52 protein-coding genes (2 of these 52 cut by a window edge) are annotated in these 57,671 nt (G+C 48.7%); 32 read left to right on the top strand and 20 right to left on the bottom strand.

All coding sequences use genetic code 11. From position 1 onward, the window contains the following. From Q1B04_RS05195 to Q1B04_RS05150, 10 genes are all read left to right on the top strand, one after another. Nucleotides 1-19: the final stretch of an NADH-quinone oxidoreductase subunit A gene (locus Q1B04_RS05195; protein ID WP_299756425.1), read on the top strand. Its footprint begins 362 nt before the window's first position; the window shows 19 of its 381 coding nt (coding positions 363-381); the start codon falls outside the window, past its left edge; its stop codon occupies nt 17-19. 78 nt (nt 20-97) lie between these two features. Beyond that, nucleotides 98-652 carry an NADH-quinone oxidoreductase subunit B gene (locus tag Q1B04_RS05190; protein ID WP_299756423.1) on the top strand — a complete coding sequence of 185 codons (555 nt, stop codon included), beginning with the start codon at nt 98-100 and terminating at the stop codon, nt 650-652. Between the two features lie 5 nt (nt 653-657). Further along, entirely contained in the window at nt 658-1,164 is a 507-nt protein-coding gene (locus Q1B04_RS05185; RefSeq protein WP_299756421.1) for an NADH-quinone oxidoreductase subunit C, read from the top strand. A gap of 51 nt (nt 1,165-1,215) precedes the next feature. Next, entirely contained in the window at nt 1,216-2,460 is a 1,245-nt protein-coding gene (gene nuoD, locus Q1B04_RS05180; protein ID WP_299756419.1) for an NADH dehydrogenase (quinone) subunit D, read from the top strand. Between the two features lie 59 nt (nt 2,461-2,519). Then, on the top strand, nt 2,520-3,053 hold the full coding sequence (locus Q1B04_RS05175) for an NAD(P)H-dependent oxidoreductase subunit E (RefSeq protein WP_299756416.1): 534 nt from the start codon (nt 2,520-2,522) through the stop codon (nt 3,051-3,053). A gap of 135 nt (nt 3,054-3,188) precedes the next feature. Then, entirely contained in the window at nt 3,189-4,535 is a 1,347-nt protein-coding gene (gene nuoF / locus Q1B04_RS05170; protein WP_299756413.1) for an NADH-quinone oxidoreductase subunit NuoF, read from the top strand. Nucleotides 4,536-4,662: 127 nt separating this feature from the next. Continuing rightward, a complete protein-coding gene (locus tag Q1B04_RS05165; RefSeq protein WP_299756411.1) occupies nt 4,663-5,643 on the top strand; it encodes a 2Fe-2S iron-sulfur cluster-binding protein in 981 nt (326 codons plus the stop codon). Nucleotides 5,644-5,646: 3 nt separating this feature from the next. Continuing rightward, nucleotides 5,647-6,714 carry an NADH-quinone oxidoreductase subunit NuoH gene (nuoH, locus tag Q1B04_RS05160; protein ID WP_299756409.1) on the top strand — a complete coding sequence of 356 codons (1,068 nt, stop codon included), beginning with the start codon at nt 5,647-5,649 and terminating at the stop codon, nt 6,712-6,714. 86 nt (nt 6,715-6,800) lie between these two features. Beyond that, nucleotides 6,801-7,310 (top strand): NADH-quinone oxidoreductase subunit I, encoded by a 510-nt coding sequence (locus Q1B04_RS05155; RefSeq protein ID WP_299756406.1) that lies wholly within the window; start codon nt 6,801-6,803, stop codon nt 7,308-7,310. Nucleotides 7,311-7,314: 4 nt separating this feature from the next. Further along, nucleotides 7,315-7,833: an NADH-quinone oxidoreductase subunit J gene (locus Q1B04_RS05150; RefSeq protein WP_299756404.1), complete on the top strand. Its 519-nt coding sequence runs from the start codon at nt 7,315-7,317 to the stop codon at nt 7,831-7,833. Nucleotides 7,834-7,902: 69 nt separating this feature from the next. Here the strand turns inward: Q1B04_RS05150 and Q1B04_RS05145 are convergent, their stop codons facing one another. Continuing rightward, a complete protein-coding gene (locus Q1B04_RS05145; protein ID WP_299756401.1) occupies nt 7,903-8,943 on the bottom strand; it encodes a hypothetical protein in 1,041 nt (346 codons plus the stop codon). Between the two features lie 254 nt (nt 8,944-9,197). Between Q1B04_RS05145 and nuoK the strand changes: the two genes are divergently transcribed. From nuoK to Q1B04_RS05125, 4 genes are read left to right on the top strand one after another with little or no spacing between them, the layout of a single operon-like run. After that, nucleotides 9,198-9,527, top strand: a complete 330-nt coding sequence (nuoK, locus tag Q1B04_RS05140) for an NADH-quinone oxidoreductase subunit NuoK (RefSeq protein WP_299756399.1) — start codon at nt 9,198-9,200, stop codon at nt 9,525-9,527. A gap of 40 nt (nt 9,528-9,567) precedes the next feature. Next, nucleotides 9,568-11,532, top strand: coding sequence for an NADH-quinone oxidoreductase subunit L (nuoL, locus tag Q1B04_RS05135; RefSeq protein WP_299756397.1), 1,965 nt, complete (start codon nt 9,568-9,570; stop codon nt 11,530-11,532). Nucleotides 11,533-11,544: 12 nt separating this feature from the next. Then, nucleotides 11,545-12,996, top strand: a complete 1,452-nt coding sequence (locus Q1B04_RS05130; protein WP_299756395.1) for an NADH-quinone oxidoreductase subunit M — start codon at nt 11,545-11,547, stop codon at nt 12,994-12,996. A gap of 41 nt (nt 12,997-13,037) precedes the next feature. Continuing rightward, a complete protein-coding gene (locus Q1B04_RS05125; RefSeq protein WP_299756392.1) occupies nt 13,038-14,426 on the top strand; it encodes an NADH-quinone oxidoreductase subunit N in 1,389 nt (462 codons plus the stop codon). Nucleotides 14,427-14,837: 411 nt separating this feature from the next. Here the strand turns inward: Q1B04_RS05125 and aspS are convergent, their stop codons facing one another. Beyond that, nucleotides 14,838-16,598 (bottom strand): aspartate--tRNA ligase, encoded by a 1,761-nt coding sequence (aspS, locus tag Q1B04_RS05120; protein WP_299756390.1) that lies wholly within the window; start codon nt 16,596-16,598, stop codon nt 14,838-14,840. A 91-nt stretch (nt 16,599-16,689) separates the two neighbouring features. Continuing rightward, nucleotides 16,690-17,583 (bottom strand): glycerophosphodiester phosphodiesterase family protein, encoded by an 894-nt coding sequence (locus Q1B04_RS05115; RefSeq protein ID WP_299756388.1) that lies wholly within the window; start codon nt 17,581-17,583, stop codon nt 16,690-16,692. 85 nt (nt 17,584-17,668) lie between these two features. Here Q1B04_RS05115 and Q1B04_RS05110 point away from each other — a divergent pair, with 85 nt between their 5' ends. Then, complete coding sequence (locus tag Q1B04_RS05110) at nt 17,669-19,300, top strand: glycosyltransferase family 39 protein (RefSeq protein WP_299756386.1); 1,632 nt, start codon at nt 17,669-17,671, stop codon at nt 19,298-19,300. A 572-nt stretch (nt 19,301-19,872) separates the two neighbouring features. On the opposite strand, the gene Q1B04_RS05105 is transcribed toward Q1B04_RS05110, so the two are convergent. Next, nucleotides 19,873-20,268: a GtrA family protein gene (locus Q1B04_RS05105; RefSeq protein WP_299756383.1), complete on the bottom strand. Its 396-nt coding sequence runs from the start codon at nt 20,266-20,268 to the stop codon at nt 19,873-19,875. A gap of 146 nt (nt 20,269-20,414) precedes the next feature. After that, on the bottom strand, nt 20,415-20,831 hold the full coding sequence (locus Q1B04_RS05100) for a hypothetical protein (protein WP_299756381.1): 417 nt from the start codon (nt 20,829-20,831) through the stop codon (nt 20,415-20,417). A gap of 278 nt (nt 20,832-21,109) precedes the next feature. Between Q1B04_RS05100 and Q1B04_RS05095 the strand changes: the two genes are divergently transcribed. The 3 genes from Q1B04_RS05095 (at nt 21,110) to Q1B04_RS05085 (ending at nt 22,938) form a co-directional block, all read left to right on the top strand. Continuing rightward, complete coding sequence (locus Q1B04_RS05095) at nt 21,110-21,664, top strand: hypothetical protein (RefSeq protein ID WP_299756379.1); 555 nt, start codon at nt 21,110-21,112, stop codon at nt 21,662-21,664. A 133-nt stretch (nt 21,665-21,797) separates the two neighbouring features. Then, nucleotides 21,798-22,253 (top strand): nucleoside deaminase, encoded by a 456-nt coding sequence (locus Q1B04_RS05090; RefSeq protein WP_299756377.1) that lies wholly within the window; start codon nt 21,798-21,800, stop codon nt 22,251-22,253. A 76-nt stretch (nt 22,254-22,329) separates the two neighbouring features. Then, on the top strand, nt 22,330-22,938 hold the full coding sequence (locus tag Q1B04_RS05085) for a superoxide dismutase (RefSeq protein ID WP_299756375.1): 609 nt from the start codon (nt 22,330-22,332) through the stop codon (nt 22,936-22,938). A 292-nt stretch (nt 22,939-23,230) separates the two neighbouring features. Here Q1B04_RS05085 and Q1B04_RS05080 read toward each other — a convergent pair whose 3' ends face one another. Then, nucleotides 23,231-25,453 carry a thioredoxin family protein gene (locus Q1B04_RS05080; RefSeq protein ID WP_299756373.1) on the bottom strand — a complete coding sequence of 741 codons (2,223 nt, stop codon included), beginning with the start codon at nt 25,451-25,453 and terminating at the stop codon, nt 23,231-23,233. 479 nt (nt 25,454-25,932) lie between these two features. Here Q1B04_RS05080 and Q1B04_RS05075 point away from each other — a divergent pair, with 479 nt between their 5' ends. Both Q1B04_RS05075 and Q1B04_RS05070 read left to right on the top strand, forming a co-directional pair. Then, entirely contained in the window at nt 25,933-27,246 is a 1,314-nt protein-coding gene (locus Q1B04_RS05075) for a hemolysin family protein (protein WP_299756371.1), read from the top strand. A 2-nt stretch (nt 27,247-27,248) separates the two neighbouring features. Beyond that, nucleotides 27,249-27,704, top strand: a complete 456-nt coding sequence (locus Q1B04_RS05070) for a hemerythrin domain-containing protein (RefSeq protein WP_299756368.1) — start codon at nt 27,249-27,251, stop codon at nt 27,702-27,704. A 703-nt stretch (nt 27,705-28,407) separates the two neighbouring features. On the opposite strand, the gene Q1B04_RS05065 is transcribed toward Q1B04_RS05070, so the two are convergent. Together Q1B04_RS05065 and Q1B04_RS05060 are read right to left on the bottom strand one after the other, a co-directional pair. Continuing rightward, complete coding sequence (locus tag Q1B04_RS05065; protein ID WP_299756366.1) at nt 28,408-28,926, bottom strand: gamma carbonic anhydrase family protein; 519 nt, start codon at nt 28,924-28,926, stop codon at nt 28,408-28,410. A 76-nt stretch (nt 28,927-29,002) separates the two neighbouring features. Continuing rightward, on the bottom strand, nt 29,003-29,980 hold the full coding sequence (locus Q1B04_RS05060; protein WP_299756364.1) for a radical SAM protein: 978 nt from the start codon (nt 29,978-29,980) through the stop codon (nt 29,003-29,005). A 623-nt stretch (nt 29,981-30,603) separates the two neighbouring features. Between Q1B04_RS05060 and Q1B04_RS05055 the strand changes: the two genes are divergently transcribed. Then, a complete protein-coding gene (locus Q1B04_RS05055) occupies nt 30,604-31,212 on the top strand; it encodes a porin family protein (protein ID WP_299756362.1) in 609 nt (202 codons plus the stop codon). 74 nt (nt 31,213-31,286) lie between these two features. Here Q1B04_RS05055 and Q1B04_RS05050 read toward each other — a convergent pair whose 3' ends face one another. Further along, nucleotides 31,287-32,813 (bottom strand): AbgT family transporter, encoded by a 1,527-nt coding sequence (locus Q1B04_RS05050; protein WP_299756360.1) that lies wholly within the window; start codon nt 32,811-32,813, stop codon nt 31,287-31,289. Nucleotides 32,814-32,962: 149 nt separating this feature from the next. Here Q1B04_RS05050 and Q1B04_RS05045 point away from each other — a divergent pair, with 149 nt between their 5' ends. From Q1B04_RS05045 to Q1B04_RS05030, 4 genes are all read left to right on the top strand, one after another. Next, nucleotides 32,963-33,862 (top strand): LD-carboxypeptidase, encoded by a 900-nt coding sequence (locus Q1B04_RS05045; RefSeq protein WP_299756358.1) that lies wholly within the window; start codon nt 32,963-32,965, stop codon nt 33,860-33,862. Nucleotides 33,863-34,891: 1,029 nt separating this feature from the next. Further along, nucleotides 34,892-35,314, top strand: coding sequence for a hypothetical protein (locus tag Q1B04_RS05040; protein ID WP_299756356.1), 423 nt, complete (start codon nt 34,892-34,894; stop codon nt 35,312-35,314). A gap of 55 nt (nt 35,315-35,369) precedes the next feature. Further along, the gene (locus Q1B04_RS05035) at nt 35,370-36,344 is read left to right on the top strand and encodes a hypothetical protein (protein ID WP_299756354.1); all 975 of its coding nucleotides are present in this window, start codon (nt 35,370-35,372) and stop codon (nt 36,342-36,344) included. Between the two features lie 682 nt (nt 36,345-37,026). Next, nucleotides 37,027-37,581, top strand: a complete 555-nt coding sequence (locus Q1B04_RS05030; protein ID WP_299756351.1) for a hypothetical protein — start codon at nt 37,027-37,029, stop codon at nt 37,579-37,581. A 16-nt stretch (nt 37,582-37,597) separates the two neighbouring features. On the opposite strand, the gene Q1B04_RS05025 is transcribed toward Q1B04_RS05030, so the two are convergent. After that, nucleotides 37,598-38,764, bottom strand: coding sequence for an IS110 family transposase (locus Q1B04_RS05025; RefSeq protein WP_299756348.1), 1,167 nt, complete (start codon nt 38,762-38,764; stop codon nt 37,598-37,600). A gap of 910 nt (nt 38,765-39,674) precedes the next feature. Between Q1B04_RS05025 and Q1B04_RS05020 the strand changes: the two genes are divergently transcribed. From Q1B04_RS05020 to Q1B04_RS05005, 4 genes are all read left to right on the top strand, one after another. After that, on the top strand, nt 39,675-40,451 hold the full coding sequence (locus Q1B04_RS05020) for a hypothetical protein (RefSeq protein WP_299756345.1): 777 nt from the start codon (nt 39,675-39,677) through the stop codon (nt 40,449-40,451). Nucleotides 40,452-40,598: 147 nt separating this feature from the next. Beyond that, nucleotides 40,599-42,146, top strand: a complete 1,548-nt coding sequence (locus Q1B04_RS05015) for an IS1182 family transposase (protein WP_299756343.1) — start codon at nt 40,599-40,601, stop codon at nt 42,144-42,146. A 117-nt stretch (nt 42,147-42,263) separates the two neighbouring features. Beyond that, nucleotides 42,264-42,764 (top strand): isochorismatase family cysteine hydrolase, encoded by a 501-nt coding sequence (locus tag Q1B04_RS05010; RefSeq protein WP_299756341.1) that lies wholly within the window; start codon nt 42,264-42,266, stop codon nt 42,762-42,764. Nucleotides 42,765-43,063: 299 nt separating this feature from the next. Continuing rightward, nucleotides 43,064-43,522, top strand: a complete 459-nt coding sequence (locus Q1B04_RS05005) for a GNAT family N-acetyltransferase (RefSeq protein WP_299756339.1) — start codon at nt 43,064-43,066, stop codon at nt 43,520-43,522. Nucleotides 43,523-43,652: 130 nt separating this feature from the next. Here the strand turns inward: Q1B04_RS05005 and Q1B04_RS05000 are convergent, their stop codons facing one another. Both Q1B04_RS05000 and nth read right to left on the bottom strand, forming a co-directional pair. Then, nucleotides 43,653-44,591 carry a DUF302 domain-containing protein gene (locus Q1B04_RS05000; RefSeq protein WP_299756336.1) on the bottom strand — a complete coding sequence of 313 codons (939 nt, stop codon included), beginning with the start codon at nt 44,589-44,591 and terminating at the stop codon, nt 43,653-43,655. 155 nt (nt 44,592-44,746) lie between these two features. Then, entirely contained in the window at nt 44,747-45,454 is a 708-nt protein-coding gene (gene nth / locus Q1B04_RS04995) for an endonuclease III (protein WP_299756334.1), read from the bottom strand. 209 nt (nt 45,455-45,663) lie between these two features. On the opposite strand from nth, the gene Q1B04_RS04990 reads away from it, so the two are divergent. Beyond that, nucleotides 45,664-46,356, top strand: coding sequence for an MBL fold metallo-hydrolase (locus Q1B04_RS04990; protein ID WP_299756331.1), 693 nt, complete (start codon nt 45,664-45,666; stop codon nt 46,354-46,356). A 108-nt stretch (nt 46,357-46,464) separates the two neighbouring features. After that, on the top strand, nt 46,465-47,112 hold the full coding sequence (locus Q1B04_RS04985) for a DUF2238 domain-containing protein (RefSeq protein ID WP_299756329.1): 648 nt from the start codon (nt 46,465-46,467) through the stop codon (nt 47,110-47,112). Between the two features lie 321 nt (nt 47,113-47,433). On the opposite strand, the gene Q1B04_RS04980 is transcribed toward Q1B04_RS04985, so the two are convergent. The 6 genes from Q1B04_RS04980 to Q1B04_RS04955 all read right to left on the bottom strand — a co-directional run bounded on the left by Q1B04_RS04980 (nt 47,434) and on the right by Q1B04_RS04955 (nt 54,394). Continuing rightward, entirely contained in the window at nt 47,434-48,114 is a 681-nt protein-coding gene (locus Q1B04_RS04980; RefSeq protein ID WP_299756327.1) for an OmpA family protein, read from the bottom strand. A gap of 295 nt (nt 48,115-48,409) precedes the next feature. Further along, entirely contained in the window at nt 48,410-49,156 is a 747-nt protein-coding gene (locus Q1B04_RS04975) for an OmpA family protein (protein ID WP_299756325.1), read from the bottom strand. Nucleotides 49,157-49,387: 231 nt separating this feature from the next. Next, nucleotides 49,388-50,284, bottom strand: coding sequence for an acetyl-CoA carboxylase, carboxyltransferase subunit beta (gene accD, locus Q1B04_RS04970; protein WP_299756946.1), 897 nt, complete (start codon nt 50,282-50,284; stop codon nt 49,388-49,390). 150 nt (nt 50,285-50,434) lie between these two features. Next, on the bottom strand, nt 50,435-51,493 hold the full coding sequence (locus Q1B04_RS04965) for a class I fructose-bisphosphate aldolase (protein ID WP_299756323.1): 1,059 nt from the start codon (nt 51,491-51,493) through the stop codon (nt 50,435-50,437). 287 nt (nt 51,494-51,780) lie between these two features. Next, nucleotides 51,781-52,995, bottom strand: a complete 1,215-nt coding sequence (locus tag Q1B04_RS04960; RefSeq protein WP_299756320.1) for an amidohydrolase family protein — start codon at nt 52,993-52,995, stop codon at nt 51,781-51,783. A 100-nt stretch (nt 52,996-53,095) separates the two neighbouring features. Continuing rightward, nucleotides 53,096-54,394, bottom strand: coding sequence for an amidohydrolase family protein (locus Q1B04_RS04955; RefSeq protein WP_299756318.1), 1,299 nt, complete (start codon nt 54,392-54,394; stop codon nt 53,096-53,098). A gap of 160 nt (nt 54,395-54,554) precedes the next feature. On the opposite strand from Q1B04_RS04955, the gene Q1B04_RS04950 reads away from it, so the two are divergent. Then, nucleotides 54,555-55,226: a hypothetical protein gene (locus Q1B04_RS04950; RefSeq protein WP_299756315.1), complete on the top strand. Its 672-nt coding sequence runs from the start codon at nt 54,555-54,557 to the stop codon at nt 55,224-55,226. A 105-nt stretch (nt 55,227-55,331) separates the two neighbouring features. Here the strand turns inward: Q1B04_RS04950 and Q1B04_RS04945 are convergent, their stop codons facing one another. Both Q1B04_RS04945 and cysS read right to left on the bottom strand, forming a co-directional pair. Then, nucleotides 55,332-56,345: a M28 family peptidase gene (locus Q1B04_RS04945; protein WP_299756313.1), complete on the bottom strand. Its 1,014-nt coding sequence runs from the start codon at nt 56,343-56,345 to the stop codon at nt 55,332-55,334. Next, nucleotides 56,335-57,671, bottom strand: the 3' portion of a protein-coding gene (gene cysS / locus Q1B04_RS04940; protein WP_299756310.1) for a cysteine--tRNA ligase. Its footprint extends 160 nt past the window's final position; 1,337 of the gene's 1,497 nt are visible here — the last part of the coding sequence; its start codon lies off the right edge, out of view — the gene reads right to left on this strand; the stop codon is at nt 56,335-56,337. The genes Q1B04_RS04945 and cysS overlap by 11 nt, the downstream gene beginning before the upstream one ends.

The raw sequence follows: 57,671 nt of genomic DNA, 5'->3' as shown, positions 1-57,671 counted from the left end.
CATCCTGGACTGGAAATAGGATTAAACTTTAACCAGCGCTTTAGTGTTGCATCTACAGGCATGTTATGGCCTGCATGTAAAATAAATTATCCTTGAAATGAGCGATTCGAATAAAGATATAGCTATGGCGGAGGCTCCTGATGGCATTTCCGGTGCCGGGTTCTTTGCCACTTCATTAGAGAAAGTGATTGGCCTTGCCCGTAAGCACTCGCTTTGGCCACTGCCTTTTGCCACCTCCTGCTGCGGTATTGAGTACATGGCTACCATGGGCTCTAACTATGATATTTCCCGCTTCGGCTCGGAGCGTCCGAGCTTCTCCCCTCGTCAGGCTGATATCCTGATGGTAATGGGCACCATCGCCAAGAAGATGGGACCTGTGGTGAAGCAGGTTTACGAGCAGATGGCCGAGCCGCGCTGGGTGATTGCCGTGGGTGCCTGCGCCTCTTCGGGCGGTATTTTCGACACATACTCTGTGCTGCAAGGCATAGACCGCGTGGTGCCGGTAGATGTGTATGTACCGGGCTGCCCTCCGCGCCCTGAGCAGATACTGGACGGCCTGATGCGCGTGCAGGAACTGGCGGAAAGCGAATCACTTCGCCGCCGCGACTCTCCTGAATATCAGGCACTCTTAGCCTCTTACAACATTAAATAAGCAGCATGGAGCTTACGAACGAAAACGTACTCGGCAAGATCATCAGCGAGTTTGGGGAAGAAAACATCTGGGACGCGATGAACCCGGATGGCATCATGACCATCACCACCAACCGCGAATCGATACACAACCTGATCAAATACCTGCGCGATGACAAGGAGCTGCAAATTAGCTTCCTGACCACTATGTGCGGTATTCACTTCCCGGGCCAAGGCGATAAGGAAATGTGCATGATGTACCAACTGCACAGCCTGCGCCACAACTACCGCATCCGCATTAAGGTGTTTATGCCTGCTTCGGACCCGGTAATGCCAACCATGACGGATCTTTACGCCACCGCCAACTGGATGGAGCGTGAGGCCTTCGACTTTTACGGGTTTAAATTCATCGGGCACCCTAACCTGACCCGCATTCTCAACATTGAGGAGATGGAATACCACCCGATGCTGAAGCAGTACCCGCTGGAAGACCAGACGAGGGAAGATAAGATCAATACTTATTTCGGACGTTAAGCCAGTTTTTTATAGTTACCAGAACTATAGCTGACACAAAAGGAAAACATCATGGCTACTGAAAATAAAACCGCCGAGCTTACCGAACTGGAGCAATTCCGTAAAGACCACGGACTTGCCCTGCACGAGGAGCGGCAGCTTACTACATTAAACCTGGGCCCGACGCACCCGGCAACACACGGTATCTTCCAGAACATCCTGCAAATGGATGGGGAGGTTATTGTGGATGCCGTGCCAACCATCGGCTACATTCACCGTGCTTTCGAGAAGATTGCCGAGCGCAGGCCTTTTTACCAGATCACGCCGCTGACTGACCGCATGAACTACTGCTCATCCCCTATCAATAACATGGGGTATCATATGGCGGTAGAGAAGCTTTTAGGCATTACTGTGCCTAAGCGCGCGCAGTATATCCGCGTTATCATGATGGAGCTGGCCCGTATCTCCGACCACCTGATCTGTAACTCGATCTTGGGTGTGGACTCCGGCGCTTTTACCGGTTTCCTTTACGTGATGCAGGAGCGTGAGCACATCTATGATATCTATGAGGAAGTATGCGGTGCCCGTCTAACAACGAACATGGGCCGCATCGGGGGTATGGAGCGCGATCTTTCGCCGAAAGCCCTGCACATGATTGATGAGTTTCTGAAGCGCTTCCCGAAAGTATGGGCGGAGTTTGAGAAAATGCTGACCCGCAACCGTATCTTCATCGACAGAACGACGGATGTGGGAGCCATTTCTGCGGAGCGTGCGCTGAGCTACGGCTTTACCGGCCCTAACCTGCGTGCCGCCGGCGTAGATTACGACGTGCGCGTGATGAACCCATACTCTTCTTACGAGGACTTCGAGTTTGAAATTCCGGTTGGCGCGAAGGGTGATACCTATGACCGCTTCCTGGTGCGCAACGAAGAAGTATGGCAGAGCTTAAAAATTATTGAGCAGGCGTATAAAAACCTGCCGGAAGGCTCTTACCACGCTGATGCGCCACACTACTACCTGCCTCCAAAGCAGGAAGTGTACACGAGCATGGAAGCACTGATCTATCACTTTAAAATTGTGATGGGTGAGGCAGATATTCCGGTTGGCGAAGTATACCACAGCGTAGAGGGCGGCAACGGCGAATTAGGCTTCTACATCATCAGTGATGGTGGCCGCACGCCTTACCGTTTGCACTTCCGCCGCCCATGCTTTATCTATTACCAGGCTTACACCGAGATGATCAAAGGCGGTCAGCTAGCCGATGCCATCCTGACGCTAAGCAGCCTGAACGTAATTGCCGGCGAGCTGGACGCATAATCAAAGATTCAATTACCATTTACCATTGATCGCCAGAAACGATCAGTGACAACCGAAAAATGGCAGAGACAATAAACGAAGTAAAGTTTTCTGATGAGGCAATGGCTGAGATCCAGCGCTACATCAGCCACTACCCGGAAGGACGCCAGAAGTCTGCTATACTTCCTATCCTGCACATTGCGCAGGCGGAGTTTGGCGGCTGGGTAAGCCCGGAGGTAATGGACAAAGTAGCCGAAATCCTGAACATACAGTCGATTGAAGTATACGAGGTGGCCACTTTCTATACCATGTTCAACCTAAAGCCGGTTGGCAAGCATGTGCTGGAAGTATGCCGCACCGGCCCTTGCTGCCTGCGTGGCGCCGACCAGATGATCGACATGATCAAACAGAAACTGAACATTGAGGAAGGCGAAACCACTGCCGACGGCATGTTCACGCTGAAGCCGGTGGAGTGCCTTGCCTCTTGCGGCACAGGCCCGATGCTGCAGGTGCGTGAGCTTTTCTACGAGAACATCGACAGCGAAGAAAAGCTGGACCAGTTCCTGGAGATGATGCGCAACAAGGAGCACGAAACGCCGGTCTGGAAAAAATAATTTATACTTGTTGCCGTTGATGATCTCACCAACAGCAACAAACTATTTGCTTGTGAAAACACTTGCAAGGGCTTTAAATAGATAAAGTATAAGCAGACAAAGTATAAAAGCTGCTACAATAGATATCCTGCTACAATGGGACTTAAAATATTAACTGAGCATATCAACGTTCCCGGCATCGAGACGCTGGAAGTATATCGTAAGCACGGCGGCTACAAATCTGTGGAGAAAGCCATAAAAACGATGTCTCCGGAAGAGGTGGTGGAAGAGGTGAAGACTTCGGGCCTGCGTGGCCGTGGTGGTGCCGGCTTCCCGACGGGTATGAAGTGGAGCTTCCTGGCTAAGCCGGAGGGTGTTCCGCGCTACCTCGTTTGCAACGCCGACGAGTCGGAGCCGGGCACTTTCAAGGACCGCTGGTTCATGGAGAAAAACCCGCACGCGCTGATCGAAGGTATGATCACGTCAAGCTATGCGCTGGGTGCCAATACCTCTTATATCTATATCCGTGGTGAGCTGTTATTTGTGCTGCGCATCCTGGAGAAAGCGATCGCTGAGGCGTACGCTGCCGGTTTGCTGGGCAAAAACATACTTGGCTCAGGCTACGACCTAGACCTGCACGTGGCTCCGGGTGGAGGTGCCTACATTTGCGGTGAGGAAACAGCCTTGCTGGAGTCGCTGGAAGGCAAGCGTGGTAACCCGCGTAACAAGCCTCCGTTCCCGGCGGTGAAGGGTCTGTTCCAGTCTCCTACTGTGGTGAACAACGTGGAAACAATCGCTTCTGTGCCTTGGATTGTGAACAACACCGGCGCAGAGTATGCGAAGATCGGTATCGGAAGAAGTACAGGTACCAAACTCATCTCTGCCAGCGGTAACATCAATAACCCGGGCGTTTACGAGATCGAGCTGGGTGTGCCTGTGGAAGAGTTTATCTACTCTGACCAGTACTGCGGCGGCATCTGGAAAGGAAAGCAATTAAAGGCTGTGGTGCCTGGAGGATCTTCCGTACCAATTCTGCCTGCAAACCTGATACTGAAGACAGCTACCGGCGAAGACCGCCTGATGTCTTACGAATCGCTATCTGACGGTGGTTTTGTGAGCGGCTCTATGTTGGGCTCTGGTGCTTTTATTGTGTTCGATGAAGACCAGTGCATTGTGCGTAATACATGGAACTATGCCCGTTTCTACCATCACGAATCATGTGGCCAGTGTAGTCCATGCCGCGAAGGTACTGGCTGGATGGAGAAAGTACTGCACCGCATCGAATACGGCCACGGACATCAGCAGGACATTGATCTGTTGGTGAGTGTGTCTAAGCAGATTGAGGGTAATACCATTTGCCCGCTGGGTGATGCAGCAGCATGGCCGGTGGCAAGTGCTATCCGCCACTTCCGCCACGAGTTTGAATGGCACATCAACAACCCGAAAGAAGCTACGGCTCCGGGTGCTGTGTACAGAGGGCAACTTGACGCTGTAACGGCATAAAGTATAAAATCATGCTTCCTGCAACTTCCAAGGAGATGCAGCGAGATATTAAATAGTATAGCTAAAATCGTTCGTTGGCCTGCTTTTATTCAGAAGCGAACAACGACAAACGAGCAAATCATATAAAATGGCTAAAGTAACAATTGACGGCATTGAGATAGAGGTAGAAGACGGAACTACCATTCTCCAGGCTGCAAGAAAAATAGGAGGCAAAGTAGTGCCTCCTGCCATGTGCTATTACGGCCCATTAAAAGGCAGTGGCGGCAAGTGCCGTGTATGCTTGGTTAAGGTAACACAAGGCTCAGCTAAAGACACTCGCCCTATGCCAAAGCTTGTTGCCTCGTGCATTACGCAGGTGCAGGACGGCATGGTGGTAGAAAATACCACTAACGAGGAGGTACTGAACGCCCGCAAAGGCATTGTAGAGATGCTGCTGATCAACCACCCGCTTGATTGCCCTATCTGCGACCAGGCTGGTGAGTGTAACCTGCAGGACCTTTCTTACGAGCACGGTGTGAGCGCACAGCGTTATGAAGAAGACCGCCGCACATTTAACAAGGTAGACCTAGGCCCTTATATTCAGTTGCACATGACGCGCTGCATTCTTTGCTACCGCTGCGTGTATACTGCCGACCAGATTACTGCAAAACGTGTGCACGGTGTGCTAGGTCGTGGCGATGCTGCCGAAATCGGAACTTACATAGAGAACGTGATCGACAACGATTTCTCCGGAAACGTGATCGACGTGTGCCCGGTAGGAGCCCTGACAGACAAGACCTGGCGCTTTAAAAACCGTGTGTGGTTTACAAAACCAATGGATGCGCACCGCGACTGCCCTACCTGCTCTGGCAAGGTAACGCTTTGGACGCGCGGCGAGGAAGTACTGCGTGTAACAGCCCGCAAAGACCAGTACAACGAGGTAGAAGAGTTTATCTGCAACACCTGCCGCTTCGATAAAAAAGAGGTATCGGACTGGACCATTGAAGGACCGCGCCACATAGACAGCAGTTCCGTAATTTCGGCTAACCATTATGAGCTGCCGGTTATAAATGTGCCGATTGTACCAAACTTGCCAACATCCACCAAGAAAAACCTGCCACAGGAATAAGCAATGGAGTCTGTAGACCTATTATACAAAGCGATTTACATTCTGGTTATCTTCGGCATCACCCTGCTGATAGCCACTTACTCGACTTACTTTGAGCGTAAGATAGCAGCCTTTATACAGGACCGCGTGGGACCGAACCGCGCTGGTCCTGCTGGTTTGCTGCAGCCGCTGGCCGATGCCGGTAAACTGTTCTTTAAAGAGGATTTTATACCTGCCAGAGCCAACAAAGCGCTTTTTATACTTGGTCCAGGCATAGCCATGCTCGTGGCAACAATGTCTAGTGCGGTAATTCCATATGGCGACATGCTTTTAGTGGATGGCCGCGAAATATACTTACAGGCGATAGAGGTAAACATTGGCGTGCTCTACATTTTTGGTGTGGTATCGCTGGGCGTTTATGGTCTGATGATTGGTGGCTGGGCTTCTAACAACAAGTTCTCTTTGCTGGGTGCCATTCGGGCTGCATCGCAAAACATCAGTTACGAAATTGCCATGGGCCTTTCGCTGATTGCGGTGCTGATGATGACAGGCTCTTTGTCGCTGCGTGAGATTGCGGCACAGCAGGCAGGCTTTAACTGGAACATCTGGTATCAGCCGTTGGGCTTTCTTATCTTTTTGGTATGCGCCTTTGCCGAAACGAACCGTACCCCGTTTGACTTACCGGAGTCTGAGGCCGAACTGATTGGCGGTTATCACACAGAGTATGGCTCCATGAAACTGGGCATGTACCTGTTTGCAGAATACATCAACATCTTTGTAGCGTCTTCTGTAATGGCAACGCTATACTTTGGAGCTTACAACTTCCCGTTCATGTTTGAGTTGGAAGCTTGGTTGGTAGATGCGACTGATAGCGTTGTGACAGCCAACAACATCGTAACTTTACTGGGTGTGGGCTTCATGTTCGTCAAGATCTTCCTGTTTATCTTCTTCTTTATGTGGGTACGCTGGACACTTCCGCGTTTCCGATATGACCAGTTGATGAAGCTAGGATGGAAAATCCTAATTCCGTTGGCAATCCTGAACATCCTGCTGACAGGCGGCGGTATTCTGCTGAAAGACTATTTATTTTAAACTATAGTACCGAAATTTGAATGTTGCAGGCGGGCAGTTCGTTAAGATGTATCGCATGCCTGTAGAACAATCAAAACTGACAAGAGATGGAACCACTATCAAATAGAAGAAAGCAAGTGGAGAAAAAGGACATGACGCTGGCTGAGCGCGCATACCTTCCTGCAATTGCACAAGGACTAGGAATTACATTAAAGCACTTCTTCAAAAAGAAAGCAACCGTACAGTACCCGGAGCAGACGCGTGAGCGCAGCTCTATCTGGCGAGGCCTGCACGTGCTGAAGCGCGATGAGAATGGAGCTGAGCGTTGCACAGCCTGTGGCCTGTGTGCCGTGGCCTGCCCTGCAGAAGCCATTACCATGACAGCCGGTGAGCGCAAAGCCGGCGAGGAGCAGCTGTACCGTGAGGAGAAGTATGCTGTTACGTATGAAGTAAACATGCTGCGCTGCATTTTTTGCGGCCTTTGCGAAGAGGCTTGCCCGAAAGCAGCCATTTTCCTGCAGGATGATAAGCTTGCCCCAGCCCGCTTTGAGCGCGACGAGTTTATCTACGGCAAAGACCGTTTAGTTGAGCCACTGAAAACCACTGAAACGAGATAACCCGATGACAGAGAGCCTGTTTTATTTCCTTGCTTCGCTAACGCTACTGTGCGCCCTGATGGTAGTTTTATCAAAAAACCCGGTGCACAGCGTACTGTTCCTGATCATCACTTTCTTTACTATTTCTGGCCATTATGTACTCCTGAACGCGCAGTTCCTGGCAGCAGTGAACATCATTGTGTACGCAGGCGCTATCATGGTGCTCTTCCTATTCGTGATTATGTTCCTGAACATGAGTAAAGCCGGAGACAGTAAGATAAAAACCTCTACAATCAGCAAGTTTGCCGGTGCCATAGCTGGTGGCTTATTATTTATAGTGCTGATTTCTGCTCTTAAAGATGCCAGCGTAGTGGGTTACACGCCAGAAACCTATAACTCACAGGTGGGTATGGTAGAAAGCCTAGGCTATGTGTTGTTTACGGATTACCTGCTGCCATTTGAGTTAGCTTCTGTGTTGTTTTTAGTAGCAATGGTAGGAGCCGTGATGCTGGGTAAAAAAGAAGAAGGCGAAAGTCATTTCTAACAGAAATCATACTTTGCAGACAGAAAAGCAGAAGGCCGGAGTTTATACTTCCGGCCTTCTGCTTTTCTGTTACTCTAGCTCCAACTCTACTTCCAGCAAGCCAGAATGACCTTTATCATCATCTGAGACAATTACCACCTTATACTTTTTCGGCTCCTTTCCTGCCATTACCACCAACGACTCTGCTTTACCGCTATAACCTGTACCATCCTTTTGCTGCAGCTGCACCACTGGCACCTGCAAAGGATTTGCCGCATCAGAAGCATAAGGCAACGTACTCAGGTCAATCATGCCAAGAAAGCTGCCTAGCACTTCGCCGTCTTCAATCGCATTCGGAGTTTCCTCTACCGAAGCGGTAAAGAACAATTTGCCTCCCATAGCAAATGCCCCGGAAAAACCTGATGGCAGCTGCTCCAGCTTTGGAAGCTCAAAATGATAGACAGCCACCGCAGGCATATCGGCTCTGCCAAGTATAAAATCCTTGAAGGCATCTGTGTTAAAACGCAGCAATGTGTTGCCGCCAGCTCCGAGCGGGCGCTGCAGCAAATAAGTATAAACCTGGTCGGTGGCAAACCCTTCCAGGTTTAGATGGCCTTCGCTCTCCAGCCGCAGCACCTGCTTCAGGAAGGTATAGAATCGGCCCATATCCAGCTCCTGCACTTCCATCTCTTCAGAAAGATTAACCAGATAACCTTTATTTCGGGCTTTGCTGGCGCCTGAACCAAGCAGGAGCAGCATATTATCACGTCCATAGGTAAAGGCAGCCATACTTTCCAAATCAGGCTTTACAGCTTTAGGAATACGGCCGTTCACTACGCCTGAGGTATCAAACAAGGGCGTGCGGTTAACTAATTCATACTTATCATTCAGCTGAAAAAGGTAAGGCGAATCATCCCCGAGCACATAAAACCTACCCTTCACATACTCCAGCCCCGAGGCGGAGGGAAGTTGCTCATAGAAGACTTCCCGGGTGGTGCGGGCGGTTAGTTTTAGAACCTGCATTTTCTCGACAGCCTCAGAGGTTGAGGCACTTGCTTGAGGCGGCTCCGGCTTGCAGGCCTGCAGAAGCAGAAGCGGAGTCAGAAAGTATAATAAGTAAGAGTGCTTCATAAGTATCAAGTGTAACTTCCATAGCTACGCAAACACAGCCCAAAAGTATAAAAACACAAAGGTGCCGCTTTCAGAAAAGGAAAATCAAAAAATATGTAAGAATAGCCACCAACAATGGAAAAAGCAGGGCTTTCCGGCACCTGCACGCCCAATAAGAATAGGAAATATGTTATGGTTTTTACAAAAATGGGGATAACTTTGCGACTTGATTTTTGGATCGTAATTTAAGAGTAATACGTTCAGCCACACAGAAAATGAACAACATACCTGAGGTCATCCGGACCATCCCATTAGATTATTACCTGTTTTTCAGCGCGGCTCTTTTTGTAATTGGTGTTATCGGAGTATTGACGCGCCGCAACGCCATTGTGATTTTTATGTGTGTGGAGCTGATGCTGAACGCTGTAAATCTGCTACTTACAGCCTTGGCTTCTTACAGAGGCGATGCCAATGCACAAGTGTTTGTTTTCTTTATCATGGCAGTGGCCGCCGCAGAAGTTTGCGTGGGCCTGGCCATTATTGTGATGACTTACCGCAACATCCGCTCTACCGATGTACAACTGCTGAACTACCTGAAGTGGTAACAGCCTTCATATACGCTGACTAGCTTAAACCCTTATACAGATGCAAGAGATTGTAATGCCGATTAACAACCAGGGGATGGCACTGCTTTGTCTACTGATTCCGTTGCTGCCGCTGGCTGGCTTCCTAATTAACGGACTAGGTAACCGCACTATCGCCAAAGGCCTGGTAAGCTTTATTGGTTGCAGCACCGTGCTGGCTTCTTTCCTAATTACTGTTTACCTGTTCCTTGATTTCACATCCAATGGCAGCCGTGCCTACATGGTTGACTACTATAACTGGATTTCGGTGGGCGACATGCGCATTGGCTTCTCCTTTCTGGTTGACCAGCTGACGCTGCTGATGATGCTGATGGTAACCGGAATTGGTTTCCTGATTCACCTATACTCGGCCGGGTACATGAGCCACGACGAGAACTTCGGTAAGTTCTTCGCCTTCATTAACCTATTCATGTTCTCGATGCTGCTGCTCGTGATGGGCTCCAACTATGTGATGATGTTTGTGGGCTGGGAAGGTGTGGGCCTTTGCTCTTACCTGCTAATCGGCTTTTGGAACAAGAACACCAGCTATAACAACGCCGCTAAGAAAGCTTTTGTGATGAACCGTATCGGTGACCTTGGCTTCCTGCTGGGTATATTCCTGATCTTTATCACGTTCGGTTCAGTTAGCTATCCGCAGGTTTTTGCTGAAGCCGCTAACTACACAGGAGGTATAGACTCTGGTGTGATGATCGCTATAACTTTGCTCCTGTTTGTTGGTGCGATGGGTAAAAGCGCACAGATTCCGTTGTTTACCTGGCTTCCGGACGCGATGGCAGGCCCTACGCCGGTTTCTGCTCTAATCCACGCCGCTACCATGGTAACGGCGGGTATTTACATGGTATTGCGCTCTAACGTACTGTACGTGCTGGCTCCTACTACGCTGGAAGTTATTGCCATTGTGGGTGTAGCCACCGCGCTATTAGCAGCTACTATCGGACTGGCGCAAAACGACATTAAAAAGGTACTGGCTTACTCTACCGTATCGCAGTTGGGCTATATGTTCCTGGCGCTGGGTGTAATGGCCTTTTCTTCGTCTATCTTCCACGTACTGACGCATGCGTTCTTCAAGGCGCTACTCTTCTTGGGTGCCGGTTCTGTGATCCATGCCATGAGCAACGAGCAGGACATCCGCAGCATGGGTGGCTTACGCAAATATTTGCCGGTTACCTTTGTCACTTTCCTGATCGGTACACTGGCTATTGCAGGTATCCCTCCGTTTGCAGGCTTCTTCTCTAAAGACGAGTTGCTGGCGCACGTATGGCAGCATAGCAAATTGCTGTGGGGTCTGGGCGTTTTAGCCTCATTTATGACCTCCTTCTATATGTTCCGTCTTGTGTTCCTGACCTTCTTCGGAACATTTAGAGGTACAGAGTCTCAGAAGAGCCACCTGCACGAGTCACCGCTCTCCATGACGTTACCGCTAATTGTGCTGGCTATACTTTCTACCGTGGGTGGTTTCCTTGGGATTCCGCCGGTATTTGGAGAGAACCTGCACGTGATGCAGAACTACCTGTCTCCTATTTATGATTTTGCACGCGTAGCCAACCCTGCCGCTGTAGAGCCAATGCACCTCGACCATGCTACAGAGTGGCTGCTAATGGGTATCTCTGTAGTTGTAGCCTTGGTAGCCGCAGGTATGGCCTATGTCATGTATGTAAGTAAAAAGTCTGTTCCGGCTGCAGAAGGCACCAAGCTCTCCCCTATCCATAACCTGATTTACAACAAATATTACATCGACGAGATTAACGATACTATTATTGTGCGTCCGTTGATGTGGCTGTCGGCTACATTCCACCGTGTACTGGATGTGATAGTGGTTGACGGCATTGTGAATGGGTTCGGAAAGCTGACTACCTACAGCAGCCGCACATTACGCTATGCACAAAGCGGTGCTATCGGTTTTTACCTGATGGTGATGGTGTTCAGCATCGTCTTGATTTTATTTTTAAACTTCTTTATCGGATAAGGCTCTTAGAAGATGAATACAGCTCTATTACTTTTCTGGCCTGCCCTTGCTGCGCTTCTGGTGCTGCTTATTAAAGGACAGGGTGCCAAGAAAGTGGCTTTTGTAGCAGCGCTCGTAGAATTTGCGTTGTCACTTTTCGCTCTCTCAGCATTTAACACCCAAAGCGGTGCTACCCAGCTAGCCCTCAGCTTACCCTGGATTGAAAGCGCAGGCATCAGCTTTAGCATCGGGATGGACGGCATTAGCCTGCTGATGGTCCTGCTGACAACTTTTTTGGTGCCGCTGATCATTCTTTCGTCTTACAAGCACGATTATAAGAACCCTAACGTTTTCTACGCTCTTATCCTGTTCATGCAGACAGGCCTGATCGGGGTTTTTGTGGCTATGGATGCTTTCCTGTTCTACTTTATGTGGGAGGTGGCGCTGATTCCGATCTACTTTATCGCTGCGGTTTGGGGCGGTACCGACAGAATCCGGGTTACGTTTAAGTTCTTCGTGTACACGATCTTCGGTTCGCTGTTTATGCTGGCTGCCTTTGTATACTTATACTTACAGACACCGGGCACGCACTCTTCAGATGTAAACGCATTTTATCAGCTGTCACTTTCTAGCGAGTCGCAGAGCTGGATCTTCTGGTTCCTGTTTATCGCTTTCGCTATTAAGATGCCAATATTCCCGTTCCATACTTGGCAGCCGGATACCTACACAGAGTCGCCGGCACAGGCAACCATGCTGCTTTCAGGCATTATGCTGAAAATGGGTATTTACGGTGTGCTGCGCTGGTTGCTGCCAGTAGTTCCTTTTGGCGTTAGCCAATGGGATGAAGTAGTGCTGGTTTTGGCCATTATCGGTATTGTTTACGCATCCATCATTGCTATTCGCCAGCGCGACCTGAAGCGCCTGATCGCTTATTCTTCCATCGCACACGTTGGCCTGATTGCTGCCGGTATTTTCACGCTGAACGAGCAGGGTTTGCAGGGTGGTGTTATCCAGATGCTGAGCCACGGTATCAACGTAGTTGGTCTGTTCTTCATCATCGATATCATTTTCAGCCGCACCAATACCAGAGAGATTACCAGCTTAGGCGGTATTACCCAAAACGCAAAAGGCCTTTCGATCTTCTTCATGATTCTGATGCTGGGTTCGGTGGCCCTGCCGCTCACAAACGGTTTCGTGGGTGAGTTCCTGCTGCTTTCAGGTGTGTTCCAGTACAATGCCTGGTTTGGTGGCGTGGCCGGTCTTACTATTATACTTGGTGCCGTGTATATGCTGCGCATGTTCCAGGGTGTGATGTTCGGTACAAAATCTGAACTAACGGAAAACTTTACAGACCTGACGCTGAACGAGAAGGCTGTGCTGATTCCGCTGGTAATCATGGTTTTCTGGATCGGTTTGTTCCCGAACACTTTCCTGAGCATCTCAGAGCCTGCGGTTAACAACCTGCTGAGCATCATTAACCGCTAAGCGGCAATAGAGAATATAGAAATTCACAGAAATACGACGACATGACCTCGATCATACTTCTATCTGTCTTTGGTATCATTAACCTCTTTGTAGGATTTGCAAAGAATAAAAAGGTACTGCTACCGCTGGTGCTGCTGTTCTTATTAGTGGTGTTTGGCGTTAACCTGCTGGACTGGAACGATACACAGAGCTATTTCAGCAACATGCTTACCATCGATAATTATGCGGTGGCTTTTACAGGTATCATGACACTGTCTACACTGCTGCTGCTGCCTTTCTCCCAGCGCTTTGTTGATGAGGCTGACTCCAACCTTGCTGAATACTACTCGCTGCTCCTGTTCTCGTTGGTGGGCTCCGTTATGATGGTGAGCTACGAGAACCTGATCATGCTGTTCATCGGCATTGAGATTCTTTCCATTGCCATGTACATACTTGCCGGTAGCGACAAAAGGAGCCTTCGCTCTAACGAAGCCGCTCTGAAGTACTTCCTGATGGGTTCTTTCTTCACAGGCATTATGCTTTTTGGCATTGTGATGATTTACGGAGCCACCGGTACTTTCAGCATCGCGGAGATTAGCGCTGCACAGGCAGGTATTGGGCCTGATGGCCTGATGAACTCTATGTTTGTATTAGGTATCCTGGTGCTGGTAATCGGTATTTCCTTTAAAATTTCGGCCGCTCCGTTCCATTTCTGGGCACCTGATGTATATGACGGCACACCGACTTTCTTCACAGCGTTTATGTCTACTGTGGTTAAGACGGCAGGTGTTGCAGCATTCTATAAGTTAATGGTTGCAGCCTTTGCTGCTGCTTATACTACTTGGTTCCCTACATTGGTTGCTATAACTGTACTGACGCTGGTAGTCGGTAACATTGGAGCAGTGATCCAAACAAGCTTTAAGCGTATGATGGCTTATTCCAGCATCTCGCATGCAGGTTACCTGCTGATGGCGCTGGTTGCCTTTAACGAAGCTTCGGATGCCTCTATCCTCTTCTATTCTGCGGCATACTCTACAGCTACCATTGCGGCCTTTGGCGTGCTGAAAATGGTGCAGGACCAGCGCAACAGCGCCGACTATGAAGCTTTTAACGGATTGGGCAAAACAAACCCGCTACTGGCTTTCGCCATGACGGTTTCGATGATGTCACTGGCTGGTATTCCGTTGACGGCTGGCTTCTTCGGTAAGTTCTTCGTGTTCTCTGCCGTGCTGCAGAACCCGGATATGCTGTGGCTGGTAATCCTTGCGGTTATACTTGCTGCCGTAGGTATTTACTACTACTTCCGTGTAGTGATTGCCATGTACATGCAGCCAGCCGCAAACGAAGAGGAAATTGAAGTTGGCAGCTTCGCTTCTTTCACTTTAATCTTCATTACCATCCTGACAATTCTATTGGGTATAGCTCCTGCACTTGTTAGTGAGCTGATCTAGTATAAATTTTATACTTATTAAAAGGGACTGCTTTGGAAAAGGCAGTCCCTTTTTCGTTTTATACTCTTCGGATTGAACTGCACCTTAAATTGGGCATATTAAAGACTCCCAAGTATAGCTTTTATTATGCTCATAGGTATTTCTTGTAAAGCATATGCTTCCACCGAACAAAGTGTAAAATCTGTAAACCCCTCCCTTCCGACTACACAACAACCTATCAACACCAGTTATCCACATATCCACAACCCTATAGCGATTTATACTTTTAATCGTGGATAAAGGTCGATTTTATACTTGAATCCACACGGTTATTCACATTACTGACGGATAGAAGTATGAATTGGGGATAAAAAAGAAGTCCCGCCACTGAAAACCAGTAGCAGGACTTCCTATATTTTAAATAAGCAGATGTTACCCTTTTGGCAGGTTTTTCATACTTATGTGTAATTCATCGAGTTGTGCATCCGCAATTGGGGCTGGGGCATCAATCATCACATCGCGGCCAGAGTTGTTCTTCGGGAAGGCAATATAATCACGGATAGAATCTGAACCACCGAAGAGCGAGCACAGGCGGTCGAATCCGAAAGCGATGCCACCGTGCGGCGGCGCACCGTACTCAAAGGCATTCATCAGGAAGCCGAACTGCGCCTCAGCCTCTGTTTTAGAGAAGCCCAGCAAACGGAACATCTGCTCCTGCAGCCTGCGGTCGTGGATACGGATAGAACCACCGCCTACTTCCACGCCATTAATAACCATGTCATAAGCGTTCGCTCGGATATCACCCGGGCGATCATCAATTAGCTCCACATCCTCCGGCTTCGGCGACGTGAACGGGTGGTGCATGGCATGGTAGCGCTTGCTTTCCTCGTCCCACTCCAGCAGCGGAAAATCAACCACCCAAAGCGGTGAGAATACATTCTTATCGCGCAGGCCAAGGCGTGTGCCCATTTCCAGGCGTAGCTCGTTCAAGGCTTTGCGAGTTCTGTCTGCGTCACCGGCAAGAATAAGTATAAGATCTCCTGGCTTTGCGTTAAATGCGGTTGCCCACTCCTGCAGGTCCTCTGCGGTATAAAACTTATCAACCGATGATTTTATACTTCTGTCTTCGTTTACGCGGGCATAAACCAGGCCAGTGGCACCGATTTGCGGGCGCTTCACAAAGTCAGTCAGTTCATCGAGCTGCTTGCGGGTATAGCTGGCAGCGTTTTGGGCACAGATACCAACAACCAGTTCAGCGTCATCAAAAACCTTGAAGCCTTTATTTTTAACGAGTGGATTGAGCTCAACAAAACGCATGTCGAAGCGCGTATCCGGTTTATCGGAGCCATAGTACTTCATAGCATCGGCATAAGTCATGCGCGGCAACTTTTCAATTTTTACACCTTTTACTTTATCAAACAGGTGCCTGATAAATCCTTCGAAGGTATTCAGGATGTCTTCCTGGCTCACAAAAGACATTTCGCAGTCGATTTGGGTAAACTCCGGCTGGCGGTCAGCGCGCAGGTCTTCGTCGCGGAAGCACTTCACGATCTGGAAATACTTATCGAAACCGGATACCATGAGCAGCTGCTTAAACGTTTGCGGCGACTGCGGCAGGGCGTAAAACTCACCGGCGTTCATGCGGCTAGGCACCACAAAGTCGCGGGCACCTTCTGGCGTAGATTTGATCAAATATGGCGTTTCCACCTCTATAAAGTGACGGCCATCCAGGTAGGCGCGGGTTTCGCGCATCATGCGGTGGCGCAGCTCCAGGTTACGGCGCACCGGGGCGCGGCGCAGGTCCAGATAGCGGTACTTCATGCGTAGGTCGTCGCCGCCATCCGTCTCATCCTCAATCAGAAACGGAGGTAATTTAGCCGGGTTCAGCACCACGATCTTCGCTACATGCAGCTCAATATCGCCGGTCGGAATCTTGTCGTTCTTGGAATAGCGCTCTATTACCTTGCCCACAACTTTTATTACATACTCACGACCCAGGTTACGGGCCTGTTCCATAATTTCGGCAGGCGTAATGCCTTCTTCCATTGTCAGCTGCGTTATGCCGTACCGGTCGCGCAGGTCTACCCACAGCATGCCGCCCTTATCGCGCAAGCGCTGTACCCAACCTGTTAATATTACCTCTTCGCCAACGTTATCCAGGCGAAGCTCGCCGCAAGTATGTGTTCGGAACATAGTATAGTCTACTTGTATAGTTTTATGCAAATGTAATAATCTTAGCCTTGGTTTGCTTTATCTGCCGCAAAGATGTTAACGCACGCTCCGGCTAGTCCAGCATATCGCGCATGGCAGCCACATTATCTGTTTGTATGGCATCAGGTTTCATGTTGATCATCTTGGAAATGCGCGAGCGCGATTTTCCGCCGAAAAGCGCCACCTTCAGCCCTGCCTCTTTTGCCCGTGCTACCTGCTCGGCCGATGTATTGCGGCCGTTGGCGCAGATGCCGAAGAACTTATGCCGCTGTGCGGTTTGCAGCGCCTGCTCAAAGTTTCCGGCCGTGTCTATCATCAATTGCGCCTCTGGCTCTACTTCCCCGAAGGCATTCAGGAAATCAGGGTTAGGCGATATAAACACCACTTTTGGCAACGGGTAATCATACTTACGCAACATAGCCATCAGTGTATGAGCGTAATATAAATGGCGCGCCGGGTTATGGTTGCGCAGGTCTATGTGCAGGTAAGGCAGCTCACTGTACGTACTGAAATGCTGCAGCAAAGTCTCCAAGGCAATGATTTCCTCCTCCTGAAAAAGATCATAAAAAAAGCCGCCTTTATACTTTAGCCCCACTACCTCTGCAGCCGGCAGGTTATCTATAATTCCATTAGCGCTAGTCATACTTTCCAGCGTTACATCATGATAAAGTATAGGCACGCCGTCCTGGCTCAGTTGCACGTCTATCTCTACGCCATCGGCACCATCCTGCTCCATTGCTTTTTTTATGGAAGCCATGCTATTGGAAGGCAGTGGATTAAACGGGTTTAGCGGCGAGAAAAAACCTGAACCTGCGTGGCCCAGCACCTGCACATCTTTGTAACGCAGCTCGTCGTGGCGATACATCAGCCAGGCACCAACAGCCAGCGCCAGCAGCACGAAGGCAAGTATAAAAAGCTTCACTTTCAGCGGCAATTTCCGCTTAGACAGGTGGTGTGTAGAGGCCAAATCAGAAAAAGTCTTATTTAACAACGAAGGTAACACAGAATCTTTATAATTACCGTTAAATTTGCAGTCGCACAACTCTAGTTAAATGCAAAGTACCACCAAATCAACCGTAGCCAAAGCCTTTACCGCCGATGCAGCCACACTGGGCCAGCCACAGGAGCGCTATCTTATTCCGCTCTCAACTATACTTATTATAGCGTTGGCCATCCGTTTGCTGGCTGCGTTTTTCTCCAAAGGCTTTGCTTTCAGCGATGACCATTTTGACGTGATCACTATTGCACAGGGATGGCTGAACGGATTTCCGCTGTGGCTGAACGAGCCGATGCCGCCGCGCCACAGCATGCTTTACGTGCTCCTCCACTACGGTATATTTTATACTTTGGAGGCTGCGGGTATTTTTAGCCCGGAGGTGAAGATGACGGTGGTGCGGGTGGTGCATGCGCTATACTCGCTGCTGGTAGTATACTTTGGCTACAAGCTAACGGAGCGCTTATCGGGCAAGGCAAATGCGCGTTTGGTGGGCCTGATGCTGGCGCTGGTCTGGTTTATGCCCTTTATGAGTGTGCGTAATTTGGTAGAGATGGTGTGCATACCGCCCTACCTGGCCGCTTTTTACCTGATGGTGAAGCAGGAGCAGACGGAGAAAAAACAGTGGCTGCCATACTTTGGGGCAGGATTTTTATTTGCGCTGGCCTTTGTGTTCCGGTACCACACGGTGCTTTTCGGCGCCGGTGCCGGACTGGTGCTACTGTACCAGCGCAAGTGGCGCGAGGCGGTGGCCGTGCTGCTGGGTTTTGCCGTGGGCGCTTTTCTGGTGCAGGGCCTTATCGATATCATCTTCTTCGACTATCCTTTCCACTCCATTGTGGCTTATTACCAGTATAATTCCGAACACGCCAATGACTTCAGTTCCGGGCCGGTATACCGTTTTGCGTTAACCATACTTGGCTTTCTGGTGCCGCCGGTAAGTGCTTTTCTGGTGGTGGGTTACGCCCGCACAGCTAAGCTGGCACCTGCTTTATTTTGGGGTGGCTTGATCTTTTTTGTGGCGCACTCACTGTTCCCGAACAAGCAGGAGCGTTTTATACTTCCGCTGCTTCCGCTCATCATGATTCTGGGCGTTATTGGCTGGCAGCAGTTTGTGCGCGAGTCGGGTTTCTGGCAAAACCGCCGTAAGTTGCTGGCCGCCTCCTGGATTTTTTTCTGGGTGCTGAACCTGCTGGCTACTACAGGAATGGCTTTAACTTACACTAAAAAAAGCCGCGTAGCGCCGCTGGTATACTTATCCGAAAAGCAGAATTTAGATGGCGTGGTGCTAGAGTTCGGCAACCACAGTGTTAAAAAACCACCGCTCTTTTACCTGGGCCGTAGCAGCGCCGTGTATGACAAGTATATAATTGATGAGGACATGGTGTGGGAGGAGTACCTGCACTGCCAAAAGCAGCTGCCCCCGGATTTTGTGATGGCTTATACTTTAAATAAAGATAAAACGCCGCAGGAGCTGCAGCAGGAGATTTCGGCCTCGCCCTACAAACCTGATTACGTGGTGGTGGTAGGCACAAAGGATATGGACGAACGCATGGCTCGCCTGCACCAGCTTTTTCCGCGCTTAGCGTTAGAACATACGATCAACCCATCTCTTTACGATAGGCTGTTGCACCTTCTAAACCCACGCGTTCATAAAGATGAGCATGTGCAGATTTATAAAGTAAGGTAAATTGATTGCTTTTCAGAAGCGTTAGATACGATTTTAATCTTAGATTGGCTTTCGTTTAAGAACTTGGGATGATGCTGGATTTTTAGATTGGCTGGCTTGGTTTTCTCTTTTATAGCTGCTGCTTTATTCGGTTAATAGCAACCTATATTTGCTAGCTGCTGTTTATCCACGGCTTTATATCCTTCTTATTTCACCTCTGGCTTTGGCTCCCTCCAGGCGGGGGTAGGGGCCCTCGATAAGGGCATTGCGCTGTCTACATTTCCTTTGCTCCTGCGTCGCAATTTCGCTGAAGCGAAACCGGAAACCTAGAAGGCGCTCAACCCAAGGACTGGGATCAGTTTTAGATAGCCACTGCTGACGGAGCTTCAACAGAATTCCCCTCCTTAGACTAATGAGAACGAGAGTTCGAAATTAGCGAGCGTAACTCTGAGGGGTTAGGGATGGTTGGATGATACAAGCTGACGGAGCTTTCCAAAGTCTCCCTTTTAGGGGAGCAGGAGTGTTTGGACCCGGCGCTGCAGAGAATCCTGCCTATCCTTACATCCTGCAAATCCTGATTCAGACAAAACATACTATCCTGTAAAAGTATAGAGGTAGTTTATGGAGAAATTCCAGAAGAAGACAAGTACTACGGCAATGAACTTTGAGACGTAGAAATTAAGTTTTGCGCGATCAGTCAGGAGGTAAATGATGAGGTTGTTGAGAAGCAGGCCCACCACTGCAGCGGCCAAAAACTTTGAGAACTGCCACCCAATTTCAGGGTCCGCGCTATGGAAAGTCCAGACGCGGTTGAGGTAAAAGTTGCTTGCGCTCGCCAGCAAAAAGCCGAGGCTGTTGGCAACATACTTGTTCCAGCGCAGCACCTCCTTTGTTAGAAACGTTGCCCCAAAGTCTAGCAGAAGGCCTGTAAAGCCTACCACTCCAAATTTGAAGAACTTATAAAAAAGGCTTTGAAAACTTTCTGACATCCGGTTTATACTTTGCAGCTTCTGCACTGGCTACAGCACAGGCGCTACAAAAGTAATAGACTTAGGCTTTGCTACCAACCCTACTTTTTGCGCACAAACCGGTTTGCAACAGCAACTGCAGCCCTAAGGCCGCAGTTGCTGCGCTATTACTTGAAAAAACCGCCTAACTTATCCTTCAGGCCACCACCTATTAAGCCACCAAGCAAATCGCTCTGGCTCATGCTTCCTGCCTGCCCTCCTATTTTCTGCATAATGAAATTGATCGCAAACGGTGCCACCTGCTTCGCCACGCTTTCGGGTATGCCCAGCTTAGAGGTAAGGTCTCCCACATACTTGTTGATGATGTTATTGACAGCGCCACTCTCGGCTGGGGCTTTGTTTCCTTTAAAAACATCCATCAGGCCGCCCATGTCGCCGCTGCCGGCACGTTGCTTCAGCTCGTCTACCACATTATCTTTTGCCAGGTCCACAGACTTGTTGGCTGTATCAGGCTGCAGGTCGAATTTATTTTGCAACTCTCCGGTTAGCTGCCCCTTCAGGTTATTGATCAGATTTTCTATCATAGCTCTTTTTTAATTTTTAGAATTCCTCTAACAACATCAAACAACAGGGCAGAAAAAGGCCGGCGAATCAGAATTATACTTTGCTTTAAGATGTTTGGCTACCGGACTCATGTATGTCTGCCCTATGGAAAGTATAACGGCAACGCCCGCACAAAGATATTAATGGCCTTAGCCATACTTGAAGTATAAACTTTATCTAATTCTGGCAGAATTATTGCATAATAAAAGCCAACAGATTTCTTTTCCTTAATATTTAATAGCTTTGCCGATACAAACACATGAACATGCGATACCTTGCCTTTTTAGCCATTATACTGATAGCCGGAGTCACTTTTGCACAATCTAAACTGAAGAAAACGCAGATTAGCAAAGAGATTAGCGTGCTGATGCCCCAGGATTTTATGCCGATGCCCGATGATGGCATTGCCCGCAAATACCCTGCCTCTACGCGTCCGCTTGCTGTGTACACCAGCCCGAATGGCCAAATTGACTTTAGCGTAACTCAAAAGCAGTCGCAGTTTAAGGAGGGGGATCTGGAAATGCTGCGTGAGTTTTATAAGGCAAACTTAATGGAGAAGTTTACTCAAGTGGATTTTATACGGCAGGAGGTAACGCAGGTAAAAGGCGAAAACTACCTGGTATTTGAGTTTGTAAGCAAGCTGTCTGATGATCGTGCTTCTTCTATGTTAGCGCCTGTGCAAAAGTATAGTATTGTGCAATACACCATCAAAGGCGATCAGCTTTACATCTTTACCATGCATGTGCCTTTCTCCATGAAAAACGACTGGCAGCAGACAGCCCGCGAAATGATGGGCTCCATTAATATTAAATAACCACTACTACCTACCTATCTACTACGCTAAAGGCCTCTTCTTTTTGGAGGGGCTTTTTTGCTGCTCGGCCCCGCCACACTTAACTGCCGCCACCATACTTGTATTTTAAGCCTGATGTGCCCATCTTTACTATATGGCAACAGACTTTTTATCCATCCACAGCGATGAGCACTTTATGCAGCAGGCGTATAAGCAGGCGCAGTACGCTTATGAGGAGGGCGAGATTCCGATTGGGGCAGTAGTGGTGGCCAATAACCGCATTATAGCCAAGGCTTATAACCAGACCGAGAAGCTAAACGATGTAACAGCCCATGCCGAGATGCTGGCCCTTACCGCCGCCGCCGAGTACCTGGGCAATAAGTACCTGCACGACTGCACGCTGTATGTTACCGTAGAGCCTTGCGTCATGTGCGCCGGCGCCAGCTACTGGGCACAGCTTAAACGGGTGGTTTTCGGAACATCGGAGCCGAAGCGCGGTTATAGAAAAGTAGGGAACCTGCTGCACCCCAAAACGGAGATGGTAAGCGGTATTATGGCTCAGGAGTGCGCCGACCTGATGGCCTCCTTCTTTGCGGCTAAAAGAAATTAACTAACTTTGGAGCGATGCCGTACAATCTTAATTGTATGTACAACAAAATTTTTCAAACATAAATCTATATAAAACTATGGCTTTCGAACTTCCGAAACTACCTTATGCCTACGACGCATTGGAGCCGCACATTGATGCGCGCACCATGGAAATCCACCATACAAAGCACCATCAGGCTTACACTGATAACCTGAACAAGGCTATCGCTGGCACTGACATGGAGAACATGAGCATCGAGGAAATCATGCGCAATGTAAAAGAAGACAACAAGGCTGTTCGCAACAACGGTGGCGGTTACTACAACCACAACCTATTCTGGACAATCCTGTCTCCGAACGGTGGCGGCCAGCCTTCCGGCGAGTTAGCCGATGCTATCAACTCTGCCTTCGGTTCTTTTGATGAGATGAAAGAGAAGTTTAACGCTGCCGCTGCTACGCGTTTCGGTTCGGGCTGGGCCTGGCTTTGCGTGAAAGACAGCAAGCTGGAAATCTGCTCTACTCCTAACCAAGACAATACCTTGATGCCTTTCGCAGAAGGTTGCGGCGGACAGCCAATCCTTGGCCTGGACGTTTGGGAGCACGCCTACTACCTGAACTACCAAAACCGTCGCCCGGATTATATCAGCGCGTTCTGGAACGTGGTGAACTGGGAAGAGGTAACTAAACGCTACAACGAGGCAAAGTAGTCTTTTTTAGACACTAGATATTAGACGTTAAGTTTTAGACTAACCGTCTAACAAAAAATCCCCGTCATTGCTGGCGGGGATTTTTTTATACTTGCTCCGGTTTTTAACTCAAATAAAGTAAAAACAATATGAAATTGATCAGACCTGAAATCATTGGCACTCTAAAAATAGAACAAATGATGGCAGGCAATTTTGCCGTTATCAATGATATTAAATCAGTAAACTAAATAGAGCAAAAGCGGGTGAGGTAATCTATCTTTAAATTATCTCATTACCTAAATCCTATCCTGAATTACTTCTGCGCCACCTGCTGCTTGTTGTTGTAAGCCTCCACGCCAGCATCTAGAAACTCGACAAAGTTGTTTACATTCAGATCGTAAGCGATAGGCTTTACCAGTACATTCTCGTTTTCGTCCATCAGCACATAGTATGGCTGGGCGTTTACGTTGAACTTTGTGATCTGGTAATCGGCATACTTTTTACCGATGGTTTTTTTCTCTTTACCGTCATAATCGCTGGTGTACCACTCGCTTTCGGGCAGTTCGGTACGATCATCTACGTAAAGTGCGGCAATTACATAATCCTCGCGCAGGCGTTTCAGCACCTCTGGGTCAGACCATACGTTCTGCTCCATCTCGCGGCAGTTTACGCAGCCATGCCCGGTAAAATCTATAAAGATTGGTTTGCCTTGCTCTGCTGCGCACTTTTTGGCCTGCTCCAGGTCGAAATAGCCCTGCAAGCCGTGTGGCAGGTGAAGGAAGTCTCCATACTTAGGCGGCTCGCAGTTTTCGTTTGTGTTGGCTGCTAGCACTGCTGTTCCTCCCCCACCTTGGCGCGCAATCGTATTCAGGTCAAAATCCTGGGTAGTTTGCGGCGGCAGGTAACCGGCCAAAGCTTTTAGCGGAGCGCCAAATAAGCCCGGAATCAGGTATACCACAAAGCCAAACGTAAGTATGGCGAAGAACAGGCGCGGCACGCTAACATACTTCAGGTCAGAATCATGAGAGAACTTGAGCTTGCCCAGCAGGTAGAAGCCCATCAGCGTAAAAATTACGATCCAAAGCGCCAGGTATACTTCACGATCCAGGATGCCCCAATGGTATACTTGGTCGGCCACACTTAGGAACTTGAGCGCCAGCGCCAGCTCTATAAAGCCTAGCACCACCTTTACCGAGTTTAGCCAGCCGCCGGATTTAGGCAAACCGCTCAGCCAGGACGGGAAAACGGCGAAAAGCGTAAACGGCAAGGCAAAAGCCAGCGAAAAACCGAACATACCTACAATCGGGCGAATGGTTTCGCCTCCGGCAGAGGCAACAAGTATACTTCCCACAATCGGGCCGGTGCAGGAGAAAGAAACCAGCGCCAGCGTAAAAGCCATGAAGAATACGCCTATCCAGCCGCCTTTATCAGCCTGAGAGTCTACTTTGGTGAGCCAGGAACTCGGCAACGTTATCTCAAACATCCCGAAAAACGACATGGCAAACACCAGGAAGATCAAAAAGAACAGTACGTTAGGCAGCCAATGCGTACTGATAAAATTAGCGCCATCCGCACCGAATAATCGGGCCACAATGGTGCCTATCAAAGTATAAATTGCGATGATAGACAGGCCATACACAGCGGCTTTCAGGATGCCCTGTGCTCTGCTGCCCCCGCTACTGGTAAAAAAGCTTACCGTCATGGGTACCATCGGGAACACGCAAGGAGTTAGCAGCGCCACCAAGCCAGAGCCGAAGGCCACCAGCATAAAGGCCCACAAACTTTCTCCGCCTGCTGTGGCTGGCGCCTCATCAGGAATAGCAGCTATAGTTGTGGCAGAAACAGCATCACCCTCATTTAGGCTGGCAGCAGCCGGTGGTGCAACAACCGAATCTGAAGAGGCACTTGCAGCTGCGGTTGCTAGGTCTGGCACTTCTTCAACCGGCACCTCCTCTTTCTGCTGATGTTGCTGTGCCTGCTGCTGCTCTACGGTGTTTTTCTTCGCTGCTTCTTGCGCTGGCTTAGCGGCAGGCGTTGCTGTACCACTAACAGTAATCTGCTTATTTGTGAAGGAGAAAGTATCATCAAACGGAATGCAACGTCCATCCACATCGGTGCAAACCTGGTATTCATATTCACCTTTTACCAGCAAATCAGGTTGCAGCACACGGATCTTTTGCCTGAACTGGGCTGTGCCGGTAAAGTAAGTATACTCCCCCTCCCACAGCTCATCATACTTCTTTTTAGGCTTAATGGGCACTATTTTGCCTACCAGTTGGTAAGACGGGTGCTTCTGAAAGGTGAAGGTGGTTACCATGGGCCCAAGGTCCGGATCGAAATCAGAGGAGTAGAGGTACCAATCCTTATCAATCTTAACATTAAAGATAAGCTCCACCTCCTCGCCAACGGCCACTTGTTTTTTGGAGACATCGTAGCTCCAGGAAGCAGGCTTTAGTACCTGCGCCTGCACTGCAAAGGCTGTTATGAAGAACAGCAACGTAGCCAGCAGCCGTCTCAGCATTATAGTTATGATCATAGGTTAAGGGTTATACTATACTTTAAGAGCGTATTCCGTTTTGCCAGCGCAAAAACCAGATAAACTTGTGCCCTTAAACAACAGCCTTAGCTGCGCTTCTTATTAGGTATACTTTTAAACTAAACTACTGCAAAAGTAGGCATTTTTACTGGGAGGCGTCACGGGCTTTAGTGCTTGTTTGCTAAACAGCTTATTTAGCAACCTTAACGTTTGTCCTCCCGCCCCAGATAACAGGCCGCTCTGCAGCTGCTCGTTACCGCTACAACACGTCGCTACTAATTTTTATTCCTTCCGGGCAGCATCCTTAAACGTAATTTTAAAGCTAAAATTCTTAAATTATCTACTGAAAAACACTTTCAGCAGCCGTACAGGCATCATTGGCCGTAAAATATAGCACGTATAGCATATACACCTATAAAAGGAGCATGTATTTTACTAATTTTACAGCTTTGCTGATGTAACACGGCAAACCTATACATATGATATTTGATATATTCTTAACGATATTCCTTGTGCTGCTAAATGGCTTCTTTGTGGCCGCTGAGTTTGCCATTGTGAAAGTACGAGCCTCACAGATTGAGCTGCGGGCTCAGACGGGCAGTGCACCGGCAAAGCTGGCGCAGCTCATGCTCACCCACCTTGATGCCTACCTTTCGGCCACGCAGCTAGGTATCACCCTGGCATCGCTTGGTTTGGGTTGGATTGGCGAGAGTGTGGTGGCGCAGATGGTGATTAACGTGATGGAGGCTTTCGGTTTTCAGGGCAGCGAAACACTGGCACACACCATAGCCCTGCCTATTTCCTTTGCCATTATTACTGTGCTGCACATTGTATTTGGTGAGCTGGCTCCAAAGTCGCTGGCCATACAACGCCCGGAATCTACTTCTTTGGCGGTAGCTTATCCGCTTCGCTTTTTCTACGTCCTGTTCAAGCCATTTATCTGGCTGCTTAACGGTTTGGCAAACATGGTGTTGCGCGGCCTAGGCATACAGCCTATGCACGGGGCGGAGGTACACACAGCCGAGGAGCTGCGCCTGCTATTTGAGCAAAGCGCGGAAGGCGGCGCCATCCATGATTCTCACCACGAGCTTATCGAGAATGTGTTTCAGTTTAACGAGCGCATGGTGAAGCAGATCCTGGTGCCGCGTACAAAAATGGTGGCCGTTGACGTGAACATCCCAGAGGACGAGCTCATGGAAATCGTGTTTAATGAAGGCTATTCGCGCCTGCCCGTGTACAGCAGCAATATCGATAACATAGTAGGTATACTTTATGTGAAGGATATCCTGAGCATTGTTAGGCTTGGCAAACCCATCGTTATTGAGGACCTGATGCGCCCGGCTTATTTTGTGCCGGAGACAAAGAAGATTAACCGCCTCCTAAAGCAGTTTCAGCGCCGCCACCTGCACATGGCCATTGCCACCGATGAGTTTGGGGGGGTGTCCGGTATCGTAACCATAGAGGATATTATTGAGGAGCTGGTAGGCGAGATTCAGGATGAGTATGATGAGGAGGCTCCGATTGTAGAGCGTTTCAGCGATTTCGAGTATAAAGTAAATGGTTCTGCCACTGTATCCGACGCGAATGATTATTTGCCTTATCCGCTGCCTGAGGGCGAGGATTACGAAACTGTGGGCGGACTGCTGAACGTGATTTACGGCCAGATTCCGGAGAACCTGAACGAGACAACCACCTTCCATCAGTACCACGTACGCATCCTCGAAAAATCAGATCGCCGTGTGGAGTGGGTGCTGCTAACAGTGCTTGAAGAAGACCGAAAAGCCATCAGCTAAGTATGAAGCGCCATGAAAGCCTTGTTCCGATCTCACGCCAACACCACGGAGGCTTATTAACGGCAAGGCTGCTGCAGCATGGCGCACCGCCTTATAAAGGCATGCCCAGCACTCCGGCCACTAAGCGCGATTATGTAGTAGCTTACCTGCAGGAGCACCTACTGCCACACTTCAGGCTGGAGGAGGAAACAGTTTTTATACTTGCCTCTGATCACTCGGAAGAGCTAAGGCAGCAGGTACAGGCACTGCAAGCCGAGCACCAGCAACTGCAGCAACTTATACTTGCTTTACCAGATGTTGCGGAGCAAAACCTCCCGGATGCATTAGATGGAGTGGGCAAACTGCTGGAGCAGCACATCCGGCAGGAAGAGCGCGTGTTTTTCGAGCAAATGCAGCAGCAGTTATCTGATGAGAAGCTGACGCTGTTGCAGCAGCAGGTTCTGGAGCATCTGGGCTGATTTTTTATTTCTTAGGAGCTTTGGGCTGGATTTCTAACAGTATCTTTCCCTTGTAATATTATTTGCCTGTTGTTGATGCTTGGAGTATACTTTGGCTATGCTTTATACTTTCTTAGCTGCTGTTCTCTTCAATTTGAAACAAGCTATACTTACTAGCCTTTGTTCATCCTCAGTCCTACAAACTTACCGTTTCATTTCTGGCTTTGACTCCCTCAAGGCCGGGAGGCCTCGTCTTCCCGCATCGCGCTGTGTATTGAAGCTGCCATCGCTCCGCTGCAGGCTGCCCTTACGGGCAACGCATCAATACAAGGCGCTCAACGGAAAGACTGGGATCAGTATTCGATAGCTACCGCTGACGGAGCTTCAGCAAAACTCCCCTCCTTAGACTAGTGAGAACGAGAGTTCGAAACTAGCGAGCGTAGCTCTGAGGGGTTAGGGGTGGTTGAATGATACAGCTGGCAGAGCTTCCTAAAGTCCCCCTTTGAAAGGTGAAGAGGTATGCAATCGTCTACAGAATTTAAATCTTGAAAATATTCTATCTGCCGCGAGTTTTCAACTCGTGGTGCATCATGCTCATGAGCTTTCAGGTCACGTAAGCCAACTGAGCGTCTGGTTTTCCCCGCAAGCTGAAAGCTTGCCTAATAGAGAACCACGAGTTGAAAACTCGCGGTAGAAATGCTACAAGGCTTTAATTTATCAGCAGTCATACTTTCCCGCTGAACCAGCCGCTGTACATTACATAGTTGTTAGCGGTTTTGGCCAGCCCTTCTATCTGCTCCGGGCTCAGTTGTTTTACCTTGCGGGCCGGAATACCGGCATAAATCCATCCCGATTCACACACAGTGTTTTCCAGCACAATGGCACCGGCGGCTACAATGCAGTTCTGCTCTACCACGGCATTATCCATCACAATAGAACCCATGCCCACCAATGCGTTATCATGCACAGTGCAGCCATGTACAATGGCATTGTGGCCGATAGAGATGTTGTTTCCGATAGTGGTAGCGGCTCGCTCATACGTGCAGTGGATCACGGCTCCATCCTGAATATTGGTTTTGTTGCCAATGCGGATGCTGTTTACATCACCGCGAATAACGGCATTAAACCAGACGGAGCACTCATCGCCCATCACTACATCCCCAACAATAGTGGCGTTCTCGGCAATCCAGCAGCCTTCGCCCATTTGCGGTCTCACACCTTTTACCGGAAGTATAACTGGCATAGTTTAAGTTAAAAAGTTAGAAAATTCAGAAGTTAGAAAGTTAAAATATGTTGTTTGGCAAAATCAACAGCAAATATCAGATAAGCCTTTTCCAGGTGCCCTTCAGGTAATTATACTTTAAGGTGCTGGGCAGGGCTTTCCAGAAGTACTTATTAAGCTCTACGGCAAAGCTCGGCTGCATATAACAGTTAATGGTGCAGCCTTCACAGGCCGGGAGCCTTCCCTCCTGCCGTTTCAGCTCCTCCACCTCCTGGCTCAAGTATAAATCGTGTAAATTACCCGCTATTGCGAAGCTCTTTGTGCCCAGATGGTAACAAGGCAGCACCAGTTCGTTTTCCGGTGAGATGACGAGTGTCGTGCTGGCGGCTTTGCACACCGGTTTGGAAGTTTTATTGCCTCCGTCCAGGCGCAGCTGCACAAAGCCCTCGTTCAGGTATACTTGCTTGCGCTTGCCGAAGTCGCTCAGGTAGCGGAGCTCCTCCTCTGTCAGCCGCTCACCGGTTTCTACCTGGTTGTACTCAAAAGCAGGGTTAAGTATCAGCACCAGCTTGTTCGGAAGTATGATTTTCTGGTACACTTCCTCCAGCTGATGCAGGTTATGCCGAAACACCGTGAACAAGATATCCGGCTGCTCCCCCAGCTCCCGCGCCACTTTTATCGACTCCATCACAAAATCGTAGCAAGCCACGCCACGGCCAAGGTCGTGCTCTTCTTTATCAGCCGAGTCGAGGGAGAAGTGCAGCATGTCTACTTTTCCTTTTAGCCGCTGGGCCAGCTTTGGGTAAAGCATGGCGTTAGTGGTGAGCGTGGTAACAAAGCCCATATCGTGCGCCAAACCCAGCATCTGGTCTATCTGGCGGTGCAGCAGCGGCTCGCCGCCTGTAAAATCTATCACCTGCACCCCCAGCCGCTTCAGGTCGCGCAGGTTCTGCTCCACGTCCGGCAGCATGATGTAAGGCGATGGCCGCTCCCAGATATCACAGAACGAGCACTTTGCGTTACAACGGTACGTAACGTAGTAATTACAAAGTACAGGTTTGGTTCTAAGGCGCATAAAAAGTGCTTGGCGAGTTCAAAAGTATGAATTCTGTTCGGGAAATGCAGGTAAAAGATGCAGTATGCTCCTGCCGGAGATATCACGTTTATACTTCATACTTTGAAACCGCACTTTTCAGGAACAAACATTTTATTTAACCGCATACAAACTCATCTCTAAATAAGGGAGAAAATTTAGCTCGATAGTTGCCTGATAAGACGAGGCAGGCTACAGCTAAATCAGACTCTGGCAAAGATTTTCGGATGTGCTCCACAGATCTTTATCATGTCCTGAAGCTCTTAGATAACAGGCAATTAAAGGACAACCGCCACTGTAAAAGCAATGTGTTTGTCGGGCTAGGAAGTGCGTTTGTCTAAAGAATATCGGAAATGGCATGTTAAAGATGGTTGTTTGTATAATTATGCAGATTGGTATGGCTTTTGTAACTATCTTTGTATCATAAAGCCAAAGGGAATGTTTGTTTAAGGTGAGATGTAAATAAGATCCCAAAATATCTACTACCGAAAGGAGGATATTGGCATAGGCCGCCCTTACCCAAGGGCGGCTTTTTTTGTGCACTAACGTATAGTACAAGTTCGTTAGATCATTTGTCGGCACCCTAACCAATATCTTTTTTAGCTATGAAAAAAATCCTTTTATCCACGATGTCTGTGCTGGCTATTAGTATGGCGGCGCAAGCACAAGTTTTTCAGGCCGGCGTTAAGGCTGGCGTCAGTTCATCTCAAGTAAAACTGAGCGGCATCCAGAACGATCCGCAGCAGTATGCCTCTGCCGAGCATATAACCGGTTACCACGCAGGCGCTTTTACACGGCTGCAGCTGCTGGGCCTGCTGCTGCAGCCAGAGGCTATTCTTTCTTCCTCGGGTGGTATGGTAGCGGTAAAAGATGATGCCAACAGTACCATTGTGCGCGTAGAGAAGTTTAGGTTTAACCGCCTGGATGTGCCGCTTTTGGTGGGCTTCAACTTTCTGCGTGTTGCGCGGGTGCAGGCCGGGCCGATGGCCTCCATGCTTCTGTCGGCCAAGCAGGAAGGGCGCACCGTTAAGGACTACTACAACAGCTCAGATTGGGGCTACCAGGCTGGCCTGGGGGTAGATATCGGCAACTTAACCATAGACGTTCGTTACGAGCGCATCAACCGCAATTTTACCAACACATCCCAGCAAAGCGGCGGCAAGATCCGAAACGAACAGTTCCTGGTAAGTATGGGCCTCAAACTAATTAAATAAACTGATACACATAGAAAAGCCGCAGGAACTCATGCTTCTGCGGCTTTTCTGTGTGCATTAATTTCAATTAAGAACTATGGCATGTACAGGTTAGCACCAGGCCCGATTGGCAGATCCAGCAGAATCCAGATAATGAACAGCACGATCCAGCCTAGCAAGAAAGCCACAGAGTATGGCAGCATAGTAGAAATGACTGTACCGATACCGGCCTTCTTATCATAACGCTGAATAAAAGCCACAATCAACGCAAAGTATGACATCATAGGAGAAATAATGTTAGTCACGCTGTCGCCGATACGGTAAGCCACCTGCGTAAACTCCGGCGTGTAACCCAGCAGCATAAACATCGGGATGAATACCGGTGCCATAATAGCCCATTTGGCAGAAGCCGAGCCCATCACCATGTTTATAGAAGCGGCCACCACAATAAACATGATCATCAGCGGAATACCGCTTAAGCCCATTGTTTTAAGGGCATCGGCACCGTTGATGGCCAGGATAAGCCCCAGATTGGTCCAGTTGAAGTAAGCCACAAACTGCGCCGCAAAAAACACCAGCACAATGTATGAGCCCAGCGTTTCCATGGATTTGGACATGCCGCGCATCACATCACTGTCGTTTTTAATGGTTCTGGCTCCTACGCCGTAGGCAATGCCGGCAATAGCAGCCAGCAGGAAAATAAAGGCCACAATACCCGACATAAACGGCGAGTGCAGTATCTCATTAGTTTCAGGATCTCGCAGGTAGCCATTCTCCGGCAGCAGGCCTCCAAGTATAAAAGCCGTCATCAGCAGTATGGCAATGGTTGCGTACAAGAGGCCGCGTTTTTCCTGCGGGTTAAGCCTGTCTATACTTTGCGGTTTCTCGTCGCCTTCGTATTCTCCGAGCCTCGGAATTACTATTTTTTCGGTTACCCATGTGCCCAGGGCCGCAATAATAAACGTGGACACAAACATAAAGTAGTAGTTGGCTGCAGGGTTAACCGCATAATTCGGGTCAATAATCTTAGCTGCCTCTGTAGACAGGCCAGCCAAAAGCGGATCTACGGTGCCGAGCAACAGGTTAGCACTGTAGCCACCAGACACACCGGCAAAGGCAGCAGCCAAACCAGCCAACGGATGGCGGCCTGCCGCCAGAAATATTACCGCCGCCAACGGCACCAGCAGCACATAGCCAACTTCAGAAGCTGTGTTAGACAGCACTCCTGAAAATACAATTACAAAAGTAAGCAGGCGCTTCGGCGACGACAGCACTACCAGACGCAGCACTGCCCCAATCAGGCCGGTGCCCTCGGCAATGCCAATACCAAGCAAGGAAACCAGCACAGTGCCCAGCGGCGCAAAGTCGGTAAAGTTGGTTACCATGCGGGTCAGTATCATGTGGAGGCCCTCGGTAGAGAGCAGGTTAAACGGTGTTACCGCCTGGCCGGTGCCAGGGTGCGTTACAGCCATATCAAACTGGCTGGCCACCCACGAGAGTATAACTACCAGCAGGGCAAAGCCGGCAAAAAGCGTTGCAGGGTGCGGCAGGGCATTGCCAATGCGCTCCACCACCGACAGGAACTTATCCACGCCTGATTTTTTCTTCTGTACTTGTGTCATAAAAAGGATGAGGTTGATTAGCTTTTCACGCAGGTTGGCTGCATGAGGTAATGGCTCTAAAATCGTGTCCGAAGATGGCTAAAAATTGCCGTGTTCGCAAATCTTGCCTAAAAGCCATAAATTAGCCCAACGCTAAACCAAGTATAAAGATGATTCCAAGCCTGCGCCCCGGCGATAAAATTGCCATTATTGCCACTGCCCGTAAAATCTCCCACCCTGAAATTGAAATGGCCGTTCGGGTTTTTGAGAGTTGGGGCTTGCAGGTAGTGGTGGGGCAAACTATTGGCGCCAGTTACAACTATTTTGCCGGCGATGATGCCCTGCGCCTGCAGGACCTGCAGCAGATGCTGGACGATGAAAGTATTGAGGCCATTATTTGCGGCCGTGGCGGCTACGGCACCACCCGCATCATAGACCAGGTAGATTTTACCAAGTTCCGGAAGCACCCCAAGTGGCTGGTAGGCTTTAGCGATGTAACTGCTCTGCATAGCCATATTCATAACCTAGGCCTGCAAAGCCTGCACGCTATTATGCCGCTTCTCTTCCCGAAGGAGGGCGCCGAAGACTCTATTGAAACGTTGCGCCGTGCGCTGTTCGGCGAGGATTTAAACTATACCGTTGCGCCGCATGCCTTTAACCGCACCGGTACCGGCACTGGCCAGTTGGTAGGCGGAAATCTTTCGATGCTGCACACGCTCACCGGCACCCGCTCCGACATTAGCACCGAAGGTAAAATCCTATTCTTAGAAGATCTGTGCGAATACCTTTACCACATCGACCGTATGCTGGTGCACCTCGACCGCAGCGGCAAACTTGCCAACCTGGCCGGCCTTATCATTGGCGACATGAGTGATATGAACGATGCCGCTGTACCTTTTGGCAAAACTGCTTCTGAGATTATACTAGAGCACACAGGCAAGTATAATTATCCTGTTTGCTATGGTTTTCCGGTAGGGCACGAGCCGCTAAACCTGGCTCTTATTTGCGGCCGTGTGGCACAGATGGAGGTAAGTGAAGCTGGCACCAGATTAGCCTACAGACAACTATAGCTACTGCTATAAATACGCCTGCCAATTAATAACCAACACTTTGTCTTTGTCTAAAAGCAGGTAGCCATAATCGTAGCAGAAGTAATAGGTGTTGCCCTGCTTTGTGGTACAGGTGCGTAAAATACCTGAAACCAAGGCCGGCCTGCTGAAGAACATTTCTTCGTAGAGTAGTTTTGCCTTAAGGACTCGCTCTGCGTAGTATGATTCGGTTTTAGCGTAGCGCCCGATTAACCTGTCGCGTTAACTTCTCTGCTTCATCTTGCAGCTTCTTTTGGTTTCCTGCTCTTGCCCGGCATTGGTCAGAGCATTTTTTTTCAATCTGCCTGATAATGCTTTCTCCGCCATGCCCGCATACTTTTACAACTGGTGCCATGCTTGTACATTTTATCCGTGTATACCCGGATAACCCGGGTATACACGGATAATTCACGGGTAGCGCTTTAACACGTGTCACTTTAGGCTTTGTATTACTCTTTACCATATATGCTCCTATTATATACCACACCAATGGGAAATATGTATCTGCCTCTGGTACAAGCCCGATCAACGCATAGGCAAACACCCGAAAGAGAGCAGCTTTATAAAAAACTCTAAAACCTACAAACGCTATGTAGCGCACACAACGCAGCAAACCATAGAGCAACTGCACCAGCATTTTCTGAGTATTGCCCTGGTAGACAAGCGCTCCCTGAACCGTCCAAAGCACCTGCGACCAACTATGGGCGTAGTTATGACCGGGCCTAACAAACAATCGGAGCCTTTAGATGCCTTAGTTACCAGTGGTACCTAGGGCACAGGAGCAGTAAGACCACCGAAATTTACACGCTCGTGGCCACCTACGCCTTGGATGAAATTGTAAGTCCGCTTGATAATTTGTAGAACATAACTATATTAGTGTTGCGCTATGGAAGAATGGAAAAGAAAGCAAGATCTAAAACGAAAACCTGTAGAAAAGGTCTTAACAGTACTCCACACATAGTGCAGATAGTAGGAGTAGGTACTCCTACTATACAGTAGTTATGTGTAATCATGAAAGATGAAAACCTCGCAATACCATTAATATTGACAGCCTTTTTGCTAGTGTCGTCTTTTGTGCCTGTAGCTCAGATATTGCTGATTTACTTGAATTCTGCACTTGTGTATCCAATAACAAGAATAGCTGGAACAGATAGTATGGCTGTGCATTATGTTACGGATGGACTTCTTGCGACAATCACCCTATTAGGCTTTTATAATTCTAAAAAAACAATTTGGAAAATCCTTTCAGCTTTTGGTTTTACACTCTTTATGCTGCCGATGCTGTTATATGCAACAGAGGGGATATTTAATGAAGAAGACCAATACTATCTAAGGTTCATGTTTTTCGGAACCATAGTAGGTATACCGTTGGTATTGGTGGGAATATTAAAAATGAAGAAAGAACGTCTTCACATAACACGGCACAGGCTTTAAGCTTCGGCTACGCCTCGCTCATAGCCTGTACTAACCGTTAGCTTTTAACTCAATTATGAAGAAATCTTTTTTTGTGATGTTTTCCTGTGCCTTCGCACTAAACTCTTGTTTTAGCCAGACCTCTAAAGATGTAGTAAGCAAGGACAGTGGATTTGCAGAGCAACATGCAGATAGCGGCAGGTATGATAATGGAGTTAAAGTAGGTCATTGGGTGGAGTATAGCTATGACACTGTGCAGACCATGCCCGTGTTGATTGTAGAAGTGGATAAGAAAAGGAAAGGTGAGCTACCACAGAACCTTCTGCTAAGAAAGGAGACAGGAGAATATGCTCTGGGATTGCGTGAGGGTAGATGGACTTTTTACACCAAGGCAAGTAATCAAGAGCCAGCAGTGTGGAATAAAACAGGAGAGACAGATTATCAATCAGGTAAGAAGCATGGACTTGATATATCCTTTGATATAGCTGGGGACACAGCTACAGTTGCATCCTATGTAAATGGAGAGGAGCATGGCATTGGAAAGTTGTTCCACCCCAACCTCTCAAACAAGGTGTGGAAAGTATACAAAGCTGCTGATGGAGAATCACAGCTGTTAAAAGAATTTTATCCTTCTGGTCAATTAAAATCGGAGATTATTAAAATTGGAGATACTAAAGACCAGAAGCTTTATCAAATCAAGCTCTACTACGAAAATGGGCAGCTTGCTACAGTTGGGCAGATGGATGATAACGAGAAATGGAATGGCAAGTGGAGTTCATATCATGAAAATGGTAAACTAAAGTCAGAAGCAAATTACCATAACGGGATAGAAAATGGACTGACACGATTTTACCATGAAAATGGGCAATTATGGAGTGAGCGTGTTTATGTTGATGGAAAGTTGTGGGAAGTGAAATCAAATTTTGACAGGTTGGGCAAAAAAAAGGATAAAGGTTCCTTGAGCAAGGGCACAGGAGATGTGAAGCTGTATGATACGAATGGTGACCTGCAAGAAGTGGTAAAATACATCAATGGTGTAGAGCAAAAATAAAGTCAGAAGCTAACACGGCACATGCTCCATACTCGGTTACACCTCGTTCGCAGCATGTACTAATCCGTTGGCCGTGATTGGGCTTATTTTCAGATTTTAAAGTGGCGTGTCTTTCATGCTTTTTAGGGCTGGAGGGCATCAAAGGCCACTAAAGCGGGCAAGCGGCTGGAAAAAGAGCCAAAGGCATGAATGGAGTTTAGGCCGTGAAGTCTTGCTCGGCGAAGCCGGGAGAAAGCGCGTGCTTTCGGACGGGGGCGTCCAGGCAAGACTTTGGAGGGGCGAAGTTAGCGTCGGGAATTGACAAAGTCAAGGGGCTGGCTTCGGCCCGGGGTGGCTCTTTTTCAGCGGGTTGCCGGCAATAGAGAGGCCGATGATTTAGTTGGTTTCGTTTTACCTTAGGCCAGCCCAAGGCCTGACGCCTCCGGCAACGTCGCTAATACCGCATTAACGGCATTGCCCGCGGCTAAAGCGCCACTTAAGAAGAAGTTTAAGGGGAGAAAATAACCCAACCATGCAGGGTGTTTTCCCAAAAAATAGAAATAAGAAAGTTCGCATTAATCCGGGAGAAAAAGGGAAAACAACCTCGACCAACACCGTCCAGATGCCATTGGAGGAACCTTGCAGAGCACAGCGATCCTCCAACGAGACACCACCTGGACTAACGTTGGGTAGCATAAAAAAAATGAACGTAGAAAAGAGAGAGCAAGGGGAGTCTTCTATTTTGACAATCAACCCAAGCCATAAACCTATAGGAATAGCCGTATTCGTTACGTTGATTTTGGTCGGCTTCATTGTTGTATTGATTCAATCAATTGACCAAATAATAGAAGGTAATTTTAATTTGTTTTTCACTATAATTTTTGGATTCTTTTTCTGGGGGGCTTATTACAAGTTTTTCAATTTTTATTGGGCAATTCTTGGAAATGAGATTGTTGAAATAAACCCTGACTTCATAAGATATACGAAGTGTGTTTGGTTTTTAAGGCGTTCAAAAAAGTATGAAAAAACTAAAATTGGAGAATTTCAAATTGTAGATAATTCCAACTCATTTGGAGCCGCTGGAACATTGATGTTTGGTGTTTCAAACATTAATGTTCAATTTAACTATGGTCGTAAAATAGAAACGATTGGAAAACAGATTGATGAGGACGATGCCAAGCAAATATTAATAGAACTGGAAAACAAAAGTTACGCTACCCAATCGAGGTACTGTCTTAAAAAGCAAGTGAAAGTATAGGATTATTTTATTAATTTCACTTTAGCGAAAAGAGAGCTTCAGGCGATTCGTTGCACGGAAGTTCATTTTGTGTAGCCCTGGCAATAGCCGGGGCTACTTGTTTTCTGTCTCCTTCGGAGCCAAGCGAAAAGAGAGGCTTCGGCTCCTCATTACCGGAAGATTCTTTCTGCCCGAAGCTTGGGTCATAAGCTTCATCCTTCCGCCACAGTGCCCAGATGAGAATCAGCAGTTTCCGCTGCACGGCAACGTAGGCCTGCATCTTTGTTTTGCCCCTTGCGATCAGCCGCTGGTAGAGCGCCACAAAGGCGGGCTCTTTGAAGCGCACCACGCCTAAAGCGGGCAAATGCATGGCCCGGCGGATGTGGGCGTTACCCTTCTTGGACATCCTGGTAGTAGCCGCTTTTTTCCCTGATTGGTTTTCCACGATGTCATAGCCGGTGTAGCTGACCAACTGCCCCTGGTTTTCGAAAGTGGCAAAACCGTTGGTCTCGGCCAGCAGTACAGCAACAGTCTTGATGCCTACGCCTTTGATAGCGGTTATTTTCTCCACCCTTGCCCATAGTTTCTCATCCTGCTCAATTAGCGCGGTGATAGCACCTTCCAACCCCAGAATACCTTTCTCCAGCGAGAGAAGCACTTTCTTCAGGTTCCTTTCTACCTCCTTTACCGGATAGGCGCTGTGCTGCAGGGCATGGAGCTGGTTGAGGCATACGGTGCGCTGATTGTTAAAGTCCTCCAGCTGCCGGGTCAAGAGGCGCAGCCGGTAGATGTTTTCGGATAAAGGCTGCCAGAGGGGCAGGCGCTGCTCCAGGCCCATACGTGCCAGGCCTTTGGCATCCATCTTGTCGTTCTTGCTTTTGTTGCCGGTGGCCTGCAGGTACCTTTTGGCTTTAGTGGGCAGGATCACAGACAGTTTATAGCCTTTCTGGTGAAGGTGCCAGGCCAGTTGCTCATAATAAATGCCGGTGGCCTCTAATAAGATGCCTATCTCTACTCCTGCTACCTTCTTTGCCTCCAGCCACTGCTGCAGTTGCTTGAAGCCCGCCGTACTGTTTGAAAAGCTCCTACTCGCTTTTACTTTGACGTACTGCTGTATGTCTATGGTGGAGAACACTACTTCAAGAGAGTCTTTAGAAATGTCAACTCCCAGGTTTTGTCTTACGACGGAGGTGTCTTTTTTCATGGGAAAGGTAGCTTTAGGTAAGAAGTTTCATCTTTAGCCTATACTCACAACTGATGCTAGGTCTACACATAGAAGTATAGCCTTTAGGTACTGTTCAGGCTCGGGATGAAATGAAAGAAGAGGGGTTTCTCGATTGCAACATCCAAAGTGTTTAGTAGACCGGATTAATCCTCTCCTTTCACATTGTCATCATTGAAGTTACAAAAGTTTGAAATTGTACTTCAACTTGTTGCTGTAAATATATGAGTAGACGGCCCCGTCAGCGTTAGCTGACGGGGTGCGCCTCTCACACCACCGTACGTACGGGTCGCGTATACGGCGGTTCGTCAAGGATAGCAGAGCCGCTCTTTACACCAGCCATGCCCTTGCCCTAGTTTGGGATAAGGCTAGCAAACTCCACCGTTTGAACCTCCTTATCGGATTTCGGGCAGCTTAACGTTCAGCCCTTCACCGCCCTGTGAGGCCTCCGCAGCGCTTACGGCTCGTTTCCAGGCGGCTACTATGGCTTCTGCTGACTTCTCGTCCTGTACGCGACAGGGCGAGACCTCCCCAGGTAAGACGCTTATCCTTCCACCTAATCCTGCTGCATCTACAAAGAGCCGTTTGTTGGCTAGGGGCTTTGCAAAGATGTGCTTGCTTACCCGCGACTCCCTGCCTCTTATGCAGTTTCTGTTCGTCAGTTCAGGCTTTTGCAGTCCTGCTTCCTTCACTGCACCCCTCACGAGATACCAGCTTGCAGCTTGCTAATCGGCTTCACCAACTTGCCGGTAAGGGATTTGCACCCTCTGGATAATCTGAGTATATTCCTTTCGAAATATAACTCGTGCCATGCTGGGCACACACAAGAGCTAAAATTCATCGCTGCCCTTTGGGACAGCAACGCTTTTTAGCCTAACCGTTAGCACACATTATGGAAGAACTAAAAGAAGAGCAGATATTAAAGGGCTTCTGGTGCTGGGACACAGAATCAAAGTTCCCTCCAAAATCGATAATAAGAGTAGAAGACTATTACCCTAAGTCAAAGCTCAACTTATCTATCACACAGTTAGACACAGCTTCAAAGGTGCAAAAAAAGATAGTGGAACAATGGTGCGAACTTCTTCCATCTTTAGCCGATGTTAAATTCTTATGGCTTAGCAGCAAGGTAAGCCAGAACATCTTTGATGCTGTTTGTAAGATGCCAAATCTGGAAGGTTTATACATCAAGTGGAGCAGTATAAAGGATGTGTCTAATCTAAAACAGTTAAAGCACCTAAAGCATCTGCATATAGGAAGTTCTGCTCAAGTTGAGAGTATAGAAGTTCTGAGTGATTTAGATAAGCTTGTAACCTTAGAAATAGAGAATTTCAAAAAAATTGCTGACTTCAACCCAATATCCAGTCTGGTAAAGTTACAGGGTTTAGGAATTGATGGAAGCATCTGGACAGCTCAGAAGCTAACTTCACTTAAGCCTTTGGAAAATTTAACAAGACTTAAATACCTGACTCTTCTAAACACCAGAATATTAGATAAGTATTTTGAACCAGTACTGAAACTTAAGGACTTAGTTCGCTTCAATGCATCTTGGAACTATCCTGAAGCCGAATTTGAAAAACTCAAGTCACTTCCAAAGCTAAAGTACGGCAATGTAGAAACCAGCCTCAAAGAAGTAAGAGAGAAGACGCAGATACAACTTGAAGAAAAATAACAAGTGCTAACCACGTGCAGCTTTTATGTTCGGCTTTGCCTCACCCATTAGCTGCACCAGTCCGTCAGACTGTCTAATAACATCTTCCTTCCTGCAACTTTTATCGAGCTAAGTGGCTAATTTATAGTAGACTTACCCACTTTATCTATGAAATTCAAACAAGCCTTTAGCCGCACCGAGCCTCCCGGTGGCGGGGTTAGCCTGGAGGAGCTGATTTCTGCCGACAACGAGGCGCGCTTCATCGATGCTTTTGTCGATTCGCTTCCCCTGGATAAATTAGGTTTCCGCACCGATTTCCCTGAGAACGGCCGCCCGGCCTACCACCCGACTGTTTTGCTCAAGCTGCTCGTCTACGGCTACCTGAACCGCATCCGCTCCTCGCGCTGCCTTGAGAAAGAGTGCCGCCGCAATATCGAGCTAATGTGGCTCCTGGGCCAGCTGGCCCCCGACCACAACACCATCGCCAATTTCCGCAAGAACCATTCTAAGGCTATCACCCGCGTCTTCCGGGCTACGGTCAAAATGGCCCGGCACTTTCAACTGATCGGGGGAGAGCTTTTGGCAGGGGATAGCACCAAGCTGCGGGCCCAGAACTCGAAGAAGAACAACTTCAACCGGGGCAAGATCGCCCGCCACCTGGCCTATATCGAGGACAAGCTCTCTGACTATCAGCTGGCCCTGGCGCAGACAGACCAGGCCTGCCAAACAGGACAGCTTTTGGATGCCATGGCCCGCCATGCGCTGCGGCGCGAGTATTACCTCAAGCTCCTGCAGCAGCTCCAGGACTCGGGCCAGGACCAGGTCTCCACCTCCGACCCGGAGAGCCGGCAGCTGATCATCCGCAATACCATCACCGAGGTGGCCTATAATGTAGAGGCCACCGTGGACGCCCGGCACTGCCTTTTGATCGACTACCGCGTGACCAACCACAACGACCGCCAGGCCATGGGCCCGATGCTCCGAAGAGCCAAGAGCATTGTGAGAAACAACTCCTTCACGGCCCTCTTCGACAAGGGCCACTACGCCGGCTCGGAACTGGAGACCGCCCGGGGGCTGGGCATCACCGCGCTGGTGGCCAGCCCGGCGCCGGCCGCCAATGCCCCGGATCCGGCCTACAACGTGGAGTTCTTCGCCTATGACCACGCCAGCGATACCTACACGTGTCCCCAGGGTTTCACCCTCACCACCAACGGCCATGTCTACACCAAGAACCTGAACCGCTCCAGTCCGACCAGCTTCCGCCAGTACCGCACCAAGGCCTGCAAGACGTGTGCGGTTCGGAGCCTGTGCACCACGGCCAGGAACGGCAAGCTCATCGAGCGCAATCTTTACTCACCGCTCTTTGAGCTCAACCGACAAAATGTAGCTGCCAACCCGGAGCTCTACAGGCGCAGGCAGGCCATCGTCGAGCATCCCTTTGGCACCATCAAGCGGCAGTGGGGTTACAGCTACGTGCTCACTAAAAAGGGCATGGTGAGCGCTGCGGCCGACGTGGGGCTGATGCTGGTGGCCTACAACCTGCGCCGCATCCTCAAAATCGTCGGCCTGGAGCGGCGGCTGGCTTACTGTGCGGCATTTTTAAGTGTACTGTGGCACTTGAGGGCTGTGCATGGGGCATGTTGGCCAGGCTTTGGTCAGAGAAGAAAAGGCCTGATCATGTGTGCAGTATATTTGCAAATTACTATCTTTAGCTAAGAAACGAACGGAGGTTTTTAGACAAACTGACGTTAGCTGCAACCGAACAAGCGACAGTGAGGTAGTCACTGAAATAGAGAATTGAATTAGTACGTAAAAATAAAAGAAGGAATTTCCATGCAGAAAAAGTCTTTAGTAGTAATTGACATTCAAAATGACATTACCAAAAACTACAAAGAAATCATTGACAATATTAATGGATCAATAGATTGGGCCGTGGAAAATGGAATTCATGTGGTTTACATAAGGCATTATAACTTATCTGACGGCACAAGGACTTTCAAACCTAATACTCGTGGGTCTGAATTAGTTTCGGACATGAAGTTGGTTTCTAAAAATATTTTTGAAAAATCCAAAGGCAACGCATTGACCAGCGAAGGTTTTGCTGACTTTGTCAAGAAAAATGAAATAAGCGAATTTTACATTACAGGAGCAGACGCCATTGCCTGCGTGAAATCAACCGTATATAATATGTGCAAGGAAAACTACAAAGTTACAGTCTTATCAGATTGTATTACGAGTTATGATAAAAGGAAGATTGACGAAATGCTAGACTATTACGAGAAGAGAGGAAGTGAAGTATTCACACTTGAGGAATTAAAAAACTCCTGCTGCTAACAAGATTTACACCTTATGCTTCGGCTTGCAGCCTCTCACACAGTAAACACTAGTAACGTTCACAATTCTAAAGACACTCTCCACAAGATGCAGACGTACAACGGGGAGCTTTAAAGTATACTTTAGTTGCTGGCTCATACTTCAACACTAAAATGGCAGGCTCAGCTATAGCCTTAGTGAATTATTGAAAAAAGTAGCTTCCCATTCTCGAAATTACACATAGTTTCCGTGCTCTTCAGGTGCTTATTTAAAATGAGTAAGCATTATTTGGTAAAGTATACTTACGAAATAAAGATTGCATGATCAGGTTGTACACAAGCGACGATAGAGAGAAGCTTTTAGCTTTGTTGAGGCTCAACACTCCGCAGTATTTCGATAAGGCTGAGGAGAGCGACTTTATAGATTACCTGCACAACCACCTGGAAGAGTATTACATTGTTGAAGACCAGGGGGGAATAATTGGTTCGGGAGGAATTAACTACTTCCCAGATTCAGGGCTGGCCCGCATATCCTGGGACATCATTCACCCTGACCACCAAGGGAAAGGCATCGGGAAAAAACTTACGCTATTTAGAGTTAACAGGATTAAAGAAAACCCAGCCATCCGCAAAATTGTAGTAAGAACCACTCAACTGGTTTACAAATTCTACGAGAAGGCTGGATTCACTTTAGAAAAAACAGAAAAAGACTTTTGGGCTCCTGGCTTTGACCTGTACCAGATGCAAATGCCGCTACAAAACGACAACACAACCAACTAAACGCTGCCCGGCATCTCAATAACCTGAAAATCACTCTGCTTATACTTAGAAGCTACCAAGTATAAACTGTATTTCTGCGATTTGAAAACTGCTCCACACGCAGGTTAATCGTATTAAAATAATTTGTGAGTTACTGTTGTGTAGCTCCTGTTGCAAGGTTGCTAAGGGCAGTTTGTATTTGCTTCAGCACTTTATCCTCCCCAGTTACGCCGTGCCTTTTAGCCAGGTAGTAGGGGTTGTTAAAAGCCACCATCACTTTCCCGCTTTCGTCTTGGTACACCAGCATTTTCTGTGGCAGGTCTATCGCAATAGTTTGCTCTGCCTGCATAAGGGGTGTGCCCAGATTAGGATTGCCGAATACGATGAGTTTTGTAGGGTTAAGCTCTAAACCTACAGACTTTGCGTTCTGCTGATGGTCTAGCTCCGCTATAATCTTCAGGTTAGAATTGCCTGCTATAGCAGACCGCAGCTTCTCATAAGTCTCCGAGAAAGAGTTTGCACTTTCCATACTTACAACTCCTTCATTTAAAGCAACAGTGTTGTTATCGGCTGTAACCACGGTTCCGTTTGTGGCATTTTTAGCTAAGTTGGTGAGCGCCATTTCTATGGTGGGCAGCGTTGACACAGTGTCTACGCCATGCCGAGAGGCTACATACTGAGCCGAGTTAAAAGCGGCATAAGTCTGCCCTAAATCGTTTTCATAAACCAGCATCTTTTGGGGCAGGTCGAGCCCCGCCTGCTGGTTGGCCTGCATAAGCGGCGTACCGAGTTTCGGGTTGCCGAACAGCACCACGCGCGTTGGGTTTAAGTCCAAGCCTGCATTCTGCGCATTTTGCTGGTGGTTTACCTCGGCCACTATGCCAATGGCACTGTTCGCTTCTAAAGCCGAAACAATATTGTTATAAATTGACTCTACGCTGCCTTCCGCGTTATCAGTGTAAGACAAGCCCATAGCCATTGGCTTATCCTTAAAAGGCACCTCCCCGTCGCTACTTTTACAGCCAGCAACAAAAAGAGACAAACCCAGACCCAGTAAAGCAACAAGTTTAGTATTCCTGATATAATCCATAGTATGTAATTTTAAAAACCTTGCTATTAAGTACTGCCTTACCTGGCTAAGGTTAGTTTTTATACTATAAATGAGGTTGTTAACTTGTATTCGGGGCCGAACCGACCAGTTTGCAAGGTTGATATTGCAGTAGCGGGTAAACCGAAAAGTGCCGGTTACGCAGCCTTGTCTATGCCTTTTGCCCGTACATCCTGGTAATAGTTACAGATGCCGCTAAGCACGCACTGCTCGCATTTTGGGCTATAAAAGGTGCAGATGCGCTGGCCGTGGCGCAGCATGTGTATGTGGAAGTTGTAAAGCTCCTCCGGCTCCGGCGGCAGTATATGCAGCAGCAGGCTATGCGCCTTATTGGCCGTTACCTTAGCCCCGATAAGCCCCACCCGCTGGCTGATTCTGAATACATGCGTATCTACGGGCATCACTGGTTTTTTAAAATTGAAGAGCAGCAGCAGGGTAGCTGTTTTAGGGCCCACTCCCGGCAGCTTGGTTAGCCAGGCCATTGCCTCCTCCACTGGCATATCTTCCAAAAAATCTATGTTGAGCTCACCACGATCTTCTTTAATAATATGCAGCGTTTGCTGTATTTGTGGTGCTTTTTGCTCAGGATAACGCGTGGTGGCAATTGCTTCGGCCAAGTCTTCAAGAGGTGCACTCATCACACCCTCCCAATCACCGAAGCGCTCCAGCATAGTGTTATAAGCTTTTGCTTCGTCTTTGTGGTTGGTGCGGTGCGAAAGCATAGTGGATATAAGCTCATGCATGTGGCTACGGCGTGGTTCCAGTTTACGGTGCCTGTATTCTTGGTTCAGCAGCTCGTGGGTCAACTGGGCTTTCTCTTCTGCAGGCAGTTCATGTGCGTCCATGGGCAAGTGTATTTTCAGGATACCTTTTACGGAATAGGAGCAGTTCAGTTAAGTTACAAAATTTTGATAGGCATGGTACAAAACCCGTTGTACTGTAGTATCTTGTATAGCTCATGGCCATTGGGTTTAGTGCTGATTACAACCATTTTTGTTGCTAAACGCTATACTTGTGGGTTGTCTCTTATACACGCTTCTAGCATGCTCGTATTATGGAAATCAAGTTTTTAGGAACAGGCGGTGCCTTCGACACAGATTATCTTAACTCTTCGGCTTTGCTCAAGTTCAGAGGCATACACCTACTCATAGACTGCGGCTTTACTGTTTTCCCGACACTGGTGCAGAAAAGCCTGGTTCAGAAAGTAGACCATATCATACTTACTCACCTGCACAACGACCACTGCGGCAGCCTCGCTAACTTGCTGCTTTATAAAAGCATTGTAGAGAAAGCCCCTAAGCCAGTTATACTTTACCCATCAGAGCAGTTTAAACAGCAGCTGTGCCTCTTTTTAGAAATACAGGTAAAAGACCCTGAGAAGTACGCCGATTTTGTGCCACTGGAGAATTTTGAGGGCATCTCCTGCATAGATACTTATAGTAAGCACTCCGAGGGCATGCAGACTTATGCCTACATTTTTGAGGAGGATGAGGAGCGCATCGTTTATTCCGGTGATCTGGCAAAACCAGAAGTGCTTTTCGACCGACTCCAGCGTATGCCTGAGAAGCGTACCTCCGTTTTCCACGATATTACCTTCAACCCTGAGAATACAGGCCATACTTATTACAAGAAGCTTCTGCCCTACCTAAACGGCCTAGACATGTTCGGCTACCATTGCGACCCGACGCAGAGCCCTCAGGACAACCCTGTTCGGTTAGTGTTTTTTCAGCAGGAGATGATGGCCTGATTTACCTAACACCCAAAAGCCAGCCAGCTGCTCCGAAACAAAGTATAAGTTATAGAGTTTAATGGCAGAACAGAGCCACTTATGGTTCTGACTATATAGCTTTTGTTTATGCCTGCCACACCAACACCCAGACTCCGATTCTGGCAACAGCCTTTGCACATTGCCTTTAGCGTGCTGTTTGCTGCTTTCTGGGTATATACCGCCTTCACTACGCCAGACCTGGAAAACTGGCTGCTTGAGAACACGCTTACGCTCTCGCTGATCATCTTTCTGATTGCATTTTACAACATATTCCGTTTCTCCGACACCAGTTACACACTCATTTTCCTGTTCCTGCTGCTGCACGTGTATGGTAGCCAGTATCAATATGCCGAGAACCCATTTGGGGAGTGGCTGCAGGGGGAGTTCAGTTTTAGCCGTAACCACTACGACCGGCTGGTGCACCTGGGCTACGGCCTGCTGCTGGCTTACCCCATACATGAAGTGCTGGCTTACGGCTTTAAAGTAAAGCGCCTTTTGGCATACCTGCTCCCAGTTGAGCTTATACTTTCCTCCAGTATGGTGTATGAGTTGATAGAGTGGATGGTGGCCGACTGGGTATACGGTGGCGGTGAGCAAGGTATGGTTTTCCTGGGGATGCAGGGCGATATCTGGGATGCTCAAAAAGATGTAGCCATGGCCCTGTCCGGCAGTGTGGTAGCGATGACAGTAACGTTTTTACTGACAAGGAAGAAAGCTACTAACAGGCAAGTATAAACATAACACTCCTGCGGCGTTGCAACCTCCTCATCTGCCGCAAGCTACTGATTGATTTCCTAGAGTTACAGCTAGTTTTAGCACAGCAGCAACTGTAAATGGTAGCTCGTTTACAAAGGCGCAAGTATGGTTCAGATTGATTACTAATTAGCCGTAGATTGCGCTCATACTAAAGCATGTGTGGCAGCGGGGCGAGCCTGAATAGCAACACAAGGGCTACACCTGCAGCCACAGCATACGGACATAAAAAAACCAGCCGCACCCCCGTGCGGCTGGTAAAATCACCAATTATCCAATCAATCTACTACTACTTAATCTTATCTATAGATCTCCGCGCTCAGCGGCTTTCTTCATTTTTTCGTTGGCGTAGATGGCAATCTCTACGCGGCGGTTCTGCTGACGGCCAGCGGCAGTAGAGTTATCCGCTACCGGTTGATCATCGGCATATCCCGTTGTGTTCATACGGCTGCGGTCAACACCATTCATAGCTAGATAATCGGCTACAGACTGCGCACGGCGCTCAGAAAGAGGCTGGTTTATACTTCTGTTACCAGTGTTGTCGGTATGGCCTTCTATCAAGATGTTAGTATCCGGGTACTTCTTCAGTGTTTGAGCCAGCTGAGAAATCTCAGTCTTGGCGTTAGACTGAAGTTCTGCTGAGTTTACAGCATATAAAATACCTGAGTCGAAAGTGATTTTGATACCTTCGCCTACACGCTCTACGCTTGCACCCTCAAGGTCGCGCTGCAGTTCCTCGGCCTGCTTGTCCATTCTTCTGCCGATCAGAGCACCTGCCGAGCCACCTACTGCGGCACCAATAATAGCTCCGGCAGCCGTGTTGCCAGCCACTCTACCTACTACACCACCCACTACGGCACCAGAACCGGCTCCAATTACACCACCTTTTGCAGTTCTGCTCATGCCACCGCCGCCCGAGGCGCACGATGAAAATAAAACTGCTATAATCGCAAATATGGAAAGGTTAATTCTAAAATTTTTCATAGTTCTTTTTGTTAACTTCTGTTTAGGTATCCGAAGATCCTGACCCTTTTACTGGCTATATACTTAAAATGTTATATAATATTTTGCTAATTATTTTTCACTTTGATGTCACCTAAAGCTTTATATACTTTTACAGTTTGCAGTTAAAAGCCAATAGTGCCAGATATAAATTTTATAACGTCTTTCTTTGAAGGGAGTTTTGATAAGGCCTTTGTAAGTCTCTACACCCTAAAAAAACAATAGCCTGCCTCTTTAAGAAGGCAGGCTACTGTAAATGTATTTTGATAGCGGCTGCTTACTTCACATCACCTTTTTCGGCGGCATTTTTCAGCTCCTCATTCGCCACAATAATGATTTCCACGCGGCGGTTCTGCTTACGTCCCTCCACGGTAGTATTGTCGGCAATCGGTTGGTCGTAGCTGTAGCCTTTAGCCTGCAGGCGGCTTCCATCTACACCCAGGCTGCGGGCATAGGCGGCCACAGACTCGGCACGGCGCTCAGACAGCTTCTGGTTCAGCTCATAAGAGCCTGTGTTGTCGGTGTGGCCTTCAATAATCACGTCAGTGCCCTGGTATTCCTGCAGCGTTTTAGCAAGCTTTTGGATATCCTGTTTGGCAGATGCACTTAGCTCAGCAGAGTTAACCGCGAAAAGTATACCTGAGTCAAAGTTTACACGGATGGCTTCGCCTACACGCTCCACATTGGCGTTCTCCATAGATTTCTCCAGTTCCTCAGCCTGCTTATCCATACGGCGACCGATAACAGCGCCTGTTGCACCACCCACAGCGGCACCCACTATGGCCCCAGCGGCCGTGTTACCCAATCTGTTTCCTATCAAACCACCGATTACGGCTCCACCACCGGCTCCAATCAGGCCACCTTTAGTGGTTTTGGTCATGCCTTTTTTATCTTCCGCAGGTTTAGTTTGGGCAGTAGTAGTTTCAGTGTTATCAGAGCCAGCAACTGGTGCAGTGCTTTTGCAGGATGTAAACAGCATGGTAACAGCCAGCATCGAGCTCAGAGATAGTTTTAAAAATTTCATGCTAATCAGAGTTTGGTAAATGTTTGTTGTTGTTCTTTTGATTTAAGTTTACCGAAGCAGCGCTTAAAGTTCTTTCACATGCAAACGCAAGTCCTGTGCCAAATCGTACTTCGGCGGCCATAAATATTTAATTAAAAATATATTTAAACAGACTATACTTTGCGCTGAGCACGAAAAAACCCTGCCAGCGCAACACTAGCAGGGTTTTTAATGATTTAGCTTATACTATAACTAAGATGCCTTTGCTACTTTTTTTGCTTTTGGCGCATTTGTTACGTCCTCTGGCAGCAACACCATGCTCAGCAGTTCGCTTAGGCGGCTCTTAAGTTGTTTACGGTCGATGATGAAGTCCAGGAAGCCGTGCTCCAATACAAACTCCGCGCTCTGAAAGCCTTTCGGCAAGTCTTTACCAATTGTTTCCTTGATAACGCGCGGACCTGCAAAACCGATCAGGGCACCCGGCTCTGCTATGTTAAAATCACCTAGCATGGCATAAGAGGCAGTTACGCCACCTGTGGTTGGGTCGGTAAGCAAGGAAATGTACGGTAGTTTCTCTTCGCTCAGCAGCGCTAGTTTGGCCGAGGTTTTGGCCATCTGCATCAGCGAGAAGCCAGCTTCCATCATACGCGCACCACCTGATTTAGAGATCATCAGGAAAGGCGTACGGGTTTTACGGGCTTGGTCTATGGCGCGGGCAATCTTCTCGCCCACCACCGAGCCCATGGAGCCGCCGATAAAGGCAAAGTCCATACAGGCGATGGTCAGGTTCTGCCCATTTATCTTACCGTAAGCAGTACGCACAGCATCTTTCAGGCCGGTGGCCTTTTGCGTAGAGGCAATACGTTGCGGGTATGGCTTTGAGTCTACAAAGTTTAGCGGGTCGCCTGAAGTCAGGTTCTCGTCCAGCTCCGTGAACTCGTTGTCATCAAACAAAATGGCAAAGTACTCTTTTGAACCAATACGGTCGTGGTGGCTGCACTGCACGCAAGTGTTCATGTTTTTGCGGTGCTCGGCCATACTTGTCACCGTTTTGCAGTTAGGGCACTTATACCACAATCCGTCAGGAGTTTCCTTCTTTTGCTCTGTTGGCGTCTGGATTCCTTTATCTGCTCTTTTAAACCAAGGCATCATAGTTATACAGCGTGCTTCCGCACTTTAAAGTTATGGCTATACTTTACAGCAAAGTATAAAATCAAAAAGTGGCCTGCCTCAGCTACCCAGGGGGTTTTGCGAAGGCAGGCCACAAAAATATGTAATAATCAGCAGTTCTGCTACAAATTACGCCAGTGTAATATCTTTTGCCAGGTACACGTCCTGAATAGCGTTCAGCAGCTCCACGCCAGCGCTCATGTCTTTCTGGAAAGCCTTACGGCCGGAAATCAATCCCATGCCGCCCGCACGCTTGTTTATAACGGCTGTACGCACCGCATCCGCCAAGTCTGACTCGCCCTTTGACTCGCCACCAGAGTTGATCAGGCCGGCACGCCCCATGTAGCAATTGGCCACCTGATAACGCGTCAGGTCGATTGGGTTATCGGTAGTCAGTTCAGAATACATTTTCTCATGCGTTTTACCGAAGCCGATCGCTTTAAAACCGCCGTTGTTCTCCGGCAGTTTCTGCTTGATGATGTCGGCCTGGATGGTGACGCCCAAGTGGTTGGCCTGCGCTGTCAGGTCGGCAGCCACATGATAGTCGGTGCCGTCTTTCTTAAACGCATTGTTACGGGTGTAGCACCACAGGATAGTGGCCATGCCCAGCTGGTGCGCCCTCTCAAAAGCCTCGGCCACCTCAATTATCTGCCGCGAAGACTCCTCAGATCCAAAATAGATGGTAGCACCAACGGCAGTAGCACCCAGGTTCCAGGCCTCATCCACAGAGCCGAACATGATCTGGTCATACTTGTTCGGGTAGGTCATCAGTTCGTTATGGTTGATTTTTACCACAAACGGGATTTTGTGCGCATACTTTCTGGACATCATCGCCAGGTTACCAAAGGTTGTAGCCACTGCGTTGCAGCCGCCTTCCATGGCCAGCTTAATGATGTTCTCCGGGTCGAAGTAAATGGGGTTTGGAGCGAAAGAGGCACCGGCAGTGTGCTCAATGCCTTGGTCAACCGGCAAGATGGAAAGATAACCTGTGCCAGCCAGCCGGCCATGGTTGTACAGCTGCTGCAGACTGCGCAGCACCTGCGGCGAACGGTTAGACTGGGCAAAGATTCTGTCCACGAAATCAGGACCGGGTACATGCAGTTGTTCTTTAGGGATAGTCTGGCTTTTGTGCTGCAGGAGGCTTTCAGCATCAGAACCAAGTAGCGAAACGATGTTATCGTAGCTCATTTGTTTTGATAGTTTTGGGTAGAAGGTAAAATGAAGTAACTAAGTATAAATACTGTCTAAATCCAGATTAGTATAATCTACCAAAGCGGCAAAGCCTTTTCAGGCTTTACCGCGGTGTTTTCTATAGCATGGCAGGCACCATTGTTGGTGGAGCAAGCTCGTAGGCTTGCCCAGAACTATACTTTAATTAGCTCAAAAAGTTGTGCCTGCAGCAGCTACAAAAGGTTTTCCTCCAAAGTTTGCCGGTATTTCACACCTCCAAGGAAGTATAAAATACCGGCAGTTTTCTATTTACATTCTTCGCTAACCACTTTACCGTTTATCATCACCGTACATACATGGGAAGTATACTCAAACGGGTCGCCGTCAAACAGCACCAGGTCAGCATCCTTACCTTTTTCCAGGGAACCTACACGATCCTCTAAACCAAGTATACTTGCCGGTGTGGAGGTGATGGAGGCCAGCGCCTGATCAGTGCTCATGCCGTTGGCCACGGCAACGCTCGCCTCAAAAAGTATAACGCGGGCACGCGGCACGTACTGCTCAAACCCGCTTTGGATTGCCACCGGCACGCCAGCCTTAGCCAGCATTCCGGCTGTCTCAAACGACATGTTCTTGCTATCGCCGAAAGAGCGCGCCATGGTGGGGTGAAGTATAACCGGCACCTTGGCAGCCTTCAACTCATCTATCAGCAGGTAAGCTTCAGCGCCCCCATCCAGTACCAGATCTAGGTTAAACTCCTTGGCCAGGCGCAGCGCCGCCATAATGTCCTGCGACTGGTTGGCCGTGATCAGCGTTTTATGCTTGCGGTTCAGCAGGTCCGAGAGGTAATCCATTTTCAGGTTGCGGTCGGGGCGCTTGCTGGCATCCGAGTTGCCCATCTTTTTGTTGTAAGCCTGCGCCGCCTGCAGCTCGGTACGCAGCATGGCCATCCCCTTGGCTGATGTTTTAGGTGAGTTGTAGTTTTCGCCTACGCTGCTGCCCAGGGTAAAAGCAATCATATTTGTCGTATCGATCAGCGAGGAAAATCCATCCGGTGAGGTCTTGATCGTCATGGTTTGCCCGCTGATGAGCGCGCCGGGGCCGTGGCCGGTGTTAATGGTGGTAACGCCATAGCTGCGCACCCACTCTATCAGCTCCTCTTTTGGGTTATAAGAGTCTATGGCGCGAAGCTCCGGTTGTATGGGCGCGGTTTTCTCCAGTTGCTGCTGGTCTGCCGGGATGTTGTAGATCCCGGCAAGGCCCACCGAAGTGTGGGCATCCACCAGCCCCGGTGTTACCACTTTGGCTGTGTATACTTTATAGTTCTGCGGCACCTGCAGGTTAGCTCCTACGGCTTCTATTTTGCCATCTTTTAGCAGCACCACTCCGTTTTTAATGGGTGTGCCCGCCATGGTATAAACGGTTTCGCCTTTTACGGCAATCTGCGCCACAGCCTGCTGCACACTAAGTAGGGCTACTCCGCCAAGTATGGCCGCAGCCAGTTGTATATTTTTTTTCATGTTGATTTCTCTGAAAGTAAATGCAAGTATAAGTATGAGCTGAAAGTATATTTTGGCTCCTGCCAACTTCTCAACTCATCACTCTCAACTCTTAGCTGGCTTAATGTGCGTGGTAATGAAGCATACCGTCATAAGCCCTGAAACCACCGGTGGCATACTTTTTATCTTCAGGGTTGCTCAGGTCAAAACGCTTCTGCCCTTCTACCCAAGTCTGCTCTATCTTTGTCTGCACGCTAAAAGGCTCCCCGCTTAGCACAATAAAATCAGCGTCTTTGCCTTTCTCCAGCGAACCCACACGGTTGTCCAGCTCCAGCATTTTAGCTCCGGCAATGGTGAGGCCTTCTATTGCTTTCTCCTGACTCATACCCGCACGTACCGCCAGCGACACGTTGCGCAAAAACAGGCGAGAATCGGTGATGCCGTCATCGGTGTGGAAGGCCGTCAGTACTCCTGCTTTTTCTAGGGCTGCGCCGTTGGCATTACTCAACTCTACCGCTTCTGTTTTTCCTCCCGGTGAGTCGAGGGTGATGATAGATGCCGGCACTCCGGCTTTGGCAATCTCGTCGGCGGCTTTCCAGGCTTCACTTACGTGGTGCAGCACCATCTTAAAGCCAAACTCTTTTTGCAGGCGAAGGGCCGTTAGTATGTCGTCGTAGCGGTGGGTGTGGAAGTGCACGATGCGCTTGCCATCCAGAATCTCCACCAGTGGCTCCAGGTTTAGTTTACGCTCCGGCATTTTGTCGGTTTTGCCTTTGGCTGCTTTTACTTTCTTGTTGTAAGCCTGCGCATCCAGGAACAGTTGCCGCGCCATCGCCGCAGATTTAGACCGAGTGCCCGGAAACGGTGCCGCTTTCATAGGGTTGGTGCCATTGGCCATCTTCATGCCGCCGCAAATGCCGTTGGTCACATCCTCGCAAAAGGTAAGGTCACCTATGGTCTTGCCATCGCGCATTTTCAGGTACACAGTCTGCCCGCTCATCAGGTGGCCCGAACCTGGCATTACGTTTACAGTGGTAATACCTCCGGCTAAGGCTCTTTTAAAAGTATCGCTTAGAGGGTTGATGGCGTCGATGATACGCACATCGGGGTGTAGCGGTGCAGAACTGTCGCCGCCGGAGCCTTCGCCCAGGTGAGAGTGCGTATCCACAAGGCCTGGCATCAGCACTTTGCCTGTCACATCAAATTCAGTTGCGTTTTTCGGGATCCGTACTTTGTCGGCAGTGCCTACAGCGGTGATTTTTCCGTGCTGCACCACCAGTACGCCGTTCTCGATTGGCGTCCCTACTGCGGGTATAATTTTAGCCCCTTTAAAAACATGCGGCTGCTCCTGTGCAACCGCCGAAGCGCTTAGCAGCAAGGTCATCCCCAGTGAGGCTAATAGTTGCCTTTTGGTGATCATAAAAGTTGTAAGTAATAAGGTTAGAAAAGTTTAGCTCTACAACTTACCTATTTTATACTATATATAAAACTTATTGCCCTGCCACTGGGGCATCTTCTTATAAAGTATCAAAACAAATTAGAATCCGTTAGAAATTAATTACAATAACATACTAAAACCGATGCATACGAGAACAAACAGCTTACGCAACTTACAAAGGCCCCTGCCGTTCCTGCTCACTGTTTTAGCAGGTTTGCTTCTTTGGGGCTGCGCTGCCTCCACACGCATTACCGGCACCTGGAAAAACCCAGAGGCGAGTGCTCAGACTTATCAGAAAATTGTGGTAGCCGCCCTTACAGATAATGTTCGGGCCAGGGAGACTGTGGAAACAGACATGCAGGCGCAGTTAAAGCAGCATGGCATAGAAGCCTCCAGAAGTATAGATATGTTTCCGCCTAGGGTATCCAGCAAGGGCGGGCCGGATGTAAACGAACTGCTGGCTAAAGTAAAGGAGCAGAACTTTGACGCCATTATGACGGTGGCGCTTATTGATGAGGAAACCGAGACCCGTTACGTGCCCGGTAACTACGGCTACGCCCCTATGGCGCGCTATGGCTGGTATGGCAGGTTCAGGGGATATTATTCTTATTGGCACCCTACCCTGTACGACCCAGGTTATTACACAGAAGAGAAAGTATACTTCCTGGAAACAAACCTGTATGATGTTGGTTCAGAAAACCTGCTGTGGTCTGCTCAAACTCAGTCGCATAGTCCGGCCAGCCTTCGCAAAGCTTCGGTAAATCTTGCAGAGCTAACGGTAAACGAAATGGCGCAGGAAAACTTAATCCGGTAAGTATTAAAATGCCTTCGGATAGTTAATTTATACTTGTTCACCATAAAAAAGCCTGGCTTCAGCTATTATTGAGGCCAGGCTTTTTTGAGTTAAGGCAATTTTTATCTATTCGTTATAGATCACATGCAGCACCGTTTGCCCTACAGCCTTCAGCGTGTTTTTGCTGATAATGTCCATGTTGTCGGTGTGGCGGTGGTGGTAAGGCCCAAAAATATCGCCGCTGCCAGCGTTGGTATCCAGCTCTATAATGTCAATCATCCGGATATTGCCCTGGGTGTTGACGTAATAATGGTCGTCAGTGATGGCAGGTGCGTTTTTATACTTAAAGTAATCCGAGTAGCCAATGCTGTTGCCGGCCTTCCATACTTTGTCTACAACTTCTTTGGCGTATTGCCTGGAGTAACCTTCGCGGGCAAAGCGGGCGTTCTCGGCTCCCACCATGTCCAGCAGTATACCGTAATTGGCGCGATAGTTAGGTGTATGCTTGTTGTTGCTCCAGTACTGGGAGCCTAAGCACCAGGAATCCTGCACCTGCGGCAGAGGGCTATCGTCCGGCTGGCCGTAATCCTCTCCGTCAAAAAAGATAAGATCCACGCCAACATCCGGTTTCTGCTGCGCCTCATGTATGGCTCGGGCTATTTCCAGCAGCACTCCTACGCCACTAGCTCCGTCGTTGGCTCCGTCTATGGCTTCTTTAGGATTCTCCTCATCCTTATCCGCGAGCGGGCGTGTGTCCCAGTGGGCCGCCAGCAGCACACGGTTGGCAGCGCCAGGGTTGTACGAGGCAATCACGTTGCGCAGGTTCAGCATGGTGCCGTCATAAGCCTTCGCCTGAAACTCCTGCTCCTGCACCTGCGCGCCATACTCCTTCAGCTTAGCCACAATCCACTCGCCGGTCTGGAAATGCGCGGCCGTATTAGGTACGCGCGGCCCGAAAGCCACCTGCTTTTCCACAAAGGCGTAAGCAGAGTCTGGGTTAAAAGCAGGTGCCTCCACAGTATTGCCTGGCTCTTCCACTTCAGCCACCTGGTTGCCGCCGCTTTTCTCAGCTGAGTCGCAGCTGGCAAAGAAAAGAGATCCACAAAGCAGCAGCGCCAGTATGTTCATTTTATTCTTCATAAGCCCAGTCTATTCCGGTTTTCATGTCTTTGATAACGATCCCCTGCCGCTTCAGCTCTACCCGTATGGCGTCTACCTTATCGTAGGCTTTCTGCTCCTTGGCCTCTTTATAAAAGGTGAGTACCAGGTCCAGCACGTCTTGCATGTTGCCGACCGTCTCTTCTTTCAGCCCCAGCACATCTCCTACCAGTTCTTGGTAAGTATCGCGCATCAGGTCAAATGTACCTCTCGATAACTCCTCCATCTTAATCTGCCCCAAGTATAAACTGTTGATCTTCTTGAGCAGGTTAAACAGTGAAGCTATGGTTTTGGCTGTGTTCAGGTCATCGTTCAGGCCACGGAAGCAATCTTGCGTAAGCTTCTGCAACTCCTCGTTCAGCTTTGTATCCGGTGCGTTCTCTACGGCTTCTTCAGTATACTTCAGCTTCTTCAGCACACGCATGCCGTTCATCAGCTTAGTATACCCTTTTCGGGCAGCTTGCAGTGCTTCGTTGCTAAAATCCAGGGTGCTGCGGTAGTGCGCCTGCAGTATAAAAAAGCGGATGGTCATTGGGGTATAAGCCTGCTCCAGCATCTCGTGGTTTCCGCTGAAAAGCTCGCTAAGGTTTATAAAGTTACCTAAGGATTTCCCCATCTTCTGCCCATTCACTGTGATCATGTTGTTGTGAACCCAGTACTTGGCAGCATCGGTATGGTTGCAACTGGCTTGGCTCTGCGCAATCTCACATTCGTGGTGCGGAAACATCAGATCCAACCCGCCTCCATGAATATCAAAAGTTGTGCCTAAGTACTTGCGGCTCATGGCCGAGCACTCCAGGTGCCAACCCGGAAAACCTTCGCTCCACGGCGATGGCCAGCGCATGATATGTGTCGGGGAGGCTTTTTTCCAGAGGGCGAAATCCAGCGGCGAGCGCTTCTCCTCCTGCCCGTCTAAAGTACGGGTGTTGTTCAGGAGATCGTCTATAATGCGGCCGGAGAGCTTGCCGTACTTATGCTGCTTGTTGTAGGTCTGCACATCAAAGTATACCGAGCCGTTTACCTCGTAGGCAAAACCGTTGTCCAGTATCTCCTGTATCATCTGCACCTGCTCCATTATATGCCCTGATGCGCGTGGCTCAATATCCGGTTGCCGCACATTCAGCTTGTCCATTTCCTGGTGGTAGATGTTGGTATAGTGGTTTACTACCTCCATCGGCTCCAGATGCTCCAGCTTGGCCTTTTTCTGGATCTTGTCCTCGCCTTCATCCGCATCGTTCTCCAGGTGGCCCACGTCGGTAATGTTGCGCACATAGCGCACTTTGTAGCCCTGGTACTTCAGGTAGCGGT

The sequence above is a fragment of the uncultured Pontibacter sp. genome (genome assembly GCF_947495565.1).
Taxonomy (GTDB): Bacteria; Bacteroidota; Bacteroidia; order Cytophagales; family Hymenobacteraceae; genus Pontibacter.
The sequence above is the reverse complement of the archived record's forward strand: the minus strand, read 5'-3'. Positions and strand labels throughout refer to the sequence as shown.

Bases quoted from the DNA above. Each gene is read 5' to 3' on its own strand.
- Q1B04_RS05190 (WP_299756423.1), top strand. From the start codon at position 98: ATGAGCGATTCGAATAAAGATATAGCTATGGCGGAGGCTCCTGATGGC.
- Q1B04_RS05185 (WP_299756421.1), top strand. From the start codon at position 658: ATGGAGCTTACGAACGAAAACGTACTCGGCAAGATCATCAGCGAGTTT.
- nuoD (WP_299756419.1), top strand. From the start codon at position 1,216: ATGGCTACTGAAAATAAAACCGCCGAGCTTACCGAACTGGAGCAATTC.
- Q1B04_RS05175 (WP_299756416.1), top strand. From the start codon at position 2,520: ATGGCAGAGACAATAAACGAAGTAAAGTTTTCTGATGAGGCAATGGCT.
- nuoF (WP_299756413.1), top strand. From the start codon at position 3,189: ATGGGACTTAAAATATTAACTGAGCATATCAACGTTCCCGGCATCGAG.
- Q1B04_RS05165 (WP_299756411.1), top strand. From the start codon at position 4,663: ATGGCTAAAGTAACAATTGACGGCATTGAGATAGAGGTAGAAGACGGA.
- nuoH (WP_299756409.1), top strand. From the start codon at position 5,647: ATGGAGTCTGTAGACCTATTATACAAAGCGATTTACATTCTGGTTATC.
- Q1B04_RS05155 (WP_299756406.1), top strand. From the start codon at position 6,801: ATGGAACCACTATCAAATAGAAGAAAGCAAGTGGAGAAAAAGGACATG.
- Q1B04_RS05150 (WP_299756404.1), top strand. From the start codon at position 7,315: ATGACAGAGAGCCTGTTTTATTTCCTTGCTTCGCTAACGCTACTGTGC.
- Q1B04_RS05145 (WP_299756401.1), bottom strand. From the start codon at position 8,943: ATGAAGCACTCTTACTTATTATACTTTCTGACTCCGCTTCTGCTTCTG.
- nuoK (WP_299756399.1), top strand. From the start codon at position 9,198: ATGAACAACATACCTGAGGTCATCCGGACCATCCCATTAGATTATTAC.
- nuoL (WP_299756397.1), top strand. From the start codon at position 9,568: ATGCAAGAGATTGTAATGCCGATTAACAACCAGGGGATGGCACTGCTT.
- Q1B04_RS05130 (WP_299756395.1), top strand. From the start codon at position 11,545: ATGAATACAGCTCTATTACTTTTCTGGCCTGCCCTTGCTGCGCTTCTG.
- Q1B04_RS05125 (WP_299756392.1), top strand. From the start codon at position 13,038: ATGACCTCGATCATACTTCTATCTGTCTTTGGTATCATTAACCTCTTT.
- aspS (WP_299756390.1), bottom strand. From the start codon at position 16,598: ATGTTCCGAACACATACTTGCGGCGAGCTTCGCCTGGATAACGTTGGC.
- Q1B04_RS05110 (WP_299756386.1), top strand. From the start codon at position 17,669: ATGCAAAGTACCACCAAATCAACCGTAGCCAAAGCCTTTACCGCCGAT.
- Q1B04_RS05105 (WP_299756383.1), bottom strand. From the start codon at position 20,268: ATGTCAGAAAGTTTTCAAAGCCTTTTTTATAAGTTCTTCAAATTTGGA.
- Q1B04_RS05100 (WP_299756381.1), bottom strand. From the start codon at position 20,831: ATGATAGAAAATCTGATCAATAACCTGAAGGGGCAGCTAACCGGAGAG.
- Q1B04_RS05095 (WP_299756379.1), top strand. From the start codon at position 21,110: ATGAACATGCGATACCTTGCCTTTTTAGCCATTATACTGATAGCCGGA.
- Q1B04_RS05090 (WP_299756377.1), top strand. From the start codon at position 21,798: ATGGCAACAGACTTTTTATCCATCCACAGCGATGAGCACTTTATGCAG.
- Q1B04_RS05085 (WP_299756375.1), top strand. From the start codon at position 22,330: ATGGCTTTCGAACTTCCGAAACTACCTTATGCCTACGACGCATTGGAG.
- Q1B04_RS05080 (WP_299756373.1), bottom strand. From the start codon at position 25,453: ATGATCATAACTATAATGCTGAGACGGCTGCTGGCTACGTTGCTGTTC.
- Q1B04_RS05075 (WP_299756371.1), top strand. From the start codon at position 25,933: ATGATATTTGATATATTCTTAACGATATTCCTTGTGCTGCTAAATGGC.
- Q1B04_RS05070 (WP_299756368.1), top strand. From the start codon at position 27,249: ATGAAGCGCCATGAAAGCCTTGTTCCGATCTCACGCCAACACCACGGA.
- Q1B04_RS05065 (WP_299756366.1), bottom strand. From the start codon at position 28,926: ATGCCAGTTATACTTCCGGTAAAAGGTGTGAGACCGCAAATGGGCGAA.
- Q1B04_RS05060 (WP_299756364.1), bottom strand. From the start codon at position 29,980: ATGCGCCTTAGAACCAAACCTGTACTTTGTAATTACTACGTTACGTAC.
- Q1B04_RS05055 (WP_299756362.1), top strand. From the start codon at position 30,604: ATGAAAAAAATCCTTTTATCCACGATGTCTGTGCTGGCTATTAGTATG.
- Q1B04_RS05050 (WP_299756360.1), bottom strand. From the start codon at position 32,813: ATGACACAAGTACAGAAGAAAAAATCAGGCGTGGATAAGTTCCTGTCG.
- Q1B04_RS05045 (WP_299756358.1), top strand. From the start codon at position 32,963: ATGATTCCAAGCCTGCGCCCCGGCGATAAAATTGCCATTATTGCCACT.
- Q1B04_RS05040 (WP_299756356.1), top strand. From the start codon at position 34,892: ATGAAAGATGAAAACCTCGCAATACCATTAATATTGACAGCCTTTTTG.
- Q1B04_RS05035 (WP_299756354.1), top strand. From the start codon at position 35,370: ATGAAGAAATCTTTTTTTGTGATGTTTTCCTGTGCCTTCGCACTAAAC.
- Q1B04_RS05030 (WP_299756351.1), top strand. From the start codon at position 37,027: ATGAACGTAGAAAAGAGAGAGCAAGGGGAGTCTTCTATTTTGACAATC.
- Q1B04_RS05025 (WP_299756348.1), bottom strand. From the start codon at position 38,764: ATGAAAAAAGACACCTCCGTCGTAAGACAAAACCTGGGAGTTGACATT.
- Q1B04_RS05020 (WP_299756345.1), top strand. From the start codon at position 39,675: ATGGAAGAACTAAAAGAAGAGCAGATATTAAAGGGCTTCTGGTGCTGG.
- Q1B04_RS05015 (WP_299756343.1), top strand. From the start codon at position 40,599: ATGAAATTCAAACAAGCCTTTAGCCGCACCGAGCCTCCCGGTGGCGGG.
- Q1B04_RS05010 (WP_299756341.1), top strand. From the start codon at position 42,264: ATGCAGAAAAAGTCTTTAGTAGTAATTGACATTCAAAATGACATTACC.
- Q1B04_RS05005 (WP_299756339.1), top strand. From the start codon at position 43,064: ATGATCAGGTTGTACACAAGCGACGATAGAGAGAAGCTTTTAGCTTTG.
- Q1B04_RS05000 (WP_299756336.1), bottom strand. From the start codon at position 44,591: ATGGATTATATCAGGAATACTAAACTTGTTGCTTTACTGGGTCTGGGT.
- nth (WP_299756334.1), bottom strand. From the start codon at position 45,454: ATGGACGCACATGAACTGCCTGCAGAAGAGAAAGCCCAGTTGACCCAC.
- Q1B04_RS04990 (WP_299756331.1), top strand. From the start codon at position 45,664: ATGGAAATCAAGTTTTTAGGAACAGGCGGTGCCTTCGACACAGATTAT.
- Q1B04_RS04985 (WP_299756329.1), top strand. From the start codon at position 46,465: ATGCCTGCCACACCAACACCCAGACTCCGATTCTGGCAACAGCCTTTG.
- Q1B04_RS04980 (WP_299756327.1), bottom strand. From the start codon at position 48,114: ATGAAAAATTTTAGAATTAACCTTTCCATATTTGCGATTATAGCAGTT.
- Q1B04_RS04975 (WP_299756325.1), bottom strand. From the start codon at position 49,156: ATGAAATTTTTAAAACTATCTCTGAGCTCGATGCTGGCTGTTACCATG.
- accD (WP_299756946.1), bottom strand. From the start codon at position 50,284: ATGCCTTGGTTTAAAAGAGCAGATAAAGGAATCCAGACGCCAACAGAG.
- Q1B04_RS04965 (WP_299756323.1), bottom strand. From the start codon at position 51,493: ATGAGCTACGATAACATCGTTTCGCTACTTGGTTCTGATGCTGAAAGC.
- Q1B04_RS04960 (WP_299756320.1), bottom strand. From the start codon at position 52,995: ATGAAAAAAAATATACAACTGGCTGCGGCCATACTTGGCGGAGTAGCC.
- Q1B04_RS04955 (WP_299756318.1), bottom strand. From the start codon at position 54,394: ATGATCACCAAAAGGCAACTATTAGCCTCACTGGGGATGACCTTGCTG.
- Q1B04_RS04950 (WP_299756315.1), top strand. From the start codon at position 54,555: ATGCATACGAGAACAAACAGCTTACGCAACTTACAAAGGCCCCTGCCG.
- Q1B04_RS04945 (WP_299756313.1), bottom strand. From the start codon at position 56,345: ATGAAGAATAAAATGAACATACTGGCGCTGCTGCTTTGTGGATCTCTT.